The organism is Halomonas sp. KHS3 (assembly GCF_000830495.1).
Classification (GTDB): domain Bacteria; phylum Pseudomonadota; class Gammaproteobacteria; order Pseudomonadales; family Halomonadaceae; genus Vreelandella; species Vreelandella titanicae.
Genome location: NZ_JWHY01000009.1, coordinates 173,015 through 220,716 on the forward strand (window position 1 = coordinate 173,015; position 47,702 = coordinate 220,716).

At 56.1% G+C, this 47,702-nt stretch carries 47 protein-coding genes (1 of these 47 cut by a window edge); 9 read left to right on the top strand and 38 right to left on the bottom strand.

Features of this window, described 5'->3' with window-relative positions:
* The 3 genes from RO22_RS18965 to RO22_RS24700 all read right to left on the bottom strand — a co-directional run.
* A protein-coding gene (locus RO22_RS18965; protein ID WP_041159080.1) for a TRAP transporter large permease crosses the window boundary here: on the bottom strand, positions 1 to 561 show its 5' end (the start). 726 nt of this gene lie to the left of the window's left edge; only the first 561 of its 1,287 coding nucleotides appear in the window; its start codon is at positions 559 to 561; its stop codon lies beyond the left edge, outside the window.
* The gene (locus tag RO22_RS23905; protein ID WP_052475703.1) at positions 561 to 1,088 is read right to left on the bottom strand and encodes a TRAP transporter small permease; all 528 of its coding nucleotides are present in this window, start codon (positions 1,086 to 1,088) and stop codon (positions 561 to 563) included. The genes RO22_RS18965 and RO22_RS23905 overlap by 1 nt, the downstream gene beginning before the upstream one ends.
* 66 nt (positions 1,089 to 1,154) lie before the next feature.
* The gene (locus RO22_RS24700) at positions 1,155 to 1,292 is read right to left on the bottom strand and encodes a hypothetical protein (RefSeq protein WP_161575223.1); all 138 of its coding nucleotides are present in this window, start codon (positions 1,290 to 1,292) and stop codon (positions 1,155 to 1,157) included.
* Between the two features lie 315 nt (positions 1,293 to 1,607).
* Between RO22_RS24700 and RO22_RS18975 the strand changes: the two genes are divergently transcribed.
* A complete protein-coding gene (locus tag RO22_RS18975) occupies positions 1,608 to 2,396 on the top strand; it encodes an SDR family oxidoreductase (protein ID WP_041159081.1) in 789 nt (262 codons plus the stop codon).
* A 15-nt stretch (positions 2,397 to 2,411) separates the two neighbouring features.
* Here the strand turns inward: RO22_RS18975 and RO22_RS18980 are convergent, their stop codons facing one another.
* The 19 genes from RO22_RS18980 to RO22_RS19070 form a co-directional block, all read right to left on the bottom strand.
* The gene (locus RO22_RS18980; RefSeq protein ID WP_041159082.1) at positions 2,412 to 4,385 is read right to left on the bottom strand and encodes a pyridoxamine 5'-phosphate oxidase family protein; all 1,974 of its coding nucleotides are present in this window, start codon (positions 4,383 to 4,385) and stop codon (positions 2,412 to 2,414) included.
* A 57-nt stretch (positions 4,386 to 4,442) separates the two neighbouring features.
* The gene (locus RO22_RS18985; protein ID WP_041159083.1) at positions 4,443 to 5,078 is read right to left on the bottom strand and encodes a glutathione S-transferase family protein; all 636 of its coding nucleotides are present in this window, start codon (positions 5,076 to 5,078) and stop codon (positions 4,443 to 4,445) included.
* A gap of 134 nt (positions 5,079 to 5,212) precedes the next feature.
* Positions 5,213 to 6,121, bottom strand: coding sequence for a LysR family transcriptional regulator (locus RO22_RS18990; RefSeq protein WP_041159084.1), 909 nt, complete (start codon positions 6,119 to 6,121; stop codon positions 5,213 to 5,215).
* Between the two features lie 2 nt (positions 6,122 to 6,123).
* Positions 6,124 to 7,035, bottom strand: coding sequence for a LysR family transcriptional regulator (locus tag RO22_RS18995; protein ID WP_009286084.1), 912 nt, complete (start codon positions 7,033 to 7,035; stop codon positions 6,124 to 6,126).
* 194 nt (positions 7,036 to 7,229) lie between these two features.
* Positions 7,230 to 7,694, bottom strand: a complete 465-nt coding sequence (locus tag RO22_RS19000; protein WP_027958370.1) for a hypothetical protein — start codon at positions 7,692 to 7,694, stop codon at positions 7,230 to 7,232.
* A gap of 110 nt (positions 7,695 to 7,804) precedes the next feature.
* Positions 7,805 to 8,854 carry an EscU/YscU/HrcU family type III secretion system export apparatus switch protein gene (locus RO22_RS19005; RefSeq protein ID WP_041159085.1) on the bottom strand — a complete coding sequence of 350 codons (1,050 nt, stop codon included), beginning with the start codon at positions 8,852 to 8,854 and terminating at the stop codon, positions 7,805 to 7,807.
* A gap of 15 nt (positions 8,855 to 8,869) precedes the next feature.
* Positions 8,870 to 12,439 carry a hypothetical protein gene (locus RO22_RS19010; protein WP_041159086.1) on the bottom strand — a complete coding sequence of 1,190 codons (3,570 nt, stop codon included), beginning with the start codon at positions 12,437 to 12,439 and terminating at the stop codon, positions 8,870 to 8,872.
* A 161-nt stretch (positions 12,440 to 12,600) separates the two neighbouring features.
* Positions 12,601 to 13,428, bottom strand: a complete 828-nt coding sequence (gene sctT, locus RO22_RS19015) for a type III secretion system export apparatus subunit SctT (protein ID WP_009286087.1) — start codon at positions 13,426 to 13,428, stop codon at positions 12,601 to 12,603.
* A gap of 18 nt (positions 13,429 to 13,446) precedes the next feature.
* Positions 13,447 to 13,716, bottom strand: a complete 270-nt coding sequence (locus RO22_RS19020) for an EscS/YscS/HrcS family type III secretion system export apparatus protein (RefSeq protein WP_027958373.1) — start codon at positions 13,714 to 13,716, stop codon at positions 13,447 to 13,449.
* A gap of 1 nt (position 13,717) precedes the next feature.
* On the bottom strand, positions 13,718 to 14,377 hold the full coding sequence (gene sctR / locus RO22_RS19025; protein ID WP_041159087.1) for a type III secretion system export apparatus subunit SctR: 660 nt from the start codon (positions 14,375 to 14,377) through the stop codon (positions 13,718 to 13,720).
* Positions 14,370 to 15,449 (bottom strand): type III secretion system cytoplasmic ring protein SctQ, encoded by a 1,080-nt coding sequence (gene sctQ, locus RO22_RS19030; RefSeq protein ID WP_027958375.1) that lies wholly within the window; start codon positions 15,447 to 15,449, stop codon positions 14,370 to 14,372. Before sctQ ends, sctR begins: the two co-directional genes overlap by 8 nt.
* Positions 15,446 to 15,928, bottom strand: coding sequence for a hypothetical protein (locus RO22_RS19035; protein ID WP_041159088.1), 483 nt, complete (start codon positions 15,926 to 15,928; stop codon positions 15,446 to 15,448). Before RO22_RS19035 ends, sctQ begins: the two co-directional genes overlap by 4 nt.
* Complete coding sequence (locus RO22_RS19040) at positions 15,925 to 17,262, bottom strand: FliI/YscN family ATPase (protein WP_027958377.1); 1,338 nt, start codon at positions 17,260 to 17,262, stop codon at positions 15,925 to 15,927. The genes RO22_RS19035 and RO22_RS19040 overlap by 4 nt, the downstream gene beginning before the upstream one ends.
* A complete protein-coding gene (gene sctL, locus RO22_RS19045; protein WP_027958378.1) occupies positions 17,259 to 17,846 on the bottom strand; it encodes a type III secretion system stator protein SctL in 588 nt (195 codons plus the stop codon). Before sctL ends, RO22_RS19040 begins: the two co-directional genes overlap by 4 nt.
* A complete protein-coding gene (locus tag RO22_RS19050) occupies positions 17,843 to 18,514 on the bottom strand; it encodes a hypothetical protein (RefSeq protein ID WP_041159089.1) in 672 nt (223 codons plus the stop codon). The genes sctL and RO22_RS19050 overlap by 4 nt, the downstream gene beginning before the upstream one ends.
* 9 nt (positions 18,515 to 18,523) lie before the next feature.
* A complete protein-coding gene (gene sctJ, locus RO22_RS19055; RefSeq protein WP_235270532.1) occupies positions 18,524 to 19,312 on the bottom strand; it encodes a type III secretion system inner membrane ring lipoprotein SctJ in 789 nt (262 codons plus the stop codon).
* A gap of 39 nt (positions 19,313 to 19,351) precedes the next feature.
* Positions 19,352 to 19,789, bottom strand: a complete 438-nt coding sequence (locus RO22_RS19060) for a hypothetical protein (protein ID WP_200890270.1) — start codon at positions 19,787 to 19,789, stop codon at positions 19,352 to 19,354.
* 74 nt (positions 19,790 to 19,863) lie between these two features.
* The gene (locus RO22_RS19065; RefSeq protein WP_035537911.1) at positions 19,864 to 20,055 is read right to left on the bottom strand and encodes a hypothetical protein; all 192 of its coding nucleotides are present in this window, start codon (positions 20,053 to 20,055) and stop codon (positions 19,864 to 19,866) included.
* Positions 20,056 to 20,089: 34 nt separating this feature from the next.
* Positions 20,090 to 20,680: a hypothetical protein gene (locus tag RO22_RS19070; RefSeq protein ID WP_052475704.1), complete on the bottom strand. Its 591-nt coding sequence runs from the start codon at positions 20,678 to 20,680 to the stop codon at positions 20,090 to 20,092.
* 166 nt (positions 20,681 to 20,846) lie between these two features.
* Here RO22_RS19070 and RO22_RS19075 point away from each other — a divergent pair, with 166 nt between their 5' ends.
* A complete protein-coding gene (locus RO22_RS19075; protein ID WP_052475705.1) occupies positions 20,847 to 21,662 on the top strand; it encodes a tetratricopeptide repeat protein in 816 nt (271 codons plus the stop codon).
* A 5-nt stretch (positions 21,663 to 21,667) separates the two neighbouring features.
* Here the strand turns inward: RO22_RS19075 and RO22_RS23910 are convergent, their stop codons facing one another.
* The 9 genes from RO22_RS23910 to RO22_RS19115 form a co-directional block, all read right to left on the bottom strand.
* Positions 21,668 to 22,108, bottom strand: a complete 441-nt coding sequence (locus RO22_RS23910; protein WP_051051799.1) for a hypothetical protein — start codon at positions 22,106 to 22,108, stop codon at positions 21,668 to 21,670.
* Positions 22,109 to 22,125: 17 nt separating this feature from the next.
* The gene (locus tag RO22_RS19085; protein ID WP_052475706.1) at positions 22,126 to 23,421 is read right to left on the bottom strand and encodes a type II and III secretion system protein family protein; all 1,296 of its coding nucleotides are present in this window, start codon (positions 23,419 to 23,421) and stop codon (positions 22,126 to 22,128) included.
* Between the two features lie 79 nt (positions 23,422 to 23,500).
* The gene (gene sctV / locus RO22_RS19090; protein ID WP_041159092.1) at positions 23,501 to 25,666 is read right to left on the bottom strand and encodes a type III secretion system export apparatus subunit SctV; all 2,166 of its coding nucleotides are present in this window, start codon (positions 25,664 to 25,666) and stop codon (positions 23,501 to 23,503) included.
* Positions 25,663 to 26,025, bottom strand: a complete 363-nt coding sequence (locus RO22_RS19095) for a tetratricopeptide repeat protein (RefSeq protein ID WP_052475707.1) — start codon at positions 26,023 to 26,025, stop codon at positions 25,663 to 25,665. Before RO22_RS19095 ends, sctV begins: the two co-directional genes overlap by 4 nt.
* Positions 26,022 to 26,435 (bottom strand): hypothetical protein, encoded by a 414-nt coding sequence (locus RO22_RS19100; protein WP_041159093.1) that lies wholly within the window; start codon positions 26,433 to 26,435, stop codon positions 26,022 to 26,024. Before RO22_RS19100 ends, RO22_RS19095 begins: the two co-directional genes overlap by 4 nt.
* A gap of 16 nt (positions 26,436 to 26,451) precedes the next feature.
* Entirely contained in the window at positions 26,452 to 27,408 is a 957-nt protein-coding gene (locus RO22_RS19105) for an FHA domain-containing protein (RefSeq protein ID WP_041159094.1), read from the bottom strand.
* Between the two features lie 170 nt (positions 27,409 to 27,578).
* Positions 27,579 to 27,746 (bottom strand): hypothetical protein, encoded by a 168-nt coding sequence (locus RO22_RS24790; protein WP_162836275.1) that lies wholly within the window; start codon positions 27,744 to 27,746, stop codon positions 27,579 to 27,581.
* A 319-nt stretch (positions 27,747 to 28,065) separates the two neighbouring features.
* Positions 28,066 to 28,743, bottom strand: coding sequence for a DsbA family protein (locus RO22_RS19110; protein WP_041159095.1), 678 nt, complete (start codon positions 28,741 to 28,743; stop codon positions 28,066 to 28,068).
* A 101-nt stretch (positions 28,744 to 28,844) separates the two neighbouring features.
* Complete coding sequence (locus tag RO22_RS19115) at positions 28,845 to 29,759, bottom strand: cation diffusion facilitator family transporter (RefSeq protein WP_009286094.1); 915 nt, start codon at positions 29,757 to 29,759, stop codon at positions 28,845 to 28,847.
* Positions 29,760 to 29,999: 240 nt separating this feature from the next.
* Here RO22_RS19115 and RO22_RS19120 point away from each other — a divergent pair, with 240 nt between their 5' ends.
* Positions 30,000 to 30,854 carry a sensor domain-containing diguanylate cyclase gene (locus RO22_RS19120; protein WP_039857504.1) on the top strand — a complete coding sequence of 285 codons (855 nt, stop codon included), beginning with the start codon at positions 30,000 to 30,002 and terminating at the stop codon, positions 30,852 to 30,854.
* Here the strand turns inward: RO22_RS19120 and RO22_RS19125 are convergent.
* The gene (locus RO22_RS19125; protein ID WP_039857506.1) at positions 30,851 to 31,510 is read right to left on the bottom strand and encodes a GntR family transcriptional regulator; all 660 of its coding nucleotides are present in this window, start codon (positions 31,508 to 31,510) and stop codon (positions 30,851 to 30,853) included. The two genes, RO22_RS19120 and RO22_RS19125, sit on opposite strands and share 4 nt — an antisense overlap.
* Positions 31,511 to 31,615: 105 nt before the next feature.
* On the opposite strand from RO22_RS19125, the gene RO22_RS19130 reads away from it, so the two are divergent.
* Together RO22_RS19130 and RO22_RS19135 are read left to right on the top strand one after the other, a co-directional pair.
* Complete coding sequence (locus RO22_RS19130) at positions 31,616 to 33,658, top strand: TonB-dependent receptor family protein (protein WP_041159096.1); 2,043 nt, start codon at positions 31,616 to 31,618, stop codon at positions 33,656 to 33,658.
* Positions 33,659 to 33,768: 110 nt separating this feature from the next.
* The gene (locus tag RO22_RS19135) at positions 33,769 to 34,917 is read left to right on the top strand and encodes an ABC transporter substrate-binding protein (RefSeq protein ID WP_235270533.1); all 1,149 of its coding nucleotides are present in this window, start codon (positions 33,769 to 33,771) and stop codon (positions 34,915 to 34,917) included.
* Positions 34,918 to 35,254: 337 nt separating this feature from the next.
* Here the strand turns inward: RO22_RS19135 and RO22_RS23915 are convergent, their stop codons facing one another.
* The 4 genes from RO22_RS23915 to RO22_RS19150 all read right to left on the bottom strand — a co-directional run bounded on the left by RO22_RS23915 (position 35,255) and on the right by RO22_RS19150 (position 41,991).
* The gene (locus RO22_RS23915; protein WP_052475708.1) at positions 35,255 to 38,641 is read right to left on the bottom strand and encodes a DUF4214 domain-containing protein; all 3,387 of its coding nucleotides are present in this window, start codon (positions 38,639 to 38,641) and stop codon (positions 35,255 to 35,257) included.
* 2 nt (positions 38,642 to 38,643) lie between these two features.
* On the bottom strand, positions 38,644 to 38,988 hold the full coding sequence (locus RO22_RS25390) for a hypothetical protein (RefSeq protein WP_411906768.1): 345 nt from the start codon (positions 38,986 to 38,988) through the stop codon (positions 38,644 to 38,646).
* A complete protein-coding gene (locus tag RO22_RS19145; protein ID WP_041159098.1) occupies positions 38,915 to 39,478 on the bottom strand; it encodes a hypothetical protein in 564 nt (187 codons plus the stop codon). Before RO22_RS19145 ends, RO22_RS25390 begins: the two co-directional genes overlap by 74 nt.
* Positions 39,479 to 39,480: 2 nt before the next feature.
* Positions 39,481 to 41,991 (bottom strand): DUF4347 domain-containing protein, encoded by a 2,511-nt coding sequence (locus RO22_RS19150; protein WP_052475709.1) that lies wholly within the window; start codon positions 41,989 to 41,991, stop codon positions 39,481 to 39,483.
* Between the two features lie 507 nt (positions 41,992 to 42,498).
* Here RO22_RS19150 and RO22_RS19155 point away from each other — a divergent pair.
* From RO22_RS19155 to RO22_RS19165, 3 genes are all read left to right on the top strand, one after another.
* The gene (locus RO22_RS19155; protein ID WP_052475710.1) at positions 42,499 to 43,470 is read left to right on the top strand and encodes a sensor histidine kinase; all 972 of its coding nucleotides are present in this window, start codon (positions 42,499 to 42,501) and stop codon (positions 43,468 to 43,470) included.
* On the top strand, positions 43,439 to 43,921 hold the full coding sequence (locus tag RO22_RS19160) for a response regulator transcription factor (protein ID WP_052475711.1): 483 nt from the start codon (positions 43,439 to 43,441) through the stop codon (positions 43,919 to 43,921). Before RO22_RS19155 ends, RO22_RS19160 begins: the two co-directional genes overlap by 32 nt.
* Before the next feature lie 380 nt (positions 43,922 to 44,301).
* Entirely contained in the window at positions 44,302 to 44,787 is a 486-nt protein-coding gene (locus RO22_RS19165; RefSeq protein WP_022521385.1) for a hypothetical protein, read from the top strand.
* A 141-nt stretch (positions 44,788 to 44,928) separates the two neighbouring features.
* On the opposite strand, the gene RO22_RS19170 is transcribed toward RO22_RS19165, so the two are convergent.
* Both RO22_RS19170 and RO22_RS19175 read right to left on the bottom strand, forming a co-directional pair.
* Positions 44,929 to 45,321 (bottom strand): histone-like nucleoid-structuring protein, MvaT/MvaU family, encoded by a 393-nt coding sequence (locus RO22_RS19170; RefSeq protein WP_027958395.1) that lies wholly within the window; start codon positions 45,319 to 45,321, stop codon positions 44,929 to 44,931.
* 650 nt (positions 45,322 to 45,971) lie between these two features.
* On the bottom strand, positions 45,972 to 46,838 hold the full coding sequence (locus RO22_RS19175; RefSeq protein WP_041159100.1) for a hypothetical protein: 867 nt from the start codon (positions 46,836 to 46,838) through the stop codon (positions 45,972 to 45,974).
* 166 nt (positions 46,839 to 47,004) lie between these two features.
* On the opposite strand from RO22_RS19175, the gene uraD reads away from it, so the two are divergent.
* Entirely contained in the window at positions 47,005 to 47,538 is a 534-nt protein-coding gene (gene uraD / locus RO22_RS19180; RefSeq protein WP_041159101.1) for a 2-oxo-4-hydroxy-4-carboxy-5-ureidoimidazoline decarboxylase, read from the top strand.
* Positions 47,539 to 47,702: the final 164 nt, after the last annotated feature.

The following is a 47,702-nucleotide window of genomic DNA, read 5'->3' on the forward strand; positions in this document are numbered from 1 at the left end:
GATAGTGAGCGTCACCAATATGCCAGGCACTATGCCAGCAATCAGAAGGTCACTGATGCTAACCCCGCTGAGCAGCCCATAGAAAATCAGTGCGACACTGGGAGGAATCAGCATGGCAATAGTGCCCGAAATAGCGGCAATACTGCCAGCCATTTTCGGAGAATACCCCTCAGCCTGCATGGCGGGCGTGCTGATTTTCCCCAGCGTGGCTGCAGCCGCTGTACTGGAGCCAGAAATTGCACCAAAAGCAGCACCTGTGACAACAGCAGCAATCCCCACGCCACCCTGTATCTTGTCTGTCCACTTGGCAATGGCGCTAAACAGGGAGCCGGTGATACCGCTGACCCCCATAAATTCCGACATGAGGATAAACATCGGAATGGTGAGCAGCTCGTAGGTCGTCAGAGCAGAGCCTGGCGAAGCCGATAGGATCCCCAGCAGGACATCTATCCCATTGGTTAGAAAAATGCCCAAAGCACCGGATATCGCAAGACTGATTGCAACCGGAATGCCTATTATCAAAAGAAAAAACAGAAAGAGAAAAGATAAAGCAATGACCATCACAGCTCGCCCCCTTTAGAAACATAGTTATTTATTGTTGTTATTAACAACCTGAACGAGAAAACAAAGGAGCCGATAGCGATAATAAATTCAGACGGCCAAACAACCCAGCTCACAACGCCATAAACGATCTCGTTCTCTTGCCAGGCACTGTATGCCCTTAAAGAATAGGTATAAGCAATATAGCTAAACATCAATGTGGCGATGAGGCCGAAGACCAAAAGGCAAAAGCTGGTAAACTTTAAAGGCAGCTTGCTTTTGAAATAATCAACCTTCAGGTGGCTTCCCGTTCTCAACGCATAAGAGAACGCCAGAAAATAAGACCCTGGAAGAAGGTACATGGTGATTAGGTTAAAAAACCAATTAAGCGGCGAGTTGAAGATATAACGCATTACGACATCGACAAACGTAATTGCCATGGCGCAAATAATCATAGATCCGGCAACAAAAATAAGAGCGTTTTCCAGGCATCTACAAACCTTATCCAACGCTCTTATCAGGCCGGGTTGTTCAATATGACCTGTCATGGTTCTGTGTTCCTGTAATGTCGCCATGATAAACCTCAGTGCGCCAATGTTAATAACGAGCCCTGTTTATGCGTTGCTAGCAGCCCGCTCAGCAAGTATGCGCTCAGCCTGCCGGGTACGCGCTACGAGCGCATCGGCAAACTTCACCTCATAAGTATGTAGTTCACACTCCAACTGCCTGGCACCCTCGACAGAAGTACTCATCAAATCATCACTCCCCAACAAGAATACCTTTGAATACTATTGGATACTATAGTACAGACCCTAGCTCATAGCGCTTCAATTATCACGACATACTTTGGTCGCAATGTATGTTCTGGTGACAATGGCAACGCACTGCTACAAGAGCATGGAGCGCTTCTGGTCTGCATCAGCATGACCACCAGTGTGACGGCGCTGGGGTAACCCCAACGACCTCGCCGGGCGCTAACTTTATAACGGGCGTACTATTCTATTACCGGTAGACGATGGCTATTCGTCACGTTGAGCCCAAATATCGAACACACAGGAGTACATGGTATGGATCTTGGAATCGCGGGACGCTGGGCCGTGGTATGCGCAGCGAGCAAAGGGTTGGGTCGAGGCTGCGCCGAAGCGCTGGCCAAAGAAGGCGTCAACCTGGCCATTAATTCACGCAATGCTGAGGTGCTAGAAAAGACTGCCGACGCGTTGCGGGCCCTTAATCCAGCCATCGAGGTTCGCCCTGTGGCTGGGGATATCGGGCGCGAGGAGGTACGCGAGGCGCTGCTGGCCGCCTGCCCGCAGATCGATATTCTGATCAACAATAACGGCGGGCCGCCGCCGGGTGATTTTCGCGACTGGAGTCGGGAGGCGTGGATACAGGCCGTGGATGCCAACATGATCACGCCTATTGAGCTGATCAAGGCCACGGTAGACCGTATGGCCGCCAACGGCTTTGGACGTGTGGTCAATATTACCTCGGGCGCGGTAAAAGCACCCATCGACATTCTCGGGTTATCCAACGGCGCGCGCAGTGGGCTAACCGGCTTCGTCGCGGGGCTTGCTCGCCAACCGCAACTCGCCTCGCACAACGTCACGATCAACAACCTACTGCCCGGCTCCTTTGATACCGACCGCCTGCGCGGCAACTTCAAAAATGTCGCCGAGAAGAGTCAGCAAACTATCGAACAGATACGCGAGCAGCGAGCCCAGGGCGTACCAGCCCGGCGATTCGGCACCGCCGAGGAATTCGGCGCCTTCTGCGCCTTTATGTGCAGCGAACATGCAGGTTATCTAACAGGGCAGAATATCCTGCTCGACGGCGGCGCCTACCCAGGAACCTTCTAATCGATTGAGGCGCGATTAACCGTTAGCCAGCGTAATGGCTAGCCTCCCCGAGTGCGCTGCTGGGCGGGCGCTGCACAGCAGTATTTCCCCCTCTGGCGCTGATATGCCATCTGGGTAGGTAACCTCCCCCTGCACCAGCGTGCAGGCGCACTCGCCACAGCTACCGCTGCGGCACCCATAGGCAGGTTGAAGCCCCGCTTTTTCAGCGGTTTCCAACAGGCTTTCACCCGGCTGCCAGTGGGCCACCGCGCTGGGGTTGGCAAAGCTGACTTCTACCGGTTGTTCGGCGGTGGGGGCTGTATATGTTTGCGCCAGCGCCGAGGGGCCAAACGCTTCTGTGTGTATCTGCGCGGGCATAAGTCCGAGCTCCAGCGCCTCCTGGTGGTAGCGCTCTACAAAGGCGGCGGGGCCGCATAGGTAGAGCTGTACTTCTGATAGCACCTGATCGGTAAACACCTGCCCCAGTGAAACCCGGCCTGCCATCCATCCATTGAGGGCAGTTGTAGTTCTGGTGACATGCCGCTGCAAACGCAGCCCTCGCGCCTCAAGGTCGAGTAGCTCTGCACCGAAAGGGGCTTCGGCCACATCGCGCACGCTCTGCACTAACGTTACCGGGCCACGGCCTGCCCCGGTCAATTCATGTGCCAGGCTCAATATGGGCGTAATACCGATACCGCCACCCAGCAGTACCCAGTGGGCACGCTCTGAGCCGCTAGCCTCTGCCGTGAATGACCCCATTGGCATACTCACAGCTAGTTCAGTACCCACCTGAAGCGCGCTGTGCACGTAGTGCGAGCCCTCACCATCGGCCTTAATACTGATGCGATAGCCGGCCTGCTGGCTGTCACCCGAAAGCGTATAGCTGCGTACCAGCGCCGTGCCATCCAGGCGCGGCACGTGTAACGTAATGAACTGGCCCGCGTTAAAGGGCGTCAGCGCCTTGTCTTGTCGGGCACTCTTCAAATAGAAAGAGCGGATCTCGGGTGTCTCCTGCACCACGGCGGCCACCTGAACACGCTGTTGAGAGGAAGGCGCAAGCACTTGCCAGGGCCCATGGGGCGCCGCCTCAACGGCCACTGCACTGGCATGGCTACGCCAGCGCAAGGCCCTTGGTCGCCAAACGATATGCCGTGGGGTTAGGCACCAGTAGCGTTCAGCGCCAGGATAACGCGCCCCAGCGGCCTCCTCGTCCACCAGCCGCGCTTCCCCGGTCAGATGCAGCACATTCCCGCTGGTGAAATCCGGTATCACCAGGGCCGCGCGTCCGCTGGCCAGCACGTTGCCCAAGGTGTTGAAGAATCGATTGCCTGCAAAATCAGGCAGAATCAGATCACTTCCCTGACGCCGAATGAACCCCGGTTGCCCTCCGCGATGAGAGGCATCCACCTGGGCGCCCTGGTCGGTATGCGCGTAACTACCCACGAAGGCGGTGATCGCCCGGTCGATATGTGCCAGCACCGGCTCTGGCAACTGGTCGAGGGTCGCGTCGCGCTTGGTTAGCACGGGGCCCGTCTGGGGCTGCACCGGCCTCATCGCCGACCAGTCGTGAATGTATTGGGGGCAATTACCGAAGGCGTGAGTCACTTCCAACTGCCATTGGCTTGCTGAGCCCCGCAATACACCGTTGACCCTGTTACGACGGCGCGTGTGCAGCTCAATGCCCAATAGGCCAATGCTGGTGCCGCTGTTAAGTAGCGGTGCAAGAGGGTCATCCACAGGCGGCGTTAATGCTAAATCGAGCCGTGACTCGTCCGGCGCATGAACAAACCCCGGCGCGCCCTCCAGCAGCGTGACCCAAGGCCAACCGTCATGATCCACCGCTGCTGCTGCCACAAAGGGCAACTGGGGAAAGAAGTGTTGCAGCTGCGGCGTTAGAAAGGGGCGCATCACCTTGCGGCCCACCTCCACCATCTGTTTTTCCACGCCGACCACGCGCTGCAAGGCAAGCTCGCCTTCATGCCATGGGCTGCTGGTGACGTCGTTATTCACCCTCGACTCCTCGCGAGCAGGTCGCCCGCACCGATTTGAAATGCTGCATCGGCTGGCCTAGCGCACCAGCCCCACCTTGGTCACCTTCATGGGTACAAACCCTTCCAGCGCCTCGATACGCTGCAGCCAGGTGCGGATATGCGGGTAGGGTTCCAGCGAGACATTCCCTTCAGGCGCATGGGCGATGTAGCTGTAGAGCGAAATCTCCGCCAGCGTGGCGTGCTCACCCGCCAGGAAGGGCTGATGCGCCAAGTGGGCATCGACAATCGCGAACAGCTCATGGGCATCGGCAATCAGCGGTTCAGGGTCGAAAGGGGCATTAAAGACCGTCACCAGCCTGGCCTTCATCGCGGAGTTCGCCAAAGGCCCTGCCGCCACGGACAGCCAGCGTTGCACTTGGGCTTGAATCAACGGGTCGTCCGGTAGCCAGCGACCAGCACCCTGCCCAGAACCATAGCGGCGTTCCAGATAGACCGGAATGGCATTGGAATCCGCCAGGATAACCCCTTGGTCATCGAGCACCGGCACCTGCGCGAAGGCGTTCAGGTTCAGGAAAGGCGACGCTTTGTGTTCGCCCGCGGCAAGATCGACATCGATAAAAGTGGCAGGCAAACCGAGCAGCGAAAGCATCAGCTCAATGCGATGGCAGTGGCCGGAAAGAGCGTGGCGGTAAACCTTGATAGCGTGTGGCATGTAATTATCTCCTTGAGTGAGCGCCTCGATAGATGAACGTCACAGGTGTTAAGCGACATCACCCATCCTGCGCCAAATCAAGGAGTGCAAGAATAGCGATACTGAACAATACAAAATTGCGCTGAATGAAATAATCAGCCGACCAACTGCGTTCGCAACCAGGGTGTTGCCAGTTCCAGGAAGGCCATAACGCTGGCAGGCGCCCGGATGCCAAGGGTATAGGTGAGCGCCAGAGGGTGTCCCGCAGGCCAAAGGGGTTCAGCAACGGGTTCAAGCAGCCCCTGCTCGCAGGCGCGACGCGCCTGCAGTTGGTAGCAACACACGACACCCGCACCTCCAATGGCAGCCCGCAGCGCAGCAGCACTGGTACTGATGGCAAGCCTGGGCTCAAAACGGAGCGGGTAGTCTTCAGCCAAGCGCCAGACAGGCGCTTGTCCTTCACTGGAGCAGTGAATAAGCGCATGACGGGCCAAGCCTTGCAGGCTACCGGGGCGCCCGGTCTTGTCCAAGTAACGGGGGCTAGCAAACAGACCAACGCGCAAATCACCCAGGGGCCTGGCATAAGCGGAGGCAGGCAGCGGCCCACGCATCAGACGTAGGTGCGCCGGTGCATCGCTTTCTATACGGATGGGATATTCATCAGCCAGCAGGCAGATCTTCAGCGCAGGATGCTGCTCTTGCAGCCGCAACACTAACGGCACCAGCAGTAGCTCCATCAACGCCTGGGGCGCCTGCAAACGTAGCGTGCCGTTGAGCTCGCGGTGCTCCTGGCGCGCACTGGTGTCGGCGTCGGAGACTGCGTGGATCAGCGTATCGGCGTAGGCGCGCAATCGCTCGCCCGCCGCCGTCAACGTGCTGCCTCTGGCAGAGGTAGTGACCAAAGCAACCCCCAGATGCTGCTCCTGAGCACGCAGCAGACGGTGGAGCTTCGCCGCCGACTGGCTGCACGCTTCAGCCGCGGCTTGCACGCTGCCGTGCCTGGCAACGGCGGAAAGCGCCTTTAAGGCCTCAAAGCGTAGCGGTGATTCAGGGGAGAGTGCCATGGTTAACTGCGGTAGGCGAGCGCCGGGTCGGCACGTAGCCGCTCGGCAAGAAAATCAACGAAGGTACGCACACTGGCGGCACGCCCACGGCCCGCTGTCACCCAGATATTGATGGGAATGGCCACTGGTTCGAAACGCGTTAACACGCGCCGTACTCGACCTTCGGCTTCACTGGCAGCCACCTGGTAAGACAGCAGCCGAGTAAGCCCGGCACCTGCCTCGACCGCCGTTAACGCCGCATGAATAGCGCTGATGCGCAGCCGTGGCGAGGGCGTTACTTCAATGCGTTTGCCCTCCTCCTCGAACCACCAGTGGCCGCTCAAGTTGCCGCCTTCGGCCACCACGGTAGGCAATGCTTCCAGTTCTTGCGGGTGCGTTGGCTCATTGTGCTCGGCCAGCCACGCGGGGCTTGCACAAACTACCTGCCGCACCTCACCGACTGGCACGGTCAAGTGCTGACAATCCTGGGGCACATGGCCGATGCGCACCGCCACATCGATGCCCTCCTCCTGCAGGTTGACCGGTCGATCGATCAGTTCAGCGCGCACCTGCACGTCAGGGTATTGCTCCAGATAATCGACGATCTGCGGGGTAACGAAGTACTCGCCGAACAGCACCGGCGCGGTCACCTGCAACAGGCCACGTGGGGTAAGGTAACTGCCGGTCGCAGCGGCCTCGGCCTCCACAAGCTGAGCAAGCACCTGCTGGGCATCCTCCAGATACCGGCGCCCCGCCTCCGTCACGCGCACCTGCCTTGTGGTGCGCTGTAACAAGGCAACGCCCAAGCGCGCCTCAAGCGCTGCCACCGCCCGGGTAACCCGAGGCGGCGACAGCGCAAGCTGCCGTGCGGCGTCCGCAAAGCTTTCCAGTTGCGCCACCGCTGCAAACACGCGCATCTCTTCGAATCTATCCAAGGCAGCTCCAGGAACAGGGTAAGCATCACTAACGGTATTCTATATACCCGCTAGGTTTATACCTACCAGGACTGTATACCCACCAGAGCTTTTTTATGCAGCTACGTCGCCGATGGTTTATTAGGCCTAGGCCTTTATTATCCGCCACTCGACAAACGATTTAATGCGTCTAGTTGTTCATCGTGCAAGCAAACTCAGTTGCTCGGACGCTGTTTGGTGGCATCCAATCCAGTTTTGCTCTCTGTGGTCAACTTGGTAATTTCTGCAGACTTAGCGATCGCACGATCAAAGACATCCTGCATGTTCGCCATCGCCTCTACCGATGTGCCTTCGAGGCCACCGTCTGCCGCCCACTCGAAATTCCAGACGCCAGAAAGGCCATCTTGACCCTGGACATCATGAGTCTCGATGGCCGTATAAACACTGGTGTGGCGCGTCATATAGGAGGCAGCTGCCGAAACTTCAGCAGGGACACTGCCTGACGAATTGTTGGCAAGCTGAGCGAGCTCATCGGCATTGATCGCCGACTTGCCCTGCTGCTTCAAATAATCCACTAGAACCTGACTGGATTTGGCAATATTCAACTGGTCGTCGAAGGATGAGGTGGAGGTTTTTTGAGTGGGGGCGTTTACGCTTGTAGGTGACACTGTAGTAGACATCGGATATCTCCCAAGCAGAGGTTTGGTTGGACAGCCTGTTTATTGTTGCTCGGTTTAATGTCATTCGTATGAATCATGTGGCATGGCAAACGATTGCAACCGAGTGATGGCTAAATCAGCTTGGCCGCCACCAGCATATCGGCGACCGCCTGAAAGGTACCATCAGGAACCGGATCGCCATTGCCAGCGCGTTTGGCGATGAGTTCGGCCAGCCTCGGGTCGGCGACTCTCGGGACTCGGCGAGGCGCAGCACTTGCCAACAAGCTAGCGGCCTGATCGGGTGAGGCCTTGCAGGTCACCAACGGCACTGGCGTTTCGCCGCGAATGTAGCGAATGCCGACCAGCCAACCGTCTGCGGTGCCGATCATCAGCGAGCTATACTGAACACCGATCTTGGCGTTCAGCTCATGCATTTCGCGCCGCTGTTTGCGGCGCGCCTGATTCATTGTCGGATCGCCTTCCTGATCCTTGCGCTCACGCTTCTGTTCGGTCTTTGTCATGCGCTGGTCGCGCTCGAATAGCCAGCGTTGGAGCAGCACATCGAAAGCACCAACCAGTAAGAAGGCAATCAGTGCAGTGATGACCAGCGGCTGGAGTAAGGCGAGAAAAGTACCTTGAACGCAGGGGTAGCCGCAGCGTGAGGACTCCATCAGCGACTGTAGGCCCAGGCGATAGACAATCACCAGCGCGACGGCCAATGCCACCATCTTGAACAGTGACTTAAGAAACTCGACCAGCCCGCGTACCGAAAAGATGCGCTTGACCCCCTGAACCGGATCAATATTCTCCGGCTTAGGCTGAACCGGTTCGGTGGAGAATACAAAACCCTGCAATACCACAATGTTGGTCAGCACGATCACCAACAGCGTTAGGCCGACCAGCGGCGACACCGAGAGCAGTAGTACTTCGCCTGCCTGGGTCATCAACTGCGGCCACAGCGTATCGAACGGCTCGGTATAGAGTCGTGCGGTTGAGTCGATCAACCCCTGCACACGAGCAATGATGTCATTCACGCTGATAGCGATATAAAGCGTGCAGGCCAACATCACCATCGCGGTGACCAGGTCAGCACTCTTGGCGACCTGGCCTTTCTTGCGCGCATCGCGAAGTTTTTTCGACGATGGCGGCAGCGATTTCTCTTCAGAGGGCTGTTGGCTCATGCCGCTGCTGTGACCCTATGAACCTACTGTCGAGCCTTTATCCATTTGCGTATCGAGATTGTTGCCATCACCTGCGTAATCTTCGTGCTCGAAATCGTCCCAGGTCGAGTCAGGTAGATGGCCTTCCTCTACGTAGAACTCATACTCGTCGCTGCGGTAGTCGAAAATGCTCTCGTCGTCCGGCGCATCGCGCTGACCGTAGCTCCGGACGTACGCTTCGAGAAACTCATAACGGGTCAGGCCGTCTTTGGTCAGTAGGCCATCCTCATCGAGCGACGAGAAAAGCTCCTTGAGGTCAGCCTTATGCCCCTCCAGCGCGTTGGTGCGCTTGATATCCTGGACAATAGTGAATGGCAGCGTCGCCACCGTCAGACCGGCGGATATCCAGAACAGCGGCCCGGTGACGGCACGGGCGACGGCAATGCCCTTGAGCGCCGCCAGCGATGACGCTCCACCGGCAAGGCCGAAGGCACCCGCCGCGACGGTGACGGCGCCCTGACCGATGGTAGCGCCGTCGCCACTGTCCACGCCGCGCTTGATCATCAGCCCGCCGAGGGCAATGTCCAGCGCACCAGTGGCGGAGTTGGCAGCGCCATCCAGCACACGCAGGAAAGAGCTGACGGTGCGGGTCGTCGTCGTGGCATCGGGCAGAGCCGGATTCTTGGCGTATCCGTTCTGGGCGCCCTCGACTATCTTCTTAGCGTCTTCATAGGAAATATCCAGCTTCTTGGCCAGTGCCTTCTGATCACCTACCGGGGCATCGTCGATGATCTGCTGGAAGTTCTCGCTGAAACGCTCCCAGGTGTGGGCATCAGGAGCGGGCGCCTTGCCCTTGACCTTGTCGTCGGCCCATATCTGCGGCAGCGTCTTGTCGAGCCCCAGCATGGTATTGACGTTGGTGCCCTTGGCCTTGTCCCAGATGTTGCTGCCGAGGTTGACGAAGTGCTGACTGGCACCCAGAAAGCTGATGAACTCCTTGGCCACGGCCATTCGCGCCTCGTGGCTGTCCGCCAGCTTGCTGGCGCCGCCTGCGAGCTGATAGATGCCCGAGGCGAGCGAGATCAGCCCGCCGGTCGTGCCCAACGCGCCGTTGCTGTTGAGCGTGCCAATCAGCGCCATCATGCCGCCGTTGGTCTGTTCGTTGAGCGCCTTGTAGACACCGTTCTTCAGCAGGCCATCGATGTCCGACTGGGTGATCGAACCATTTTTCTGGAAGCGATCCCCGAGCTCCTGCAGCGCCTTACCGAAGTTCTTAGCAGTTTGCTTATCGTCAAGAAACTCGTTAACAAACTTGTCGATCGTCTCCGCCGTGCGCCGCGGAATATCGACACCGGCACGCTTGAGCGCGGTCAATACCATCTTGACCACATCCTGCGTGGCCGTCGCGGTGTTGGCATCATTGATTTGATCAGGATTGGCAATCAGATCATCAAGATCGGTGATCATCGAGTCGAGCTGCAGGCTCTGGGCGAACTCGGCTGCCTTGTCACTCTCTTCCGTTGCCGGGAACATCGCCGAGAGTGCATTGTAGGTTCGCGAGATATCCTGCTCGGCGAGTTCCCCCTGACCGCTCTCGCGCAGGTCGTTGATGTAGTTGATGTACTCCTCGCTGAAGGCGGTCTCCTCCAGCTGCGAAGCGATCGCGTCCTTATTGGCGACTTTGTCGATCGCGTCTGCCTGGGTCGCCTGGTAATCCTCCTGCACCGCCTCGGAGGCGAATAGCTCGCCGAGGCTTTCATCGAGCTTCTCGCCGTCGATGATGGATGAGAGATCCTCGCCGGTGACGTTGTCAAGACTCAAGCCTTCCGACATATCGAGACCGACCAGATCCAGGCCGTTTTCAAGCGCGCCCTGGGCTCGCAGCGCACGGTAGAACTGGGCGCGCTCATCGTTTTTATCGATACTGCCGTCCTCTATCCCCGTCTTCCACTTTTCGATCAGGTTCTGCCAGGTCAGCTCGCTGACGGTCAGCTTGCGTGAGCTGTCGTCCGGATCTGTCTCGCTGGTTTCCATCGACTGAATATCGACATCGCTGAAGGCCGGTAGATCGTGATCGCGCCGGGCTGTGTCCAGCTCCGCATTGTCGGCGAGGCGCTGGGTGTTGGTCTCCCCACCGTGCCTCGACCAATAACCGTCGAAGATATTCTGAACCGCCTTGCCGTCGTCTCCGGCAGCGTGCCTGATCCGCTCGCGCAGGTCATCGTTAACCTGGGCAGTGGCGTCCTCGAGGGAGGCACCGTCGCTCATCTTGCTGTCGATCAGGTTCTGATAGAGCTGCGACAACGTTTCGGAGCTTTCGATATGCAGAATCTGGCGCGAACCCGTCAGCGTGCTGCCCGCCAAGCCAGAGGCCAGTGCGTTGAGGTTATCCTCATAACTCGGGTTATCCGTCACGGTGGTGTCGGCGAGAAAGTCGTCGTAGGCCTCGAAGCCAGCGGAGGTGGCAGCATCCTTGCCACCATGACGCTCCCAGTAACCATTGAGCACATCGAGCCCGTCCTTGCTGTCCTTATCGGCATCGGTCAGCGCGTTGCCGGTACGGTCAAAGAGGGCATCCTTGGCATCGTCGATGGCTGCCTGTAGATCCGGGGCATCGCCGCGCTCACGCTGCTGGTTAAGCTGGTACTCCACCAGTTGGCTGAACTGATCGCTGGCGTCTCCTGTCAGCGGTCGCACCTTGCGGTTGTCGATGTCGATGCCTTCAGCCATATCGCTGGCGAGCGAATTTAGAGTATCGTCGTAGGCGATGTCGTCTTCGTCGCGATTGGCCAGGTAAGTCTCTTCGGCCAACTCTTCAGTATCCTCTTCCCCGCCGTGACGTTTGAAGTAGCCATCGAAGACATTGACCACACTCTTGCCACCAGCGTTTTCGAGACGGTCGCGCAGCTCATCATTGACCTGACTCAACGCTTCCTCAGTAGTGGCGCCTTCGTCCAGCTTGCTCTTGATCAGATTCTTATAGAGCTGGGACAGTGTATCGGAGGAGTCAAGGTGCAGTATCTTGCGCTGATCGGTCAGCGTGCCGCCGGCCAACCCGGAAGCAAGAGCGTTGAGGTTATCTTCGTAGCTAGGGTTGTCGGTCAGCGTGGTATCGGCCAGAAAGTCATCATAGGCGTCATAGCCCGCGTTGATCGCAGCCTCTTCACCACCATGGCGCTTCCAGTAACCCTCGAAGACATCAAGGCCCTTGTCGGCGTTTCGATCTGCGTTGTCCAGGGCATGCCCGATGCGGTCAAACAGCGCGTCCTTGGCGCTGTCGATCGCCTTGGACAGATCAGCGCTTTTGCCATCGGCGCGCTGCGCATTGAGCTCGGCGGTGACCAGCGCCTCGAACTTATCCGCAGCGTCTCCCTTCAGGGCGGACACCTTGCGGTTGTCGATATCGATGCCATCCGCCATATCCACTGCCAGTGAATTCAGCGTGTCCTCATAATCCTGGCTGCCCGGCATCAACGGCGTTTTGCCCGCTTCCACAGTATCTTTGCCCGCTTCCGCCTTTTTTGCCAGGTCGAGGACAAAGCCAAAATTTCCAAAGGCGCTGGTCAACGGTGTTGCTTTGGGGTTGGTTTTTGGATCGACACGCATCGAATACTCCTCCACGGTTAGCGCAAGCTGATGGGGCAGGCAACGAGAAGCCCAATTTCACTGACGGAAAACCAGTCTGAAGAGACTGCGTGACACTCTAATGGCAACTTTGTGATGCTGCTTTGATACCCTCTTTTCAAAGTACCCCGCGTCCCCTGTTGTTACCGCGTTCCCACCATAGCGCCCAATATGGCTTCCAGGCGTTCCATATAGAGATTGGCGGCATCGAGGTGCTCCAGCATAAAGGGGATCAGAAAAATGACGTAGACCAGCATTAAGAATGCAAACAACAGGTTCTTGATAGGGAGTGACAGGTCAAAGACGTGTAGGTTGGGCGCCATACGCGCGAGGTAGGCGAGCATCAAATCTGCGACCAGAAGCGCGATGACCAGCGGCGCTATCATCAACACACCAATCTGCATCACCTGGTCGAGCAGGCCAAGTAGCGCCATCGCCGATGCTTTGGTCATCAGTGGCGTGAAATTCACCGCCGGCCACAACGAGTAGCTGCGATAAAAGCCATCAAGTAGCAGCATGAAGCCGCCGGTAATGAAGAACAGCGCTAGCAAAGTCACGGTCAGCAACGTTGCGGTAACGCCGGATTCAGTCGAGCCCATGGGATCGAGTATCTGCGCCATGGTTGAGCCGCGCTGTAAATCGATCAGTTCGCCAGCTACTTCCGCGGCCCAGAACGGAACACCAAAGACCAGCCCGATGACGACGCCAATCAGCAACTCCTTGATGACCATGCCGGTAAGGGTGAAGCTTGATAGCTGTTCAGCATTCACCATGGCATCGAATAACGGCACCATCAGCGGAATCGAGATCGTCACCGCCACTGCCGAACGGATCATGCCGGTCAGCCCCAGGCGATTAAACGCTGGCGTGACCAGCACCATGCCTAGCGCCCGTGCCACGCCGACCGCTGCCGCCGCGATCATTGGATAGGCGAAATCGGTTAGGAAGCGGGCGAAGTCGTCGTAATGCATAAGCGACGCCGGCCCGGCTCAACGAGACCAGGCTGGAAAGTTGTTCAACACCTGATCGGTGATGTTGACGACGGGCCCGGCCAGTAGCGGCCCGGCGATGATCAGCACCAGCAGTACGGCAACCAGCTTGACGGCTTGCGGCAGTGTCTGATCCTGAATCTGCGTCAACGCCTGCAGTAGACCGACCCCGAACCCGACCATAATCGCCACCAGTAGCGCCGGCGCCGACACCAGTAGCGCCGTCCACAGCGCGTTCTGCATCAGTGAGAGAAAGATATCGTCGTTCATCTCAGCCTCCACCATAGCTAAGAATCAAGCCGTGCATTAGCCGTGACCAGCCGTCCACGGCAACGAACAGAAATATCTTGAGAGGAGTTGATATTAACGTGGGTGAGACCATCATCATGCCCATTGCCATCAGCACATTGGAGACGATCAAGTCGATCACCAGAAACGGGATATAGAGCAAAAAACCGATCTCGAAAGCACGGGTCAACTCCGAGCTCACGAAGGCAGGAATAAGCACCACTAAGTCGTCGTCCTGAAGGTCGCTGCGGGCTTCCTCCGACCATAGCGTACGGGTCGCATCAATGAAAAAAGCCCGCTCGCGTTCGCTGGCATAGCGAGAAAGGTAATCCTGCAAGGGCCCACGCAGCGCCTCGCCGGTTTGTTTGATCTCCTCGACACTGCCCATCCCTGCGGGTCGCTGCTCGAACTGATGAAGCATATCGCCGACCAGCGGCGTGGTGATGTAGACGGTAAGAATCAAGGCAATGCCATAGAGCACCAGGTTAGGCGGCGTCTGCTGCACGCCGAGGGCGTTACGGATCAAGAACAGCACCACGGCAATTTTGAGAAAGCCCGTCATGGTCACCACCGCCAATGGCACCAGGCCGATGGTCGCAACGACAATGATGATGGCGATCAAGTTAGGCTGAAATTCACTCATCCCCGGCGTGCCCTTCATCGAGCGCGAGCCTCTCGATCTGCACCCCGATGCTGTCACCGATCATCACCAGGCGGCCATGCCCCATGCAGCGGCCGTTGACGATTAGGTCAACCGCCTGCTCAGGTCGACGCTGCATCGGCAGTACGCTGCCTTCGCCCAACGCGCGCAGCTCGCCGAGCGACATCTCCAGTTTGCCCATTTCACAAGTCAGGCGGACGGGCAGATCATCCAGGTTTGGGTTATCCACGGGGGGTTCGCTCATGAGGTTCTCGAATGGTGGGTTCGACGCTTGGGAAGAGGTAAGAGAGGTCAGCGGGCCTTTAAGGCACACGCTATCGGCGCTTAAGCTGACGCCGACGCTAAACCGGTCGCCAACGTTCAACGTTGCGCCATTGGGATCGTCGCTAGTGGCGAATGACTCGAGCATAACCACATCGCCTGGGCGAAGGCTGCGCCACTCCCCCAGGGTCAATGTCTGGGCTCCGGCCATTAGGCTCAACATCACCATTACGCTGCTCGCCATCGCGGGCTGCGTGGGGAAATAGCGATCAAACAGGGGCAGCAAGTGTTTGGCAGTAGCGGCCGAGAGCCCCACACGCAGCGGATGAACATCGCCGTCGAGCTCGAAGGCCAGAGTGATGTGGATCGGGTTTGCCGTTCGCCCATGCAGGTCGGCGGGCTGCACACGGATATCGACACCCAGTGTCGCCTCCAGCGGTTCAAGCCACGCCAACCACACCGCCTCCAGCCACATCGCGGCCAGCTCCGCATCGACGTCCTCCATAGAGCGCCTGCGATCAGGGTGCTCACTGAGATGGTCGAATGTCCGCCAACTGGCGCTCAAGGCCAGTTGCTCGTTGCCGAGGCATACCGCGACGGTCATGTCAGCGGTGACCTCCGCCGCTTCCGGCATCAGGTACAAGCTGGCAGAACGCCCATGCCAACCGAAAGTCAGCGGCTGTCGAGAACGATGCAGCGCGTTATGCAGGGTTAGCGTTTCGGCATCATAGTGCGTCAGGGTTAGCGGCACTGGCGTCACTTCCGCGCGAACGGTTGAGCTGAAGGCAGTCATACTTCACCTGCCCGGCCGATCCGGCTCTCTTCCATCTCCAGTTCGGCCAGATGCTCGGCCTTGACCGCCCGCGCCTGCCCCTGACAAGTCTGGAGTTGCTCCAGCGCACGCTGGGCGCGTAACCGGTACGCCCATTCCGTAGCGCGGTATTCGCGCTCTCGCTCAGCGGCCCGCTGGGTCTGGATGCTGCTTGCCTGCTGCTCAAGCAATGCCTCCTGGTGGGCGGCATCGTCGGCAAGTGTTTGCTGCCAACCGGCCAGATCCTCGGCGTTCAGCGGTCGTTGTTCACCCTGTTCGAACAGCGCCTGCTCGCGCTGAACTGCTTGGTATTGGTGGTGCTCCAGGGCCTGCCCGAGTGTCTGGCAGTGAGCCTCGAACTCCCGACAGTTGCGTTGCTCTGCCGCCAGGGCTTCCTCGGCGAGACGCGTACGCTGGCGCCGAAGCTGCATCAGCCGGTCAAGCTGACGTTGCGACGTCATTGGACGACCTCCCTTAACTGTTTCAAGGTGTCTTCAAAGGCGCTGTGGTCGTCACGGGATTGGCGTAGGAACGCCTCAACCTCAGCACGTTTATGAATCGCCTCATCCGTGGCGGCGTCGCTACCTTCCCGGTACTCGCCCACTTGCAGTAGCAGCTCGACATCGCGATAACGCGCCATCAACTCACGCATTTTGCCGGCATCACGGCGATGCTCGGCGTTGGCAACGTTTTCCATCAAGCGGCTGCGGCTGGCGAGGATATCAATGGCTGGAAAGTGGTCACGGCGGGCGAGATCGGCGCTCAGAACGATGTGACCGTCAAGAATGGCCCGGGCCTCCTCGGCCACCGGATCCAGCATGCCATCGCCCTCGGTCAATACCGTATAGATTGCCGTAATGGTGCCTCCCGACGCGCCACCGGGCCCGGCGCGTTCGAGTAAACGGGGCAGCGCCGCAAACAGTGAAGGCGGGTAACCACGACGCGTCGGCGGTTCACCGGCAGCCAGTCCGATCTCGCGCTGGGCGCGGGCGAAGCGGGTAAGACTGTCGACCAACAACAGCACATCGCGCCCCTGATCACGGAAATACTCCGCCACGCTGGTCGCCACCATGGCAGCACGGGCGCGCTCGATCGCCGGTCGATCAGACGTGGACACGACGCATACCGTGCGCTGGCGCGCGTCGGCACCCAGCTGCACATCAAGCAACTCGCGGACTTCCCGACCGCGCTCGCCCACCAGCCCCAGTACCACGATCTCTGCACTACTGCCACGGACGATGGCCGAAAGTAGTGATGACTTACCGACGCCGGCTTCGCCAAACAGTCCGACGCGCTGGCCGCGGGCAACGGTATTGAGACCATCGATAGCACGTACCCCGAGTGCCAGCGGCTGCTCAATCAACTGGCGGGACAGCGGCGCGGGGGGCTCGGCATGGACGGGGTAATGGCGCAGTGAGCCGGGCGCTGGTGCAGCGCGACCATCAAGCCAGTCGCCGAGCGGACTGATGACGCGACCGAGCAGGGCATCACCCACGGCCACACCCTGGGCACTGCCAGTGGCAATTACTTCACTGCGGGTCGACAACCCCTGGAGCTCGCCAATCGGCGAGAGCACGACGTTCTCCTCTTCGAAGCCGATCACCTCCGCGGCGACACGGCGACCGCTGACGGGATCGCGCAGGTAGCAAAGCTCGCCAATGCCAGCACCTTCGAGGCTAGCGTAAACCAACAAACCGCGAATGCGGCGTACCCGGCCATTGACGGGGCGAGTTTGGGCTAGGGCAAAACGTTCGCCGAGCCGCGGCAGCAGATCCCCGAACGCATTCGCGCTCATGCACCCTCCCAATCATCCCGCAAGGCACGCCGCAGTGCCTCGAGCTGCGCTTCCAGGCCGATGTCCATAACCGCGATGGGGCTCACCAGCAAACACTGACCTGGCGCCAATTGAGCGTCGGCCTCGACCTGATAGTCAGTCGTCGCGGGCGAATACGCGGCGAGAGACTCGGCGACTCGCGCCTCTAGCGGCGGTGCAACACGAATACGGATAAGGTGTTCATGGCGCCACTCGCTCAGGGCATGGCGTACGCAGCGAGTGATGAGTTCTACATCGTCGAACTCGCCGAGAATACGCCGTACCAGAGTCAGCGACAGTTCGGCTAGCTCGGGGCCGAGCCCGTCGAGATAACGTTTGACGTCACGCTGGGTGCTGGCCAGCAGCTCAGCGGCGCGGGCTTCACCATCGCGGCGACCGGCTTCGAAGCCTTCGGCATGGCCCTCTTCGCGGGCACGAAGAATGAGGGTTTCTTGTTCATCGGCTCGCTGACGCGCCCGCTCGAGAAAAGCGTAGCCATCGACCCAAGCGTTGGCCTCCTCTGCGCGCAGGATGATCTTCCCAGGGCGGGGTGGCAGTGAACTCATATCCCTGCTCGCTCTTCATCGTCGGCTTGGAAGAGGCCGTGTGTAGCGGCCAAGCGGGCAATATCAACAGCAGCGGCGTCCGCCACGATCGTTTCAGGCAACTCGAACTGGTCAGCCCAACCCAACCTTAGCCAGTCTCGAAGTTCCACCGTTTGCGCTTGCCACCATCGCTCCAGGCAGCGTCGACCATCGTTCTCGACGGCGGCCTCCAGCGCGTCGAGATCATCCTCAGCGCAGGCTTCGGTACTGGCGTGGTCACGGTGGGTAAGCGCCAGGGAATAGAGCTCAGCGCCGAAACGCTGTTTGAGTGCCGCAACTCGCGGTGCATGAATTTCGCGTACAAAGGCATTGGCGTGAATGATCACTCCAGCGGCACGGGCGCAGGCGGTAAAATCATCGCTGTCCAGTTGGCATAGCACCTGGTCGGCGGCATCCATTAGCGGCTGTTCCGCGATAGAGGTGAGTTGATGACGGCGCTGCAGGCGGGCAAGCAAGCGCTGGCGAAAGCGCGGCTGAGTGCACCAACGGCGCAGCACCGCGTCGGCGGCAATGCCGTCCAGGCAGTCAACCCAGTGGTCGAGAGCAACCCGTACCGGTGGTTCGATATCAGTCTCGATATCAGAGCCCGGTGCGGTCGATTCGCTAGCACGTTTAGAGGCACTATTCATGGAGCTGTCTCATGGCGCTGTCGTCAATGAATAGGGACGCTGGCGACGCTGACGCCAGACCAACCAGCACACCGCACCGGCAAGTCCGATCACCGCAACGCTCAGCAGACCGATGATCCAGCCGATACGGGAAACGCTGGACGCTGGCATCGCGACACCCAGAAATGAGCCCATCATCGGCTGCGGCAGCGTGTCCATTTCCTCGGGAATAGCAGAGACGACGGGCACCACCGAGACCTTGTCGTAGGAGAGGCCAGCAATACCATTGGCTACCAGCGTCTTGATCTGTGGAATCAGGGGGGCGATCTCAAGCGATGGAATGTAGCGCACGAAGACCGAGGCCGAAGACGGAGTACTGTTCTGCTGCAGCAAATCATTGTCCGGCAGCACAACATGAACCCGCGCCGAGAGTACGCCGTCGATCTGCGACACGGTTTGCGAGAGCTCCTGGCTCAACGCAAAGATCATCTGAGCGCGTTCCTGCACAGGAGACGACACCAGCCCGTTACCCTGGAAAATATCGCCCATATTGGCGAATTTCTGTTCCGGCAGCCCGGCACGATCGAGTATCTCTACCGCCTCGGCGAAGCGCTCCTCACTGACCGTGACGGTCATTTGGCCTTCGTCCTGTGCCTGACGTGCGGCAGGTATGCCGTTGCGGGCCAGCGTTGCCACGATGATATTCGCCTCGCGCTCGTCGAGGTTAGTGTAGAGATCGGTGTCGCAGGCCTGAAGCAGCAGCGCCATTACCAGAAACACCATGCCCCGCAGGGCGTTACGCCACCTGCGTTGTGACACTTGCTGCTTGCCGTCGAATTGTTTATTAAAGTGCAAGTGTCATTGGCCTTTTAGCAAGGTATTCGCCGACCCCGAAACCTGAGTGGCGCCGCGAACGATCATGGTGGTTTCGATGGAGTGATCAAAAACACGCCCCAGCGATTCGACGACTTGCGCCAGCTTGTCATCCCCCAAGGCGGGTGGCGTGTCGCCAGCGTCGGGCACGCTCTGGGGCATCACCTGAGCTAAACGATCAGGTGTTTGCACATCGGGAGTCTTAGCCTGCTGAGCGAAGTTATTGACTCGGTCAATAAAGCCATCAAGGTTGTTGAGCAGACTTGACCCCAGCTCACTGGGGCTGGCCCCCGATAAAGATGAACCGGCTTGCTGTGTCATATGTTCGAAAATATTCTGTGATGCCAACGTATCGGCGCTAACCTCTGGCATGGGTGTCGGAGTTAGCGCACCGCTGCCCGGTGGTGTCACGGGAGTCATCATTCACCTCGTCGGAATAGCCCGTCGCATAGAATGAGAAAGGCGCGAACACCGCGGTTGGGGTCGCGCCCTCGTCATTACTCGTCGGACTGTGCTTCCTTGAGAATATTGTTCATCATCGGCATCAGAATCATCTGCCCGCCGACCTTGACCATTCCCTCTACCATTGTTTCCTGCAGCTTCGCGTTATCGACGGCGTCGTCGAAAGCCTGGGAATCGGGGAGCGACTCTGTTGCCGGGTTACTACTGCTTACGGGATCGATAGCCATGGACTGCCTCCTGTGGGTTTCATCGCTTGCTCACTCACGAGCCAGGCGGCTGGGCCACACTGCCTCGAAAGACCTTAACTTCAGCGGGGATCGACGGCGCACTCGGCTGGCGCAACGCTTCGACCCGTTGGGCTATGTCCGCTATCCAGGCGGGTGGCCCCATCACTTCAAGACTGCCGTGCTCTGCATTAATCATTGCGCTCAACGGCTTGCCGACCTGTGCCTGGGTAATCTCCGCGCGCAGGCGTGGTACATCGACATCCGTGAGTTCAAACCTCCGGCGGCTCAGCTCCTGTCGGGCGGCGACATGCAGTACGTAGCCATCGTAAAACCATCCCAGGCCATTGGATTCGCAGACCTGTTCGAGGAACTCGCCAGCGGTGCTGGCGCGGATATCACCACGCACCTCGCCATCCACCGCGTCGCTGACCTCAACGGGCAGGGACAGGTTGCGACCAAACTCCTGCAACACATCACGCACGCTTTGCTCAATAACAATGTAGCGATATTCACGATCCGCCCAAGGCGCCTCGGCGGCCAGCGTGGGGCTGTCTGGCAAACAACAACCAAGCACCAGCATCACAAGATGGCCCAGCCAGGGGTGCTTCCACCTATCTGCCATCATCCTACCCACCCCCCGATGACAGTTGAGTGACCGGCAATCTGTCTTTTTGAGTTTTTGCCCTTCTGGGGTAAACACGCATCACGCTTCATCCATATCCCTGCTGCCCCAAGCCTGGTTTCTCCGGTACACTGATTTTCATTTCCTAACCCTCTGGACTGAGTCACGGATGAAGGAATTTTGTACGTTTTTGCCCAGCATGAGCCGACCTGCGTTCGTCGCCGGGCCAAGCCTGATACTGAGCCTGCTACTGTCAGCCTGCGCTGCGACGCCTGTCGAGATCGATGAAGGTCGCCTGCTAAACTTGGCCAAAGATGTCGATCAGCAAGGCGACCATGCGACCGCCGCCGCGATGTACGAGCGCGCCCTGGAGCAGAACGGCCCCTCCGCAGATATTCAGGTTCGCCTGGGCAATGCACTGCTTGCCAGTGGCGAGCCCCAGGCAGCCGCTGAGGCGTTTCGTGCCGCGCTTGCCGAAGACATCCACTTCGCGCCAGCATTACTCGGCCTCGGGACGGCCCAACTGCGCCTAGGTCAACCGGAAAGCGCCCTGCGCAACCTTTCCCTGGCGGCGCCCGAATTGGACAGCGTGGCAGCCTGGAGCCGTCTTGGCGCCGCCCAAGCGCTGGCCGGTCAGCCCGCCCGAGCGGCCAGTGCGTTTGCTAACGCCGTAGCGCTCGAGCCGCGTGATCTCGACGCTCAGGCCAACCTGGCGCTAGCCGAAGCGTTAGCCGGCGAAAATACCCAGGCCATCGCGAACATGCAGCGCATTACGGGCTCCCCGCTGGCAGAGGAACGCCATTTCCGCAACCTGATTCTTGTGCTGGTACTGGCCGGGCGTAGCGATGAGGCACAGCAAGTCGATATCCCCGACCTATCAGCGGCCAACCGCCTTTCCCTGATAGCCAGTGCCGAGCACATAGCAACGCTGCCCGATGCCGCCGCTCGCGCCCGGGCACTCGGGTTGGCATCAGCCTCTAACTAATACCGTCACAGATCACTGGTAGTGGCGTTGGTGCCCATGGCATTGCGCGCTTCCTGCTCCAATAGCGAACGACGCTGGTTGGCACGTTCGCGGCCGTTTAGATACTCATTCGCGGCATCTGCTACCGGCGCCCCCATGGCGGGCCCCATTGCTCTTCCCCTTACCAAATCTTGTGGCTCAACGATCATCTGCTGCAGATTGAAGTCGTTGGCGCAGCCGGGTGGCAGCCCGACTCGCTCTGCATCGTCAGGCCCAGCCTGGCAGAGACGCGGCATGATCGTTGCTTCATGGGGGGCGTTAGTCGCCGCGGCAGTCGTCACTTGACGGTACCCGGTATCCCAGCCCATCGGCCCCATCGAGGACTGGCAGCCGGCCAGCAGCAACGCCACCAAACAGAGCCCAAGGCGTGAAGCCGTACGCGTCCAATAGGTAAATAGCTGCGACATGCAAACGTTGCCTCTACTCATTGCAGATAGAATCCGAATGGGTCATCTTCGAGTTGGGGATTACGGCTGACCTGTGCCCGATCCAGCGGCATTCTGGGTACCGGCGCGGAGGATGGCGCCACCAGATAGGGGGTGATCAGGATGACCAGCTCGGTCTCGTTACGCTGAAAACGTCGTGATCGAAATAGATTGCCCAGAATCGGCATATCACCGAGGAGCGGGATTCGTTCGATCTGGTTGCTCGCCTGGCGTTGAAACAGGCCGGCGATAGCAAAGGTCTGCCCGCTACCCACCTCGACTACGGTATCGGCGCGCCGAACTTGAAGCGACGGAACGTCATAGCCACCAATACGGACACTATCGCTGGCAATGCTGCTGACTTCGGGGCGGACTTCCATCGAGATGCGGCCGTTAGGCAGTAGCGTTGGCGTGCTCAGCAGCGAGACACCGAACTGTTTGTACTCGATACCCACCAGTTCGCTGTTAACCGGTACCGGTATAGGAATCTCGCCGCCAGCAAGGAAGCTCGCCGTCTGCCCTGAGACGGTGGTGATGTTGGGTTCGGCGAGGATCTGCAGCAGATTGTTCTGCTGTAGCGCCTGGAGTAAACCGTCGATGCTATCGGTACCCCCACCGATAGGATTGGGGGCGATATTGCTGGTGAGCACACCGAAAGAGAACGAGCCGTTGTTGATCAGCGTATTCCAACTGACTCCATAGCTGAGCAGTTCATCCCGGGCGACTTCGGCGAAGCGCACCCGAATGTTGATCTGAGTGGCGCCGTCGTAAGTCGAGCGGTTGATGCTACCGCCGGCCGGCGCTTGGGCATCAAGGGTCGATTGCGTGGCCATGGCGCTCTCGACCGTGGGGCTGCTGCCCTCAGCCACCAGTTGGTTGCCAGCCATACGCAAGTGGATCTGGCTGTCACCGTCGATATCCCGTAGCGCCTGAGAAGCCAACGCATTATCGTCGCGAATCTGCAGCCGCAACGAGGCTTGGCTCTGCTCGTCGGCCCCCAGCGCAATCAAATTAGTGTCGCCGGCCTGTTTGCCGAAGAGATAGATGACGCCGGAAGAAACCACCTGCACATCGGCAACTTCAGGGTTAGCGACGAACACCGACGCAACGTCCTGGTCGAAGCGCAGGATACGCCCCTGCCCGGTCTCCAGCGTCATCGCACCTCCGGAAGCGTCCACGGAAACGTCAGCGCTGGCAGGAATTACCGCGAACCACAGCAGTAACGCCCATACCCAAAGCGTCGAATTCCGGAGAGCCTGAGGAGGATTTCTATCGACGGGTTTTATGCTGATCACGGTTATTCTTCATCCCTGTTGTAGCGATTTGCATGGGTGTTGAATCATCGACACACGGCGTCATTGTTTCGCAAGCGTGTTACAGCTTGGCGGTTGCCTCCGATTCCCGGCGTGGGATCGGTTTGGGCAGGCGTATCTGAGCGATTGCTTGCAGGCTGAACTCCGGTGCGATCTCTTGCCAGGCCATGACAGGCAGGTCGATATCGTGCTGTTTTAGCCACTGCTGTAGCGCCGCGCGCACGTCGCTGGCCGCCACCACCACTGGCTGAAGGTCGCTATCGAGCGCCTCAAGTTGCTGCTGGAACCAGCCGTTCAAGGCCCGCGAAAGCGGTGCCGGCATGCCGCTACGGACGGGCTGGTTCTCACTATTTCGCTGGGCGGTACGCAGGGCCTCTTCCAACGGTCGGGTCGCGATCCAGGCAGGCAGAACCCGATCGCTGCGGGCATGGCGGTGACTGATCTGCCGCGCCATGGCAAGGCGTATGCGGTCGCTCAGCCGAGCGCTGCTCGACTCTTGCGGCCCCCAGGCCACTATGGCTTCAAGAATAGTGCGCATGGCTCGAACCGGAACGCCCTCACTGACCAAGCGACGTAAAATCTCGGCGATTTTCTGTAGCGATACCACCCGAACGGCCTCGGTCACCAGCTCGGCATAGTGTGTTTCCATCTTGTAAAGCAGGGCACGCGCCTCTTGAATCCCCACGAACTCCCCGGCGTAACGCGTTAGCGTGCGCTCAAGACAGCGCTCCAGCACCTGATCCAGCGTGCGATAGCGAATCCCGGCTTCCGTCAGCGCTGAAGTCGCCTCATCAGGAAGCCATTGCCAACTGCCGCGGCCAACGAGCGCTGGTTGCGTGAAGGCGGTCAACTCAAGCAATTCCAAAACATCGGCATCGTCGTCGAGCAGTACTGAAGAGTCTGGTAGTTCACCGTTGAGCACCGGCACTTCATCCAGCTCAATGGCGAAGCGCTGGTCGCTGAGGGCGGGTTCCAGGCGTAGTCCGACCTGAGGAATGGCAATTCCCAGATCGCGTTCAACACCTTCGCGGGTGGCCTGAACGCTTTCACGTAGTAAGTCGAGTGATAACTTATCGACAAGCCCTGCAGCCAGGCAGAGCATCACGCGGTACTGGCGTGGATCGTCGGCGGCATTGGGCGGTGGTGCTTCGTTCATCGCCTCATTCACGGCGTTGATCTCCGCGGCTGGGGGCGCTGAGATGACTTCGGACTGCGCTGCTTGCTCCGTCTCGGCATCGGCCGTCTGGCGACGGCGATGCAGGAAAAAGGCAGCTAAGCCCAGCAGTGCTGACAACGTCAGAAAGACGGTCGATGGGAAGCCCGGCACGAAGGCCGCGCAGAACAGCACCGCCGACGTCAAACCAAGTGCCTTGGCGTTGCTGCCAAGCTGGCCGACAATCTCACTGCCCAAATCGCTGGCGTTATCGGAGCTAACGCGGGTCACCACGGTACCCGCGCCAACCGAAATCAGTAATGCAGGGATCAGTGCGATCAGGCCGTCGCCGACGGTCAACAGCGAATAGGTTTCCACCGCCGTGCCGAAGGGCATGTCGTGCTTGAGCATGCCGATCGACAGCCCACCGATAAGATTGACGAACAGAATCACCAAACCAGCAATGGCATCGCCCTTAACAAACTTCATCGCCCCATCCATGGCACCGTAGAGCTGGCTCTCGCTCTCCAGCAGCGAGCGTCTGCGACGGGCTTCAGCGGGTTCGATGTCGCCGTTTCTCATGTCGTTGTCGATGCTCATCTGCTTGCCGGGCATGGCATCAAGAGTAAAACGCGCCGCCACTTCCGCTACGCGCTCCGAGCCCTTGGTAATCACCAGAAACTGGGCCACCGTAATGATCAGGAAGACCACCATGCCGATGACCACTTCGCCGGCGATAACGAAATTGCCAAAGGCGGAAACGATCTGGCCAGCGTCACCCTCTAGTAGAATCAGTCGGGTAGTAGAGATCGACAGCGCCAACCGGAACAGTGTGGCAAGCAGAATGATCGGCGGCAGCGAGGAGAATTCCACCGGATGCGAGATATAGAACGCCACCACTAGAATCAGAAGGCTGAAACCGATATTGATACCAATCAGGGTGTCGACCATTGCCGTCGGCAGCGGGATGATCATCATCACTACTGCAAGCACCATGAAAACGGCGATGATCACGTCACTGCGCTGGGACGCCTGACGAGCCAGGGTATTGAGACGGCCGAGGAGCTTATTCATGTAACGGGCTCTCCCTGCCGGGATTCCGGGTGACGCCGCCGCTCGAGATACTCTCGCCATAGGCGACGAGCGGTATCACGTTCGCCGTTAATCCAGTGGGCGCGGCTGCGCAAGAGTTGCATGGCGTTATCCTGTTGACCGGCGGCCTCGAGCCGGTCGAGCACATTGAGCGCACGCTGACCGTTGCCGCTGGCAAGGAACCCCTGGCACAGCGCCTGCAGCACGCCGGTGTGATTCGGTGCCATGCGTGTCGCGATAAGCAGCAATACCAATCCGCGCTGTACCTGACCACTTTTGAGATAGAGGTGTCCCATCAAATGCAGTAGGTCGACGGCATCGCGATCAGCGGTATCGCTCATGGCACGCTCTCCTGGTCGGCGATGTTGTCCAGCGGCAGCGCGACTGCTTCACTCATCCGGCCTTCCCATGCTTGCCGCCAATCAAGCTCTTCACCGATCACCTCCTCCGCCAACGCCATGATCTCATCATCAACATCCAGCGAAGGTAGAACGCTGTCGGCTACGTGTTGGAGCAGCTCAATGCTGCGAAAGTTAGTGTAGCTGGCGGGGTCACTGGCCTCCGGGCGCGCGAGCGCTTCGAGACGCTCAGTCCACGCCGGGCGGTTTGAGCCACGCTGCCGGGCTTCACTGACAGCCTGCGTGAACGTATCGTCCTGCTGCGACGGCTGCTCGACGACGCCAGGCTTGACGGGGTCGATGCCAGTAACGTGATAACGATCCCGTGGAACAAGACGATCAGTGATCTTCATCGCGATATACGCCGAATTATAGGGTCAGGGCAAACTGGTCATCGCCACGGCTCAACAGCACTCGATCCGTTTCGATAGCGGAAATAACCCAACCAGACGACAGCGACGCGCCTGGATAGAGGCGCTGTCCACGAGCGTCGATTACGTACGGGTTCTTGCCTAACCATACGGCCTGCAACTGCAGGTCGGGGCGAACCGGCACCTCACTCTGTTGAGCTTCATTAAGCAGCACGTTGTGACTGCCGTAATGCTGGTCGAACCAACGCTGGGTGGCGTTCCAAGCGCCCGCCTGGTCGGGATCGTAGTGACCGGAGACGCTGATATAGTCACCACTGTCGGTGACCTCAAGCGATGCGAGCCCGGTATCCGCCAGTTGCTGGCGCAATGCTTGAACCGGACTCGGACGAGCATCGGCCATCAATTGGGATGTGTTCTGGCCAGTGTTCACCAGGGGCTGCTCATCGAGCGTTGCCGTGACTGGATGATAGCCAATGTTGGCGTCGGCTTGGTTGACATCGATGAACTCATAGAAAGCCAGTACTCCCAGCGTTACGACTAGTGCGGCAAGCGTGGCACTGCGATTTAGCCACTTACGCCAACGCACAGGAACTGTCGGCAGCCCAGGGAATATGGCAGGCGCTGGGGGGCGTGAAAGCTCGAGTGCCACGTCGTTGAAATGGAGCTTCGCTGGCAATTCACAGCGCAAACCAGTGCCCTGGCTGACACTACGACCATTAATGGTGATGTCGCCACCAAGCGCCTCGATAGCGATATAACGACCATAGAATCTCAACACAATATGGTGTGGTGCAGTGCCCGGATCGCCGAGCATGACATCAGTAGAATCGTCGCTACCGATACAGCAGACCGGCTCAGTGAGCGTAATGGAGGCACCACGATGCAAGCCTGCGATAACCTTGAGCGTCGTAACGGCTTCGCGTACCGACGCTGAAGCTGAGGTGAATAAAGTCATATACTTAACTCGCCGTGTCGTACGAAGCTTGGAGGGGCTCTTCCGTCGAATGTCTCGATACAGGGGCATTCATCCGGGCGAGGTTTTGAAATCTCTACCGTCCAGGAATGCGTGGACAGGAAACGACAACAAGGCCGCGAGCGGCTGACGCCGCCCGCGACTTCCGAGCATCAGTTTTGCGGACGCTGCTTGGTAGCGTCGAGCTCGGTTTTCTTCTCTGTCGTGACTTTGGTGATTTCTGCGGACTTCTCGATCGCCTGATCGAACACTGCTTTCATGTCGGCGATTGCGGAATCAGCACCGCCACCCGCATTGTCTACTGAGGGAGTATCGGCCATTTTACTGCTCCTTAATCCAGAGAGATGTCGTTCGAATGATGCGCCTATGACGCCAAAGCTGAAGCCGTTCGATCGTTCTTTCGACGTTGTTTCGTAAGGAGGAAGACGATCCAACATTAAGCAGATTGCGGGTATTAAGTGACGAGGCGATGTCAGTAAAATGAAAGTTGAATGATTTGCCTTATTGTCTTGTGGCGAATACAACGCCGATTGGGCAGTCAATTTGGCCGCGTTTACCCCAAAACTAGGTGCTCTCGCCAACCGCCCTCGACCAGCGCGGGGCTTAAACTCATAAGCCTCATCAGCAGCCAGCGCTGATTCATTGGGATTTTTCCTCTTCAGATATCTCCTCGACTTCACTCTTTACGACATCAATCAGCTCCTGCATACCAAAGGGTTCTAGCAGCTCACCGTTGACAAAAAAGGTTGGCGTCTGGCGAATCTGATTCGTTTTGACGTCTGCCATGTCTTGGTCAATCACCGCTTGCACTTCAGCTGAGTTGAGTTGCTCCTCAGCGGCAGCTCGGTCAAGACCGGCTTGGCTGGCAATCTCCAAGATAGCTGATTCATCGAAACGGCCATGAGATGCCCATTGATCCTGACGAGAGAGCAGAGCTTCGAGTACCGGTTCGAATACGTCCTGGTGTCGAGCGACTTCCAGCACGCGTATGGCCGTATCAGAAACCTCACCGTGGAAAGGTGTGTAGCGCACGATTAGCTGCACTTGCTCAGGATAGGTTTCCAGAATACTTTTGGTGAGAGGATAGAAAGCACGGCAGGCTTCGCAGGCCGGGTCGAAAAATTCCACAATGGTTATAGGTGCCTCTTGCGGCCCCAGGATCGGTGAGTGTGAACGCACCAAGGAGCTCTCGGCCTGTCCAGCATCCTCACTCGCCGCCTCAGCTTGCATGTCCAATAGTGCAGGTTTCAATACCACCACGATGGCAGCTGTCAGCATCAACGTACCCGCAAGCATAAAAGTCGCTTTTTTGAACATTTTTCTCTCTCGATTTCAGTGATTATTTGGCAAATTAGGCCAAGATTTGATTGCACAAACCAAGCTAAATGACTGCCTATGTATACCAGCGTGAGCGTGTATTACTCATGCCCATAGAGGTTGGCATCCTGATGTGCGTGATCAATATGCTCAAACTCTAAGCTGGAATGGACAATGTTGAAGCGCGTTTTTAACTGCTCTTTGATCTCTGTCTTAATTGCCTCAAGCTGCTGCCAGCCTGCTTCCGTAATGACCACGTGGCAGTCAAGGGCGGCCATGTTTTCCTGCATCTGCCATAGGTGCACATGATGAATATCGTGGACACTTTCGACACCACGCACGGCTTCAATGACGAGTTGACCGTTAATATCTGGGGGAGAGCCCAGCATCAGTGTGCGGATAGGCCCCCCAATCTCCGAAAAGGCGAGGTAAAGGATATACAGCGCAATACCTATCGTAATCGCAGGGTCTACCCAGCGCATGTCGTAGAGCAGAATTAATGAACCGCCGATAATCACAGCGATGGAGGCGAACGCATCAGACAGGTTATGCAGAAAAAGGGCGCGAATATTGACGCTACCTTTTTGCATTGACCAAGTAAGCATGGCGGTGAGGGCATCGACAACAAGAGCGACGCCACCGATGATAACGACCAACCAACCCTGGATCTCTGGCGGTTCAATCATGCGCATGGCGCCTTCGTAAATCAGATAGAGGCCAACGAGAATGAGCGTAGTGTAGTTAATCAGTGCTGCCACTATCTCTATTCGGCCATAGCCGAAGGTCATTTGCGCATCGGCGGGCCGTCTTGCGATCTTGCGCGCAGCAAAGGCAATAACAAGCGCCGCCATATCAGAAAAATTATGCAGCGCATCAGCGATCAGCGAGAGGCTGCCCGCCATAATACCGCCGACGATCTGGGCGATGGTTAATAAGCCATTTGCCCAAATGGAAATACTGACACGTCGGTCGCCAGAGGCAGGATCAATGTGGGGATGATCATGATGATGTCCCATATATAAACCTCGTTAAGTTTTTTCATTCCCGGTACTATAAAACCTCTAGTAACTAAAGCTTCAACCCCTGAATGTCGTCCGTTGGCACTCGCCCCGGGAGGGCAAAGCCTACCCTGGCGATGGCCGATACGCGCTTGTCATTACGGGAGTGACCTTTCCCCCAAAATTTCCAGAATTCTTTATCGTCCACTTCGCGATTGCTCTATAGTCGAGGAACGCTAACCGGATTATCCCTTGTCTATGACCGTTGACCTGCAAGCCCTTTACCCCAAACTGATTCACCTGATGCTGGACACCGTCTTCGTGGTCGATAAAGACAACCAGATCGTCTTCGTGAGTGATGCCTGTGAGTCGCTGCTCGGTTACCTTCCTCAAGAGTTGATCGGCACTCTAATCACGAACTACATGCACCCTGACGATTTAGCCGCAACGCGGGACTCCATTGTTCGTGTGATGAGCGGTAAGCCCCATATTGATTACCGCAACCGCTATATCCGCAAAGACGGCGGTATCGTGCATATCCTGTGGTCTGCCCGCTGGTACGAAGCAGAGGAAGTGCGGGTCGGTGTAGCGCGCAACGTCACAGCGCTTATGCAGGCCGAGGAAGAGTTACGCTACCTTGCCCACCATGATCCACTGACAAAGTTGACCAACCGAGCGCTCTTCTATGACCGCCTTACCTTGGGCCTGAGCACGGCCCATCGCTATCAGAACAACCTGGCATTGCTATTTCTGGATATTAACGACTTCAAAGGCATCAACGATATTCATGGACATGCGGCGGGTGACCGGGTGCTCTGCACGGTAGCAAGACGATTGGAAGGCTGTGTACGCGAGACGGACACGGTGGCCCGCATGGGCGGTGATGAATTCACGGTGCTGTTAACGGACATCAAGTCAGCGCACGCTGTGACAGAAAAGGTGGAACAGATTCTCACGGTCATGAACGAGCCACTAGGCGCTGAATTCGGCGAGGTCAGAATGCCATCCTGCAGCATCGGCGTGGCCTGCTACCCCGCCGACGGGGAAGACGCCGATACCCTGCTGAGCCGTGCTGACAGCCATATGTATCAGATCAAAAGGCGCAGCCGTTAGCGTGTGACGCGCTCTTGCCAAGCTGTTAAGTGGCGCTGTACGACACCCTGCAACCCCACAATATCGCCAGCGTCTAGCGCTTCGACCATCGCATAGTGCTCTCGTATACTCCGCTCCACCCCGCCAGCCTTTGGCCACCCCGGCCCTGCCCCACGCATGCCCTGCTCACGCAGCCAATTCATTTGATCGGCCAACTGCCGGTTACCAGCAAGCACTGCTAGCGCTCGGTGAAAGGCATGATTGCTGAGAAACATGGCTTCACCATCTCCTTCACCGGCAGCATGTTCAAACTGGACACAAGCTTGCCTAACAGGCGCCATCAGCGGCTCTGTTCGACGCGCCATCATCAATGGCGCCATAGCAAGCTCCACCACCAAGCGAGCTTCGGTGAGTTCCAGGCGCTCTTGGTGGCTCCAGCGTCTAACCCGGTAGCCCCGATGAGGCACATGCTCAATGGCTCCCGATTCCGACAAACGCTCCAAGGCGCCTCTCACAACAAAGCGGCTGACGCCATATAGCTCTGCAAGGGCATCTTGGCGTAACCAGCTATCAGCAGGAAAACGCCCGCCCCCCATACCGATTCTTAGCTGCTCCTGTAGCCAGCTTTGGTCTTTATCTTGACGTACGGCCTCTTGACGTTCCGCAGCCTGACTCATTCTTAAGCTCTCCTTTGCCTTCATCATAATAACTTCTTGCAGATTGGCGCCAATTATTTATGATACCCCACTCGCTTATGATAATCATTAACAAAGGGACATCAGATGCATTACCTTCGCGTGCTGCCTTTGGCCATCGCCGCCGCCTCTCCACTGGCTTGGGCCCAGCAACCTGAAGCCAACAGTGAGCTGGAAACCTTAGTGGTCTCTAGCGACTGGTTAAGCGCCACTCGTACCGACCCACAGACCACGCCGGGCGCACGCCAGATATTGGAGGGAGAAGCGCTACACGGCGGCGATATCCGTCAGCTTGAAGATGCACTAGCTCGGGTTCCAGGCATACACACACAGGATGAGACCGGCACGGGCGTGCTGCCAAATATCGGCATTCGCGGTTTATCACCACGCCGTAGCGAGCGGGTACAAATCTTGGTGGACGGTATTCCGGCTGCCTTGGGCCCCTACAGCAATATCGGTGTTTCACTATTCCCGGTAACGCTACCCACGCTAGAACAGATTGACATCGTACGGGGCGGCGCGGCTGTTCACTACGGCCCAAACAACGTGGGCGGGGTGCTCAATTTCGTAACACGCGGCATCCCTGTAGAGGAGGAAGCCCAGTGGCGCGAACGCCTAACGGTGGATGACGCCACCGGCCATGTGCTCAGTGATCACTACCTGCGTGCAGGCGGGCAAGTAAGTGACAACCTGGGGCTTCAGTTTCAGGCCAACCTGATGCGTGGAAAGGGTGGGCGCGAGCGTAGCCAAACACAGGTCGATAATTTCATTTTAGATGCCGATTATCAGCTAAATGACACCCAATGGATCGATGGACAACTGCAGTACTACAGCGTAGACACGGATCTACCCGGCGCACTAACCCCAAACGCCTACGCCCGAGACCGCAGCGATTCTCAGCGTCCCTACGACCGTTTCGAGGCGGACACATGGCGTGCCCACGCAACCTGGCATTGGCAACCGAGCAACAATATCGAGATAAGTTGGCGCCAATTTGGCCACCAGAGTGATCGAACCTTCTGGTTCGGCCAAAACCTGAGCGGTGCTAGCCACTGGTCTGATCCAGGCGAGCCAGCCACCCATGTCGCCGACTCCCCGCGCAGCTTCTCGGTATGGGCCAGCGAGCCCCGCGTCGCCTGGCAACTGGGGAACCACACCCTGATGGTGGGTGCTCGCTATCTGGAGGAAGATGTCGACTTTGATGTGAACCGCCGCGCTGTCGGTAGTGAAACTGCCGCCCCGGTTCGTCGCTGGGACTTCGAAACCCGCGCAATGGCCGCTTACCTAAGCGACACTTGGCAGCTAGGCGGTGGCTGGGAAGTAACCCCTGGTATCCGCTACGAGAATGCAGAGATGGACTACATCGATACCTTAAATGGCGGTCGCGATGAGAATAACGCCACTGCATGGCTACCCGGCCTTACCGTCGGATATGCGGCCAACGAGGCGTGGTATTTGTTTACTTCCGCTCAACGGTCGTTAACCCCGGTGCAACTCGCTCAGATCACCAATCCCGGCGATGTATCTAACGAGACAGCCTGGAACCATGAGCTCGGAGCGCGTTATCAGTCAGGCCCTTGGCAAGCGGAGGCCACAGGCTTTTTGATCAACTACGAAGACCAGGTCGTCAAGCAGCCGGATAACAGTCTAAAGAACCTCGGAGAAACCCGCTATCAAGGGCTTGAAACGCGTTTGGCCTGGGCGCCGAATACCCTGCCCTTCAGCCTCGAAGGCACCTGGACCTGGCTCGATACTAAGCAGCGCAGTGGGGAGCTTGCCGGCAACGAGGTGCCCAACGCACCGAATCACCTGCTCAACCTATTAGCGCGCTGGGAACAGGGTCGTTGGTTCGGCAATATCGGCGCCCGCTACGTGGATAAAAGCTTCGCCGATGCAGCCAACACCACCCAAGAGACCGAGAACGGCAGCACCGGCCCACTGCCTGATTACTGGTTAGTCGATACCAGCTTAGGCTACCGCTTGCCGTTCGCCAGCGCGGCAAGCTTAACTCTGGGCGTGCATAACCTTACCAACGAGGATGCCTATTTCCGCGGGGTAGATACCAGCCCAGTGGGGCGTGTGCCGTTACCAGGGCGTGCCTACAGCTTAGGGTTGGATGTCACCTTTTGAGCCAACGGCGGGCTGCTGACATCAGCCCGCCAGTTCGCGCCATGTTTTGTAAAAGCCATGTTTTATAAAAATCGTCCTGTACAGGCCATGTTTGATTAAGGAGCGTGGGTATGCCCGCTTTGTTTAACCGTCGCCTAAGGCGACGACTATGGCATTCATGCCTGATGGTGTTGACGGTTAGCCTGACGATGCCAGCACTGGCGAATTCGTTTGAGGTGACCGACCTAGCTGGCCGCAAGGTTCTGTTGCCCGGTGACCCACAACGGGTAATCCTGGGCGAAGGACGGCTGCTGTACACCCTTGCCGCTCTCCAGCCTGACGACCCTTTCCAAGACCTTGTGGGTTGGCGTGATGAACTCATTCGCTTCGATGAAGATGTCTGGCAACGCCTTCAGCAACGTTTCCCTCACGCCGAACAGTTAGCGCGTTTCGGCAAAGCGGCCACCGGTGAATTCGATCTCGAACAAGCCATTGCGCTTAATCCAGACGTCATTGTTTTTGATCTGAGCGCCTGGCCAGCATTGCGTGAAGGCTCGACGCTAGGGACGCTGGAAGCATCCGGAGTAGCGGTGATATTCGTGGATTTCCTGACCCAAGCAGACCTGCATATGGTGCCCAGCCTGAGGCTGATGGGAAGAATCTTTGATGCCGAAGCGCGGGCCGAGACGCTGATTAACATGCGTCAGAAAGCGCTTGAAGAAGTCGCCAAGCGCTTGCCTGAGCCACTACAGCGGCCTGATGTTTTGATCGAAACGGCGGCGGGGCTGCATCCTGAGTGCTGTCGAAGCGTCGGTGATGACAACCTGGGGCGCGTTGTGCGGCTGGCCGGTGGGCACAACATTGCCGCTGAGCGACTACCGGGCCTATTTGGACAACTGCACATAGAATGGATACTGTCTCGAGATCCCGACGTCATCATTCAAACTGGAGGTGACTGGCAGGTACTAAGCAGCAGTTCAATTCCCCTGGGCTATGACGTTTCAGAGCACGAAACCCGCGCCGCCATGCGGGAGCTGATTGCGGCTCGACCAGGGTGGTCAACCCTCAAAGCGGTGGAATCAGGCCGCGTGTATGCGCTTTGGCACTTGTTTTACAACACACCCTTTCAGTTTATCGCCGTTCAGCAAGTCGCGAAGTGGCTGCACCCTGATGCCATGGCAGACCTAGACCCTGCGGCAGCCTGGCAATCCGTACACGAAACCCTACTACCTTACCCGCTAGAAGGCACCTTCTGGGCTGATTTGGAACCGGCGCCATGATGCTTTGGAGGCCTACCGGAACTACATAATGGCCTGCTGTTTAGCTAGAGCGCCGATGCTCGACCAATTCTGTAACACTGAATTCGCCAGCGTACAATGCAAGCATGCGTGAGGCTCATCTCCAAGGTGAGCGTGGCAACAGGCATGACTCATAGAGCCTCCTGAAGGTCTCCAAAATAAGGTCTTGAGGTATCTACAAAGTGCTACCTCACGGTGACGAGCACGTTCGCGATTCTTCTACTCAGTTCAGTCATGTACTGTATGTATCCCAGCATAAAAAAGCGGCCCCCTGTCCGTAAGGAAAAGGGGCCGCCCATCCTTTTCAAACATCAAAACATCAGGCAAAAATAAAGCCTTCTGCCAAGTGTTTTATCTGCATTTCATCAGAGAAAGCAAAGTGGGTCATGACATCGCCATGATCTACCGTTGATTCTTCAAGCATATCCGACCAGTACTCAAAACCATCGGCATCCGGGGCTCTATCAAAGGCATTCGCGTATAGCATCGTGAGGTAATCGTCATCACTGAGGCTATTGCCGTGGTTGCTGACAAACTCTTCCGACTCAAGGAAGAATTCGGCAATATCGAACACACTCACCCCTTCCTTGCGTACATCGGACCAGTAATCAAGTCCTGAGGCATCTGCCTTTCGATCAAATGCCACTTCATACAACGCATGAAGAATCGATATTTCAACCGTATCATGGATCTCGGCTAGCTCAACAGAGACTGTCGCTGTGTTTGCGGCACCATGGGTATCTTCAATCGAGTATTCAAAGATATCTCTGAAACGCTCCTTATCGTCAGAAGGTTCAAATGCTGCTCGCTGATCATAAAGGAAATCACCGTTTTCCTGCACGGTCACGGTAGCGCCAGATGTCAGCACCATGGCAGTATCGAAAACAACCGCCTGCCCGCCAATGCCCGTAATTGAAATAACGTCGTTGTCAGCATCTTTATCGATACCATTTCCGTTATCCTCAAACAGGTTGCCACTTAGTAACCAGCCGAAACGCTCTGAGAACTCGTCGTTATTCGCAACAGGTGCACGGTTCAACTCCTCATCCGGCAATTCGTCCGGATCGATATCGGGCGTTGGCTCAGGCGTCGGCACTGGTTCCTCAGAGGTTTCCGGTGCGCGGAAGCCAATGGCACCAGGGTCAACAATAATTCCGTTAGCGACACCATCTGAATCAAACTCGCCGCCATCTTCAATCACAAAATCAAAGCGTATTTTATTACCTTCTCTTGTCAGGCTACCACCAAAGTCAGCGCTGGCCAGATTCACCCAATCTCCATCGGCATCCTGCTTCCAATAGCCGTTGACATCGAGATCACCACCAACAAACAAGGAAAACACACTCGACCCGCCAACCGTTTCCACATCGGATTCAAACGCGATTAAACCAAACGGCATATTGAGGTCGTCCGGTCGGTCATCTGGTGCATCAAGCTGGCGAACATTACGCAGCGCTAGCGTACCGGCACCGCTCCCAGAGGTTCCGCTGCCATTTGACGATAGCGTAATAAAAGCCTCAGCTGCATCGCCAGGGTTGGAAACAGCCGTAGACGTGGATAAAAACGGTACAGAACTAATGTTGCTTTGCTCAGCATCAGGAATGCCATCGCCATTGCCATCACCAGTGCTATTGCCGTCCAGCGAAGGTACGCGCGCTTCATCCGCATCTGGAACACCGTCTTCATCTTGCTCGAGTTTAGCGCTAATAGGTGAAGTCCTTGCCGACGCTATAAACTCTTCGGTGCCCTGCTGATCAGTGTAGCTGGCACGCACGCTGATTTCGCTACCAACATCCTCTTGGGTAAGGGTATAGGTTTCGTCAGTAGCACCGAGGATCTCAGTGCCATCACGCAGCCACTGGTAGCTGATCGCGCCCAGGCCGTCTTCATCGGCCAAGGTATGGCTGGCTGTAAGGGTCTGGTCTTCAGCAGCATCGCCGCTGATGGTGACACTGCCGGTGGGAACGCCGTTGACATTGGCCACGGCCGCCGTAGCTGAAGAGACGACCGCTTCTGCGGTGCCCTGCTGATCGGTATAGCTAGCCCGCACGCTAATCTTGCTGCCTACATCGGCTTGGGTCAGGGTGTAGGTGTTGCTAACAGCATTATCAATAACACTGCCATCACGTAGCCATTGGTAGCTGATCGTGCTCAGGCCATCTTCATCGGCTAGGGTACTACTTGCAGTCAACGTCTGGTTTTCCTCGACGGTGCCAGCAATCATTACGCTGCCGGTAGGTGCATCGTTCACATTCGTCACAACATTTGTGACGCTAGAGGTCACTGACTCCTCCTTCCCACGCTGATCAGTATACGACGCCTGCACACTGACCTTCGTCCCCACATCCACCTGGGACAGGGTATAAGTCTCCCCAGTTACACCATCAATAGCTTTGTCATCACGCCGCCATTGGTAGCTGATAATGCCCAAGCCATCTTGATCGGCCAGGGTATTGCTCGCGGTAAGTGTTTGACCTTCCTCGGCGGAACCACTGATAGTGACACTGCCGGTAGGTGCTCTATTGGGTTCTGTTATAGTGATGCTTACGCTATCACTGGCGGTGGAAAAGGCGGCTTTCACATTTCCGGCATCGATGGTGGCCACGCCAGCATCACCATTGCTGTGCCCCCCGGTTCCATCCCAGGCTCTAAAGCTGATAGCACCATTAAGCGTACCGCTGTAACTGGCATCGGGTTTGAAATACAGGCGGGTATCGTCGTTAGCAGCCAAGAGCAGTGCGGAAGCGTCAGAAACCGCTCCGGTGAGTTCAGCCCACGTTTGTCCACCGTCAGTCGTGTAATAAAGCGCCCCGTTTTCATTAACGCCGGTAATGGCCAGGCCGGGTGCATCACCTTCGGCATCGCTGTAGTTGCCGATACCGGTTGAATTAATAATATTGCTGAGCAACGTTGAGCCATCCAAGGAACCCGCCTCCGGCGCGCCCTGGTTTTGCAGCACACTCACTAGTTCAGGTGCTTTGCTGGCATCCAATACCGGCGCGTCGTTGACCGCCTTAACGGTAACAGTGGAAGAGACATTTAAACCTGTGGTGGTATCTTGACCGCTGTTTTCGGTACCCCCATTGTCTTTAACGCCTGTAATGGTGACTATGCGGTCACCTGCAACGGGGTTTTCACTCAGGTGGGCGTAAAAAAGGTTATCCGCGTAACCATTCCAAACATTGGCAATGTCAGAGCTGTCGATGACGACTGTTGCCACTTTTTGGTCATCCACGGCAACCGCATAGCTGAAGTTCAACTCGCTAGTATTAACAGTACCGTTTTGACCATTGACCAATGGCATCACAATGGCACTGTCCGTCCCCGTTCTAATAGCTAAGACTTCATCGCTGGTGCCTGACACATTGCTCACCGTGAGAGTGACCTGGGTAACCTCTTGCCCGGTTTCAATAGTGTCAAACGTATTATTACCAAAGAGCATGGCTAAATTCGCCCAATCAATCTGAGCGTTATCCAATTCAGTAAACATTGGATTTAGACCGCTGCCAGTGTAAGTGGGCGCATCATTAACATCGGTAATATCAAGATTAACAGTCACGTTTTCAGCCAGTGACCCACCGTTCACATCTTCTGCACTAATGGTGAACGTAGCAGCATTATCACCACTGGCGTTTTCAGCACCGGTGTATTGAATAGCAGAAATGGTATCTAAATACGCATTGATATCTGCGGCACTGCCCGACAAAGTTAATGCGCCCGTGCCAGAGCCCACGACGTACTGGAAGCGGCTAAAGTACCGGCAGAAGCAGTTAAGGTCACGGTTAGGCTATCGCCATCAGCATCCGCAAACGTCACAGAAGACAAGTCAACATTGGAARCCGTGTGYTCGGTTACTGTGATATCTGAAGGCGCGCCAGCAACGGTGGGGGCGTCGTTAACTGCGGTAATATCGAGGTTAACGGCTGTCGTACTGGAATCAACCGTGCCGTCATTCGCCTTAAGACTTAACGTAGCAGCATTATCNGGGGGCGTCGTTAACTGCGGTAATATCGAGGTTAACGGCTGTCGTACTGGAATCAACCGTGCCGTCATTCGCCTTAAGACTTAACGTAGCAGCATTATCGCCACTGGCGTTTTCGGCACCGGTGTATTGAATAGCAGAAATGGTATCTAAATACGTATTGATATTGGCGGCACTGCCCGACAAACTTAATGCGCCCGTGCCCGAACCACCAATAGTCACCCCACCACCACTGGAAGCGGCTAACGTGCCTGCAGAAGCAGTTAAGGTCACGGTTAGGGTATCGCCATCAGCATCCGCAAACGTCACAGAAGACAAGTCAACATTGGAAGCCGTGTCTTCGGTTACTGTGATATCTGAAGGCGCGCCAGCAACGGTGGGGACGTCGTTAACTGCGGTAATATCGAGGTTAACGGTTGTCGTACTGGAATCAACCGTGCCGTCATTCGCCTTAAGACTTAACGTAGCGGCATTATCACCACTGGCGTTTTCGGCACCGGTGTATTGAATAGCAGAAATGGTATCTAAATACGCATTGATATCTGCGGCACTGCCCGACAAAGTTAATNATTATCACCACTGGCGTTTTCGGCACCGGTGTATTGAATAGCAGAAATGGTATCTAAATACGCATTGATATCTGCGGCACTGCCCGACAAAGTTAATGCRCCCGTGCCAGAGCCCRCGACGGTCACACTACCGCTACTGGAAGCGGCTAAAGTACCTGCTGATGCGGTTAAGGTCACGGTTAGGCTATCGCCATCAGCATCCGCAAACTCCACAGAAGACAAGCCAACATTGGAAGCCGTGTCTTCGGTTACTGTGATATCTGAAGGCGCGCCAGCAACGGTGGGGGCGTCGTTAACTGCGGTAATATCGAGGTTAACGGTTGTCGTACTGGAATCAACCGTGCCGTCATTCGCCTTAATACTTAACGTAGCGGCATTATCACCGCTGGCGTTGCTCGCGCCGGTGTATTGAATGTTGGTCGTAGTGTCCAAATAGGTATTAATATTCGCGGCGGTACCAGCAAGTGTCAGAACCCCTGCGCCGGAGCCGCTCACGGTCACGCTGCCACCAGAGGAAGCGGCTAACGTGCCTGCCGATGCAGTAAGCGTGACAGTGAGGTTATCACCATCGCTGTCGGCAAGCGTCACATCAGACAGGTCAACATTGGAAACCGTATCTTCGGTTACCGTGATATCGGAAGGTGCTCCAGTGATGGTAGGTGCAGCGTTTGTAGGAACAGCAGTGATGTTGGTGACAACGAGGTCGTCAAAGGTAATGTAAAAGCCACTATATTCTCCATCTACTGTATTCTCAGTCAAAGTAAAAGAAGTAATACCCTTAAAAAAGTCCGCATTAATATGATTTTCTATATCTAGAGTGGTAACGGTGGTATTTGAGGCAATAAATTCTATGCTTCCTTTATCCGAAGTCAAAACAATAACTTCATTATCACCATCCCAACTTTGAAGCATCAAACTTGAAAGATCAAATTGCTTTCCAGAATCAATAGAGAAAGTAAGCTTCGTCTCAGCAGGAGCCCATTCACCAGTATCAATCGATTCAGAACCGGATAAATTTACATTTGTGAAGCCACCATTATCACTGTCTAGCAGATTTGCACTTTCACTTTCGATAGTAAACGTAGCACTTGTACCAACAGCAGTGACTGTTTTTGTACCGAGTCCAGTGACACCTGATTCAAAGCCGAAGGTGGCAGCGTTATCAACAGCAGTAATATCCACGTTAACCGTTGTCGTACTCGAATCCACCGTGCCGTCATTCGCCTTAATCGTTAACGTAGCGGCGTTATCACCACTGGCGTTGCTCGCGCCGGTGTATTGAATGTTAGAAGTGGTATCTAAGTACGTATTGATATTCGCAACACTGCCCGACAAGGTTAATGCGCTCGAGCCAGACCCAGTGACAGCTACGCCACCACCACTGGAAGCGGCCAAAGTGCCTGCCGAGGCAGTTAAGGTCGCGGTTAGGGTATCGCCATCAGCATCCGCAAACGTCACAGAAGACAGGTCAACATTGGAAGCCGTATCTTCGGTTACCGTGATATCGGAAGGTGCGCCGGTAATGGTGGGGGGGTTGTTGGCAGGAGCCGCATCAGCCTGAACCACCTGAAAAATTAAATCATTACTACCAACTACCGAGCCATCATAAACAATCGACCCACCCGCGTATTCTTCGTCCGTATACAGCAAGCCAATCGTTCCCGCAGGAGAGAACACAAAAGTATAAACTGAACCACTCGTCAGACTCACCGTCGTCGACAAGGTAACTATGGAATATGTGTAATCATCGAGATCTGTTAAAGTATTGCCGAATGAGGCGCCCGTCTGCGTTGCGAGGACTGAACCGCCAATTCCACTTCCGGAATACACCGTCAAGGTCCAATCAGAGCCATTGTCAAAATCATTACTAGCAACATGAATTTCCTTCAAAACACCCGTTTTTGTCGCCGTGAAAGTCTGTCCAATTGCCGCGTCGCCCGATGTTTGCGCAATACCAGCGGCGCCATTGGTCCCTATTGTTTCGTCAGCCAACACACTAGAATAGCTCTCGCTCGATAACACGGCTGTTTCGACACTCCCAGCCGTCCTTTCCAACTCCCAATCCCCACCTTTACTCGCCGCACCAGTCAAATCATCCGACGCAGCCACATCCGCCTGGGTAACTTCAGCTAAGGCAGTAATGAAGTCTTGCCCTTCGCCGCTGGCGACGGAGCAACCGTAAAGCAGTAAATCGCCTTCTTCATTTAAAGCGGCACCCAGTTGGGCAAGATCAGAGGCACGAGTATTGATAGCACTCTCATCGAGGCTAAAATTGCCTAGATGGATCTGGCCTTCTGAACCATGGCTAATGATATGAATGGCGTCGTAACCGCTGTGGGTTTGTGCCCATTGCGCCATTTGCTCCAGGCCATCGCGGGAAGGGTCTAGGGTGACGATGTCGGCCCCTTCGGGAACTCCATCAACAAGGGTTTGCCAACCATCAATACCTGTATCGATGAAAATGACTTCTTTGACGTTACCGCGTTGTAAAAGATCGCTCACCATTTTTGTCCCCTTCCCCATCTATTATTATCGCCCCCAATGAGGAAGCCGCCTCAACGCGTACATCGCTAATGCTACCGCTCAGGTATTGTAGCCCTAGTTGATTACAGTACCTCGCACTTTTTAACTCGAAATTGCTAATTAATTTGGACTAAGTAGAGCCAACTCATCGGGGAGAGTCAAAAAGATTTTTGTGACATTTGTTTGCATGTTCGACGATCTAGACGAATTATTAGCGCATCTATAGCGTACCAATAATTAGTTAGATGCTTCCTGAACCTCACTCCGCCTGCACCGAAGCCTGCTAGGTCCACGTGATTGGGCCATCGGCATGGTCGCCATCAGCATCGGGGTAGGGCTGTTATACGGGCGAAACGTCATTCCGCCGTTCTGGTCCATCGCCGTTGCCAACGCCTTAATCCTTGTCGGTCATGCTTTTGTGGTCGCTGGGGCTTCGCATCATCAGCATCGGTATGGCCGCTTCTGGTATTTCTCGGTGCCTGGACGATTGTGCACGACAGCCGCTTTCAGCTACTTAATGCACATCAGGCAGTCGCGGTGCTGCTTGCTCTTCATGGCACCCTCAATCTGGCACGGGCAGCCCAAACCTTGTTGGAACCGGTATTGACGCTCGGCCCTAGCACAAGCACCTTCTTCGCCTGGGGCATCCTGTTCTTCTTCGGTCTGACAGTAGGGTTGGCGGTAATGGTGACAGAGCGGTTGCGTGACCTACTACAGGATCGCCTCATCGAGGAGAACGTTGCCCATTGCGCGGCGGAAGCAGCGCTTCAGGAGCAACTCAACTTCTTGACTATGGTCTCGCATGAATTCCGCACACCGCTGGGTATCATGGCGGCATTGGCGGATCTCATCGCCTGCAACCTGCCAGCGGACGACAAAGAGTCGGCCGAGGAGCTGGATCGTATCCATAGGGCCTCACGGCGATTAGGAAACTTGGTCGAGGGGTGTCTGGCCGATGACTGGTTGGAAAGCGTGTCACAGAGTCGTCGTTCAGGCGAGCTCGATGTCGGCACCGTGCTGGCCGAACTGGCCACGGAGTACAACGTGGTTCTGTATGGGGCAGTAGAACCAATCCGCGTGGATGCCGACCCCTACCTGCTGCCCATCGCTTTTTCCGCTCTACTGGATAACGCATGTAAATACGCCCACACGCCTGAGGGCGTTACGCTTTCGTACTTCCAGCAGGGAAAAACAGTGGAGGTAACCGTACGCGACGACGGGCCGGGCATCGACCCCGCCGATGTACCGCGGCTGTTCGAGAAGTTTTATCGCGCACGCCGCACCCAGCATAAACCGGGCGCAGGCCTGGGCCTGCATTTGGTTCAGCGCATCGTTGCTTTGCACGAAGGGAGCATCAAATTAGATCAGACCCATGGCACGGTTTTTTTATGTCTCTCTACCCGTGCTCAAGTCTTAAGTGGAAACTCTCATGCCCTCAATACGCATCGCCCTAGTGGATGACGAACCGGATTTCCGTCAGCCGATGGCCCGCTACCTCCGCAAACGTGGGATGACGGTCTACGAGGCAGGCTCGGTCGAAGAACTGCGGCCTGTGCTTTCCGAGGTCGCACCAAACATAATCTTGCTTGATGTAGGCCTGTTCGGTGAAAGTGGCCTGGACGCGGTCAAAAGCTTGCGCGACGAAAGCAAAGCCGGTGTCATCATGGTGACTGCCCGCAGCGGTCTCGAAGAGCGTATCGAAGGTCTCGGCCGTGGCGCCGACAGCTATCTTTGCAAACCCGTGAGCATGCGGGAACTGGAAGCGGTAGTGCTAAGCCTTTGGCGGCGAATTGGAAACGAAGAAACGGGCGGGATGTTCGCTGCCTTAACAATCGCCATGAAAGATGGCAATCCCCTCAATACGGGGATTCAAAAAATTCTCGTGCCAAGGTCAGTAGATCAACCAAGCTAGGGCGCAAGAGCTCACAACACCCATTACGGCTTCATACTACTGCGATAGAGTAGCTATCAGATTACAACCCGTGTGAGGCTTAGCATCTACATCCCCCAGCACCACCGAGGAGAATCACTGCATTAGTAAAGTTAAATTTGCGAGCCCGCTCACTACCACTAATATTAGAAGGCGCCGTCCGAATCACGGCACGGAACTGGGGTATTGTGGTTGCTTGCTGGGGTAGGTGCCCATAGGCCTGCACCCACATGACATGAATTGCTTTAGAGCACTCTATCGGGCAGCAGAGGAAAACCTCTATAGCCTATGTGGTCATCAGTCGCCCTACGCTTATGCTCGGCTTCTAGTTGAGCGGAGCTAAAAAATAAAGGGAAATGGGAATGTTAAAAAACAGCTATTTAATCTCTCGTTCGACCGCCACGGCTCTTTCTCTGCTGCTATCTTCCTCGGCTTTGGCGGATGAGGTGTACAGCGAGACAGCAACCGGTATGGTCGAAGCCGCTGTTCAAGCGATCTGCGAGGGTGATAAAGAAAGACATCTTTCAATGCACCAGCGGAAAATTGAACCCGATCTATATTATGAGGAAAAATTCTCTGCCTTCCATACAGCATGCAGAGATAACGGTATAGCAGATATTGAAACGACATCTGATTTTGATGATGCATTAATGCAAGAGCAAAAGCGTCGATTTCACATTGATGCAAACATCGTCATGGGAGACGGGTCTGTGTACGCAACCACGTTTCGAGTGATTTGGGGGTCGTTCAACGTGCCAGAGGGTAGCAACTCAGTCGAGGCGTGGAGATTGGGCGGCCTTAGTAGAGTAGAAGTACCTATCCTCAGGGAAGACCTGTCGCGAAATTAACGGATGCCTGATGGACTTACTCGTTACTTTTCTTTCCCAGCACATCGCTTAAATAATTTTTCGCTCACTGAGCGGGCTCAGTGAGCGTTTTAAAGGGTAACTTTGCCAAGCTGGCGTTGTCACCACTAATAAAAATTAGTCTTATTGCGCGATTTCTTTCACAACCCAACTGACCACTTCTTCATTACCAAATTCAGCCTTCCACTCCTGGATAACTTTGTGATTCCCGCCACGGGTTTCTACTACCTCACCAGTGTGTGGGTTCTTGTATACCTTCAAGGGACGTTTTTTACGCCCATCTGTGCTGCTGGTGCTTACCTTTCCAGCTTTTGCTGGTTTAGAGCGGTAAGATGGGTCAAGCATTTCACATACGTCGCGCGCTAATTTTCCGTGCTCAGTCATAAGTGCTTGTAGTCTTTCTTTGAATTCAAGCTCTGCTTTTAGCTCACTGTTGTTTTCCAGCGCTTGCAGCTCTTCCTGCAGCTGCTTTAACATCTGTTCTTTTTTGAGATAGTTACTCAGTACCGACGCCATAGTCTAAATTCCTATATTTTTAAAATTTAAGGTAACCCTTAAACATATATCTTACGCATTATAGCTTTAATATAGCCATTGAGAAAAGGAAAGCTCAATTTTCAGGCCTGGATGCATAGAATAACCGCAGCACTTTGGATCATAAGGTAAAGGTAGGAGGGCCAGCAACGGCATCCTCTCTGCCTTAACCTGCCATAGTGAAGCAGGGCATGGGATATCGACAACCGACTCAGGCCCAACGATACCAAATTTTTAGCTATCTTTAGACCGACATCAGCCAGCGGGCCATTGGATCCCACAGCAGCACCATTAGCTTCGAGATAAAACGCAACGAGCCGACCAGGGTTATGCGCCAGAACAGGCCTCGTCGGCCAGACATATATTTGCGACCCGCACCGCTCATGCCAGCGTGGTATTAATGAAAACACCAATGACTGATTCGCCAATATTTCCCGAAAGGGACAGGCTTCCGACACGGGTCAGACACAGAGCTAAGGGTCGTCGTCAATAACCTCAACGATAGACCAAGAAAGCGGCTGGGATACCGAACCCCAGCCCAGGTGTTATTAGGAGAATACGCAGAAGCACTAGCAGCCGCTGCATTTATTGGTTGAATTCAGAATTAAAGGCTAGGCAGTTGAGTTTCTATATTAGAAATGCCATTCGATATTAAGCGTCATAGCGTCGGTATCAACCCCTGGCTTATTGTGATTACCAAATTTATTGCGCCAATATTCGTAGCCAACGCCGGCCCATAGCGAGTTTTCCGCCCCCCACGCGACTTGTCCTACATCCAGCATCAGCGAGGTACGCATTAACTGCTCAGGCTTGGTCGAATCGCCAAAGTAGTCATCCCCTTTCGCATCGTTGTAGTTATAGAAGCCTTGAAATTTTAGCGGTAACGCAGCCGCTTCAAACGGTAACCCCCAAGCCAAATTGATTTGGTAATAAGGGTCAAATGAGATGCTGTTCTGGTTTTCGGGTAGCCCACAGGGTGGCAGGCCGCAGTGGTTCCACTCCCGGCTATAAAACAGGCTTAGATCTACAAATCCTCGCGGCACGTCAAACTTAAACGTTGGCCCAACTACCAGTTGGCGCTTACGCGGCGCAAAGCCGGTGTTTTTAGTGTTGAGGTCAAACCCGAAGGTTAGTGCCATATCCCTGACTGGCCCGAATGCTACCGGCTCATCAAACACGCCCCCCGCATGCAGTTGATGACGGTATGTCAAGTACGCTTCCGTTGCCCCTGAGTCACTATTGCTGGCGGGATCTTCATCACTGGACTGTAGAAGATCCAGATTGAAAAAGTTTTGCCCCAGTGAATAACCACTTGCATGGGTGAACTGGAGAATATGCTTCTCCACATTTTCAGGGTTATTAGGCTCCATAAACTGTGTTCCATAGCGATAACCCACAAACGTATCACTCCACGCCGCCGCATGAGCACCTGCCGACATACAGCCAAGAAGTGTGGCCACCGACACGTACTTAGCCACTGCTCGGTTTCTCTTCAACATGCGAAAACCTCTTTTGTTTGATTTTTTAGACGCATTTTTTAACGCCGCGAATGTTTTTGCTGGCGTGAACAACCGTTTTTTTTCGATAACAGCACTTCTTAGAGTACATTTATCTATATTTATTGTATACAATAAGAATGACAATAAAATACAAAAGGAGCATACAATGTCGCTAATTTTAAACGCCGCACGCCCTAGCAGCCTTGGTTTAGAAGATTTTCTTACCCATTACGGCGATATATTCGAACACTCGCCATGGGTAGCAGAAACTTTTTGGAAACAAGGGCTTACTGATCAGCATGATGATGCCGATGTACTAGCAGACAGTATGGGAGCAGTGCTTAGGAACGCCGATGTTGATCAGCAAATTGCGGTTATCCGCGCTCACCCTGATCTAGCGGGAAAAGCCGCCTTGGCCGGCGAATTAACCCAGGACTCCACCCGCGAACAGGCGGGAGCAGGCCTAGACCAGTGCACCGCTGCAGAGTTTGAGCGCTTCCAACGGCTGAATCAGGCTTACCAGGATAAGTTCGGCTTCCCCTTCGTGATTGCCGTTAAAGGGCTTGATCGTCACGCCATTCTCGATGCATTCGAAAAGCGACTTGAAAACGACGCCGTAACTGAACGACAAACAGCCATTAATCAAATCATCCAGATAGCGCGCTTTCGCTTGCACATGCGTGCCGAGACGGCTGCATAAACCCCATGAGATTACTCTTCCCACAGCCTGAACGGTGCTCGCCCTTCAGGCTGTGAGGCTTACCCTTTATCGTCATTCGGAGAGACCTCTATGAGTCTGGAGACAAGAGAAGATCTCGATCCGATCGAAACCACGGAATGGATTGATTCCCTGGAATCGGTATT

What these genes read in the sequence shown, in the direction of transcription:
- RO22_RS19000 (WP_027958370.1), bottom strand. Translation starts at nt 7,694, where the DNA reads ATGTCTACTACAGTGTCACCTACAAGCGTAAACGCCCCCACTCAAAAA.
- RO22_RS19065 (WP_035537911.1), bottom strand. Translation starts at nt 20,055, where the DNA reads ATGGCTATCGATCCCGTAAGCAGTAGTAACCCGGCAACAGAGTCGCTC.
- RO22_RS19110 (WP_041159095.1), bottom strand. Translation starts at nt 28,743, where the DNA reads ATGTTCAAAAAAGCGACTTTTATGCTTGCGGGTACGTTGATGCTGACA.
- RO22_RS24790 (WP_162836275.1), bottom strand. Translation starts at nt 27,746, where the DNA reads ATGGCCGATACTCCCTCAGTAGACAATGCGGGTGGCGGTGCTGATTCC.
- RO22_RS18985 (WP_041159083.1), bottom strand. Translation starts at nt 5,078, where the DNA reads ATGCCACACGCTATCAAGGTTTACCGCCACGCTCTTTCCGGCCACTGC.
- sctT (WP_009286087.1), bottom strand. Translation starts at nt 13,428, where the DNA reads ATGCATTACGACGACTTCGCCCGCTTCCTAACCGATTTCGCCTATCCA.
- sctV (WP_041159092.1), bottom strand. Translation starts at nt 25,666, where the DNA reads ATGAATAAGCTCCTCGGCCGTCTCAATACCCTGGCTCGTCAGGCGTCC.
- sctQ (WP_027958375.1), bottom strand. Translation starts at nt 15,449, where the DNA reads ATGACTGCCTTCAGCTCAACCGTTCGCGCGGAAGTGACGCCAGTGCCG.
- RO22_RS19095 (WP_052475707.1), bottom strand. Translation starts at nt 26,025, where the DNA reads ATGAGCGATACCGCTGATCGCGATGCCGTCGACCTACTGCATTTGATG.
- RO22_RS19175 (WP_041159100.1), bottom strand. Translation starts at nt 46,838, where the DNA reads ATGTTGAAGAGAAACCGAGCAGTGGCTAAGTACGTGTCGGTGGCCACA.
- RO22_RS19060 (WP_200890270.1), bottom strand. Translation starts at nt 19,789, where the DNA reads ATGATGACTCCCGTGACACCACCGGGCAGCGGTGCGCTAACTCCGACA.
- RO22_RS23905 (WP_052475703.1), bottom strand. Translation starts at nt 1,088, where the DNA reads ATGACAGGTCATATTGAACAACCCGGCCTGATAAGAGCGTTGGATAAG.
- RO22_RS23910 (WP_051051799.1), bottom strand. Translation starts at nt 22,108, where the DNA reads ATGTCGCAGCTATTTACCTATTGGACGCGTACGGCTTCACGCCTTGGG.
- RO22_RS19135 (WP_235270533.1), top strand. Translation starts at nt 33,769, where the DNA reads ATGCCCGCTTTGTTTAACCGTCGCCTAAGGCGACGACTATGGCATTCA.
- RO22_RS19040 (WP_027958377.1), bottom strand. Translation starts at nt 17,262, where the DNA reads ATGAGCGCGAATGCGTTCGGGGATCTGCTGCCGCGGCTCGGCGAACGT.
- uraD (WP_041159101.1), top strand. Translation starts at nt 47,005, where the DNA reads ATGTCGCTAATTTTAAACGCCGCACGCCCTAGCAGCCTTGGTTTAGAA.
- RO22_RS19120 (WP_039857504.1), top strand. Translation starts at nt 30,000, where the DNA reads ATGACCGTTGACCTGCAAGCCCTTTACCCCAAACTGATTCACCTGATG.
- RO22_RS19020 (WP_027958373.1), bottom strand. Translation starts at nt 13,716, where the DNA reads ATGAACGACGATATCTTTCTCTCACTGATGCAGAACGCGCTGTGGACG.
- RO22_RS19010 (WP_041159086.1), bottom strand. Translation starts at nt 12,439, where the DNA reads ATGCGTGTCGATCCAAAAACCAACCCCAAAGCAACACCGTTGACCAGC.
- RO22_RS24700 (WP_161575223.1), bottom strand. Translation starts at nt 1,292, where the DNA reads ATGAGTACTTCTGTCGAGGGTGCCAGGCAGTTGGAGTGTGAACTACAT.
- RO22_RS19170 (WP_027958395.1), bottom strand. Translation starts at nt 45,321, where the DNA reads ATGGCGTCGGTACTGAGTAACTATCTCAAAAAAGAACAGATGTTAAAG.
- RO22_RS19035 (WP_041159088.1), bottom strand. Translation starts at nt 15,928, where the DNA reads ATGACGTCGCAACGTCAGCTTGACCGGCTGATGCAGCTTCGGCGCCAG.
- RO22_RS19105 (WP_041159094.1), bottom strand. Translation starts at nt 27,408, where the DNA reads ATGACTTTATTCACCTCAGCTTCAGCGTCGGTACGCGAAGCCGTTACG.
- RO22_RS19160 (WP_052475711.1), top strand. Translation starts at nt 43,439, where the DNA reads ATGCCCTCAATACGCATCGCCCTAGTGGATGACGAACCGGATTTCCGT.
- RO22_RS19125 (WP_039857506.1), bottom strand. Translation starts at nt 31,510, where the DNA reads ATGAGTCAGGCTGCGGAACGTCAAGAGGCCGTACGTCAAGATAAAGAC.
- RO22_RS19070 (WP_052475704.1), bottom strand. Translation starts at nt 20,680, where the DNA reads ATGATGGCAGATAGGTGGAAGCACCCCTGGCTGGGCCATCTTGTGATG.
- sctL (WP_027958378.1), bottom strand. Translation starts at nt 17,846, where the DNA reads ATGAGTTCACTGCCACCCCGCCCTGGGAAGATCATCCTGCGCGCAGAG.
- RO22_RS19165 (WP_022521385.1), top strand. Translation starts at nt 44,302, where the DNA reads ATGTTAAAAAACAGCTATTTAATCTCTCGTTCGACCGCCACGGCTCTT.
- RO22_RS19100 (WP_041159093.1), bottom strand. Translation starts at nt 26,435, where the DNA reads ATGAAGATCACTGATCGTCTTGTTCCACGGGATCGTTATCACGTTACT.
- sctR (WP_041159087.1), bottom strand. Translation starts at nt 14,377, where the DNA reads ATGAGTGAATTTCAGCCTAACTTGATCGCCATCATCATTGTCGTTGCG.
- RO22_RS19075 (WP_052475705.1), top strand. Translation starts at nt 20,847, where the DNA reads ATGAAGGAATTTTGTACGTTTTTGCCCAGCATGAGCCGACCTGCGTTC.
- RO22_RS18990 (WP_041159084.1), bottom strand. Translation starts at nt 6,121, where the DNA reads ATGGCACTCTCCCCTGAATCACCGCTACGCTTTGAGGCCTTAAAGGCG.
- RO22_RS19005 (WP_041159085.1), bottom strand. Translation starts at nt 8,854, where the DNA reads ATGAGCCAACAGCCCTCTGAAGAGAAATCGCTGCCGCCATCGTCGAAA.
- RO22_RS19130 (WP_041159096.1), top strand. Translation starts at nt 31,616, where the DNA reads ATGCATTACCTTCGCGTGCTGCCTTTGGCCATCGCCGCCGCCTCTCCA.
- RO22_RS19115 (WP_009286094.1), bottom strand. Translation starts at nt 29,759, where the DNA reads ATGGGACATCATCATGATCATCCCCACATTGATCCTGCCTCTGGCGAC.
- RO22_RS19050 (WP_041159089.1), bottom strand. Translation starts at nt 18,514, where the DNA reads ATGAATAGTGCCTCTAAACGTGCTAGCGAATCGACCGCACCGGGCTCT.
- RO22_RS18975 (WP_041159081.1), top strand. Translation starts at nt 1,608, where the DNA reads ATGGATCTTGGAATCGCGGGACGCTGGGCCGTGGTATGCGCAGCGAGC.